This is a genomic window from Marinomonas spartinae, assembly GCF_900089775.1.
GTDB classification, from domain to species: Bacteria; Pseudomonadota; Gammaproteobacteria; order Pseudomonadales; family Marinomonadaceae; genus Marinomonas; species Marinomonas spartinae.
In genome coordinates this window covers 1-57,671 of sequence record NZ_FLOB01000013.1, presented here as the reverse complement: position 1 = coordinate 57,671, position 57,671 = coordinate 1, and the positions used below count along the sequence as shown (strand labels likewise).

The following is a 57,671-nucleotide window of genomic DNA, read 5'->3' as shown; positions in this document are numbered from 1 at the left end:
GTGGCATAGGTGGTGTAGCCCTTGCTGTTGCCTGTTTGCATCGCGGTATTCCTTTTACCCTTTATGAGCGCGATAGCCGTTTTGACGAACGTTCTCAAGGTTATGGCCTTACCTTGCAACAGGCCAGTAAAGCCATCGAAGGCTTAGGCATTGTCTCACTCAAAGAAGGTGTCATTTCAACGAGACACCTTGTCCATACCACAGAAGGCAAAGTGGTCGGAGAATGGGGGATGAGAAAGTGGCAACATTCAGGCAGCAAAAATGCCCCAAAGCGTACGAATATCCATATCGCTCGACAATCATTGCGCTTAGCGTTACTACAACAACTTGGCGAACGAAACAACGTACAATGGGGCCATCAAATAATCGACTACAGCGAATACAAGCATGCCGACGGTGGCGGGGTTGATTTAACCTTTTTAGTAAAACGTCAAGTAAATGGCCAAACACAAAGCGAGACAAAACACGCTAAAGCAGACCTTGTTGTGGGAGCCGATGGCATTCGTAGCGTCGTTCGGCAACAATTGATCGGAGACGATATTTCGCCGTTACGCTATCTAGGCTGTATTGTGATTTTGGGAATTTGTCCGCTAGCAGATCTAAAGGAAGTAAAAAGCGACCTACTGGATTCCGCCACGGTCTTCCAAACAGCCAACGGTCATGAACGAATCTATATCATGCCGTATGACGTAAACACAGTGATGTGGCAACTTAGCTTTCCTATGCCTGAAAACGAGGCAAAAGCCTTAAGCGAGCAAGGTGCCCATGCCCTGAAAGCAGAAGCCTGTCGTCGTACTCAATGGCATATACCTGTGCCGCAAATTGTAGCGGCAACCAAGGAGAGTTTGATATCCGGTTACCCCGTTTATGATCGAGCACTTCTACAACCAGAATTATTAGCAAAAGGCGCGCACATCACCCTTATCGGTGATGCAGCTCACCCAATGAGCCCTTTTAAAGGCCAAGGGGCAAACCAGGCCTTACTGGATGCCTTGGCGCTAGCCCGAGACATTTCCAAAGGATGTCGACCGCTGTTTCAATGGCGCGAAGCGGGTATAAGAGACAGTGTCTTAAACGAATTTGAAAACCAAATGCTAGAACGCAGTTCAATCAAAGTGCAGGACTCTGCCGCGGCGGCTCAGTTTCTGCACTCAGAGGTTGTCCTTCATGAAGCCAACGAGCCAAGAGGACGCTCTCTCAAGAGAGACGCAGAACAGGGGGAGATGCCCGATTAAAGCAAAGGCCGGTGCAGCTCATCAATAGAAAAAGTGACACTATACAGAAATGGGACGATACTCTATCGCTTCGATAAAATAGGTTTTCTCACTATTTGCTAGACGAATCATCGCCTCATCGCCTTCCTGTTTTTTCAGTAAGGCTTTTGCCACTGGGGAATCAATACTGATGTAGGCTGGGTCGTGATCCAGCTCATCAGGCCCGACAATACGATGGGTACGTTGCTCACCACTCTCATCCTCTATCGTGACCCACGCGCCAAAGAAAACTCTTGATTGGTCGGCCGGCAAACGATCCACAACGGTACAAACCTCCAAGCGTTTTTCCAAATAGCGCACTCGACGATCTATCTCCCGCAATTGCTTTTTACCGTAAATGTATTCTGCATTTTCCGAGCGATCACCTTGAGCAGCCGCTTCTCGAACGCTCTCGGTCACCGCTGGACGCTTTTCTTTCCATAAGTATTTTAGCTCGGACAGCAGGGTTTGAGCCCCTTCGTGTGTAATGTAAGCGGATTTAGGTGGAGAAGGAGGACGATATCGACTCATAGTAGTAGGCTTAGTTAATCAACAATATGTTAGAAATCGAGACTTTTGCACGACTACTGCGCTTGCCAATACTTTGTTAAAAACAGACTCAAAATGCTCATTTATCGCGAATCCGCTTTCTCGTCTGTTTTTGCCGTGTCTTGGCGTCGCTCGTGACATCGTGCAAAGGTCTCAAATCTTAATAAAACATGCCATCAAACCAACGTCTGACAGCATGTTGATATAATGCAAAGCGGTTATGCTTCTTTATTATGCAGATGGACATCCATTTGAGGGTAAGGAATACCAACACCCTGTTCATCAAAGGCGTATTTAAATTTCTCTAGTAAATCCGCTCTGACAGTCCAATAATCCCCGGCATTCACCCAAGGTCTTACAAAGAAATTGACTGAACTGTCAGCCAACTCAGATACGGCTACTAAATACTTCGGCTCTTTTAGGATTCGCTCGTCTGCGTTAATAATCTCTTCCATAATGCTTTTAGCGAGACGAATATCGGCGTCATAACTAATGCCAACCACCAAATCCAAACGGCGAGTCGCTTCACGAGAATAGTTCACAATGGAACCGTTCATAATGGAAGAGTTGGGGATGATAATCACACGGTTATCTGGTGTTTTTAGGTAGGTATGGAATAACTCTATACGGTCAACGGTTCCCATTTGTCCACCGCCATCAATAAAGTCACCAGCACGAAAAGGACGCAAAAGAATAATTAATACACCAGAAGCAAAATTAGACAGAGACCCTTGCAAAGCCAAGCCAACAGCTAAGCCTGCAGCACCTAAAATGGCAATAAACGAGGTGGTTTGAACCCCAACTTGCCCTAATGCCATTAATACCACACCAGCAAACATTAAGGCGTACAGAATACTGGATGTAAAACCAGCTACCGCACGATCCACCGAGGCTTTGAGCATTCTGTTTTCGCACCAACGGGATATTTTAGACGCGATATATTTACCGACCAATAAGATAACAAGGCCAATGACGATATTGATCGCTATATCTGTCAACCAAGGCAACATGGCAGAACCTTCACCTAGCCACTTTTCCAATTCACTCATGTATACATCCCTCACACTACCTTATTAAATACGATGTTTATACCAAGACAATTTGAGCAAAATGCCCAATAAAATTCTTTCGATTATTAAATTTAGACGATTAAATGTGTTTTATGCTGCCACTCATCCAATAAACAGGTTAATTGCTTAAGCCCTTCAGAATGAAAACGCACACATTGTCGACCATCAACAAGCTTAGTTTCTTTACGAAACGCGTCATCAATCACATAACACTGAGTGCGTAAACTCTCTATTTGTTCATTGTCACGAATCATCATGCCAATGAACATATCCCAGTCCTGTTCAGGTAAATTACCCTGTACAGCCTTGACCAGTAAGCTAACGCAATCTGCTTCCGTCATACGATAGTACGGAACTTTTGATTGGTAACGCACATAAAAGAGCATAATAGCAACTAATAAAATAAAAAATAGCGCTATGGATAAAACCAACTGAGCAATCATCTCTAAATAACCCGTCTATGCCTATGAATAGAGCGCAATACAACTCAATCTCATTACCATTGAATGCGAAATCCAAACATTCAGTCATTCCTATTGGAAGGAATAACTCAGCAAAGCATTTTTAGCACGCTCCAATTGCTCGGCATGCTGTTGTTCATAGTTATCCATTTCGACGCGAAACTTTTTGCGTGTTTCTTTTGGCAAAGCACTCCATTGCTCATGTGTTGGAATATGTTCCGTTTGGCCATGTAAATCATAAATGACACAAATATCCTTATGATCGGACAAATCCAACCCTAACTGATCCAGCAAGTTTTTAATACGAATACTTGCCTCAATCCAACCCAATTCTTCGGACCCAACGGTTTTGAGCAAAATGTGTATGCTATCAATACGAGCTTGACGCTCTTGGGCAACACGCTTTTCACCTTCTTTGATCCGCTCTTCACGGACCTTGGTAACGTTTAACTGGCGAGCAATCACAATTAACGCCACAACAATCACAACTGCGGACACAGCCAGTAGACTAAAAAACGCCGTCAACGACATAAAAACCCCATACAAATATCAACTTACGGCCAAAGCCATAAAACAGTTCATTATGCCTGGCTTAACAAAGAGAGTAATTCCTCATAAAGAGCAGGCACCGACACCAATAGCGCTTCCCCATTAATTGCCTCAGGCCAAGAAGAGTTAATTTTCTCATAACGCCCGATTGTCGCCCCTGCTTCTTGAGCAATTAACGCCCCAGCCGCCATATCCCATGGTTTTAGGCTTTCAAAATACGCATCTAAGCGCCCAGCCGCGACCCAACACAAATCTAACGCGGCCGATCCATTTCGACGAATATCTTGGCATTTCGCCAAAATAACACTAACACGTCGGATAATGCTGGGAAGCGTACTTTTATCGTAAGGGAACCCCGTTGCTACCAAAGCATTACGACACTGTGTTTGTTGGGAAACAAAGAGCCGCTCGTCATTTAGATAGGCCCCTTTTCCTTTTACCGCCCAGAAACATTCCTCTAAAAACGGCGCATTCACCACTCCAAGTACTCGTTCCCCGGCTAGATACAAGCCAATCGACACAGCAACATGACGATGACCATGAGCAAAATTGACCGTACCATCGATCGGATCAATGACCCAAACAGGCTTATTAGCAAGCTCAGCAAGGGCAAGCTTAGGGGAAGACTCCTCCGACAAAATCACATGATCCGGAAAAGTTTGTGTGATTTGCTGGCAAATATACGCATCGACTGCTAAATCGGCCGATGTCACCAATTCATGATCTGCTTTGTAGTCTGTGGAAAAAGCCGCTTTGCTTCTAGCCTCTACCATCATCTGCCCAGCGTGCGTGGCGACACTTTTAGCAAAGTTAAGCCATCCGTCTGTTTCTAATGACGCTGAAACCATGATTCATTTCCTTAGTAATCTATTCCAATATATGGTGAGTTAAACTGTCTTTTAGCAAAGAGCTAACTTAATTTAGCTCTTTATTAGGCTAAACGTGTATTCAGCCAAGCAGAGATATCCTGAATTTGCTCAGGACAAACGGAATGAGGCATGTCATAGCTTTTATAGTCAACCAGATACCCCTTATCACTTAAAAGCTCGCTGGCCTCTTGCGATAAACTGAAAGGCACAACGGGATCTTGCTTGCCATGATGAATCAAAAAAGGCGTCTTGCCATTCGCGCATTCTGAAGCGCTTGGTAGCATTGACTTATTCGCTAAATAAGTCGATAACGCCATGACCCCAGCCAATGAATACGAGGTCGTCAGAGATAGCTGATAAGCAATCACACCACCTTGTGAAAATCCCGCTAAGACAATGCGACTGGGATCAATACCCTGCGCGATTTGCGCTTCAATAAGGTCACTGACCTGCTCGCAAGACTCAGCAATGTTGCCAGTATCAACCTTGCGCTCCAAAGTGATTTCGTAAATATCATACCAAGCTCGCATTTCCATACCACCATTAACGGTCACCGGACGAATGGGGGCATGGGGAAACACAAAACGCACTTTTAAAGATGGATCAAGTGTCAATGCGGGGACAATGGCTTCAAAATCATGACCATCCGATCCTAATCCATGCAACCAAATAACAGTAGAATCAGGATTCTGAGCGGTCTCCACCACAACACTCGGTAATAATTCGGCCATTATTTACTCCAAAAAAATAGGCTAATACGTTGAACATTAGCCTATCATAATGACACCCAATTGTGGCCGTTTTCCTATCAAGAATACATTCAATGCTCTATTGGAAAACGCAGTTGTTTCACCTTCTGATGCTGGTCTAACGAAAACAGTACATCTGACCGTTCAGGCATGACAGCTAATAGATAACGCGTTAAACGTTCGTAATATTGCATAAAGCCTTTCAGAGCTTCCGGTGACATGATTTTTATATCCAGAGTATCCAATACCCCACCATGAATATCATACAGATGATCCTCAAGCATCCGCTCTTGTTTGTTGCGCCACTCATAGACCACATCATAACTGGGTGATTGCATCCACATTTGAATATCAATCAAATCAAACAGTGCCTTATAGTCCCCATGAAGATGCTCATCAACCGCCCTTCTCCAAGTTCCCTCTGGGTCTTTATCTTGCTCCAAACGATTAATCGGCTTATCAATTGTCTCTCCCAGTGAAAACGCCCCCACACACCAACCTTCAAATAAAACCACATCAATAGGCCCTTGCACTTCGGACCATAGATTCACAGGCTTTCTATCATCAAGAGATTTGTCAAAAGCGGGTACACGCATCACTTCGCCTTGTTTAAGGCTTTTTAAACGGGCAAAAACACTCTGCGCCAATGACATATCATGTGTGCCTGGCACCCCTCGCGTGGAAAATAAGGAGTGTGTGCTATTGGCGTATTTCAAGCGATCTTTATGCGTGCTATAGAGATCGTCCAAACTGACCACCACACTATTGAGTCCGAACCCTTTGTTAAGAATACGGCTAATGACGCGGCAAAAGGTCGTTTTTCCACAGCCTTGCGGTCCACCTAAGCCTACCACTAGAGGCCCTTGCTTAAGCGAGACTTTACCACTCAACCAATTTGCAAAAGGGAGATAGAGAGTATCTATTTCATTGACAAGTGCTTCATCGGCATAAACACTTCTCAGCGTTTGGGTGACTTCAAAACGTAAACGTCCAGCTAAAGACTCTGGCATATCATGCTTCCAATCATAGAAGCCTCTTGGATGTTTCATCATAAGACAACACCTACACATCAAAAAATGACATACGAGGCAAATTTACCCTGTCTTACTACAAGCCCTTACTTCACTCAGTTTCACTGTTTGAGAAGTGAGGGCTTGGTCTCGCTACTACACTGAGTCGTTGACTAGGTAATCCACTCGTCCGTTCCATTAATCCATTTCAACAACTGTCCCTATTCCAACAGTTATCCCCATTCAAATAACTATTAATCGCTCTAATAACTATAGCAGCAAGAATACAATCGTACATTTTTTGATCAAATAAATCTCAAAATCAACCACACTCCCCTTTTAATCAAACTCAATGCTCAGCTGTTCCTCCTGCTGTACAGATAGGCGATAACCCACCCCAATCAACCGAACAGGACGCATATGGCGTGAATAGGCCTGATGCAGTAAAGAGGAAAAAACCTCACTAGAGAAACAACTTTGGATCGGTTGCTCTACCGTTGTTTGCCGAAAATCATTAAATTTTAATTTCAAATAATATTTATTAATCAGCGAATAAAAATCTCGTCCCGCTAAACGCGCTTCTAAACTCGCTAGCAGTTCAGGAAGCATGTTTAAACACTCTTCTAGTGAAGACAAATCATGGGGAAACGTATGTTCGACAGACACGCTCTTGCGCTCACGGGATACTTGCACAGGCCGATCATCAACCCCCTTGGCATATTGTTGGAGTCGAAACGCCATACTCCCAACGGTTTTCTGCAATAATGAGAAGTCTATCGTCTGTAGATCCACACAGTGGTGTACTCCAATGGCAGCCAACTTTTCTTGAGAAACCTTACCAATCCCTGAAATGCATTTCACAGGCAACTGTGATACAAACTCAAATTGACTTTCTGGTGTAACCGTCTTCAAACCATTGGGTTTATTCCAATCACTGGCCACTTTAGCAATAAATTTATTTGTCGCGACGCCAGCGGAGACTCGAATTCCGACTTCGTTAAAGATTTGCTCTCGTATTGCTTGAGCAATCAGTGTCGCGCTGCCTTGGCAGGAAGAAGTGCCCGTCACATCCAGATAAGCCTCATCCAAAGAAAGCGGCTCGATAATGTCAGTATACTGCCGGAAAATGGCATGCATTTGCCGCGAGGCAATACGATATTTTTCCATATTTCCGGGCAAGATAATTAAATTTGGACACAAGCGTTTGGCAATGGCAGTCGGCATGGCAGAACGCACACCGAAAGTACGAGCATGGTAATTTGCCGTACACAATACACCACGAGACTGAGACGCCCCCCCGATAGCCAAGGGTACCTTTTCCAAAGAAGGGTCATCACGCATCTCAATGGCAGCATAGAAGCAATCTGCATCGATATGAATGATTTTCCTGAGCTTAGCCATATCCCCACCAAAAAACTGTATATAAAAACAGTATAATACCTTATTAAAAGCAAAAACACGCCCCACCCCTGATAAAGCGATATTACAAACAAGAGAAAAGTCACATCATGCGAACAAAATAAGCAGATTTACACGGGAAAACGTGGACGCCCCACAGACAAATGGTTTACATTTTTGCCCTAGCAAATGAAGGGAGTCACTATCTGGTCTACTTTTTGCTACAGGCTTACATTATTCCTATGGTCAAACATCGCTAACGATAGACAATTGACGCGATCTTTCCATGCAAAAAACGAGATATAGGACTTCCATTTAGGGGACGCCACCATGAAAATGACGATTCAACTACTCTTATTGGCCGCGCTGGGGGCCACATTATCGGGATGCCAGAATTTAGGTCAAACGACAGCGATGACCTGTACGACTGTAGGCCCCTGTAATGGCAATATCGTCGGCTCACCAACCTCTACAGCGCTTAATTACCCAAATAGTGTCCAAAATGCGACCAATGTTATCGGGGTTATAAAACAAGAACCGATCATCATTCATGCTACAGGATATGCGGCCATCAACCCCAGCAAACGCTACACAAAATCCCAAGCAAAATTAATGGCGCTGCGTAGTTCCACACTGGATGCCTACCGAAATCTATCTGAGCGAGTGTACGGCCTGAAAATTGACGGTACCAGCTCGTTAAGCAACATGGTTCTACAACATGATGAATTACGTTCTTACGTTGATGCCTATTTAGTCGGCGCAAAAATTGTTTCCCAGCGCGAGCATGAAGATGGGACATTTGAAACCGTCGTTGAAATGGCATTACAAGAAAACTTTCGTCAATGTGTCAGCAATCCATCCAGCATAAATAACGATCCGAAGTGTCAAATTCGTCCAGGATACCGTGCTGTTAACGTGGAAAGCGCTCATCCTACCACCAACTTTTATACTATCCAGTAATGCAGATGTTTCGCTACCTGATTTATATAATTGTTGTTCTTGCATCGATCGGCAACACCCTTGCCCAAACCGTCGATGCAGTTGGCACAGCTATTATTTATAATGGTGATATCAACGATGCTCGCTATCGGGCAACACAGCAAGCGATTAAACAAGCCGTTCTCCAGTCAAGCTCTCGTGTCAGTGTTAAAGACATACTTAACAATGGCCAACTCAACTCTGATTTGAAAATTCGCAGCGCTGGCCGAGTTCAACACGCCAAAATTATTTCCGAAACTCAAAAAGGCGATTTTTTAACGGTCGTTGCACGTATCAACGTCACAGCTGACTACATGTGTAGCAATGGCGCCACGAACTACTACAAAAAATCTGTGGCCATTACTGGCTTTTCTTTAGAGCACAGACAACAGGCCAGCCTTGGCGCATTAGGCAACATCTCCAGAGAACTTCCCAAAGATTTTACTGATGCCATCAATAAACAAGGCTTTTTAAGGGCTCTAGCAGCAACGAATATCGCCCTTTACCCAGACAGCATCAATGCCCCTTCATTAACCCAAAGCGACAACACCTTAACCGATGTGGTTCGAATCGCTCAAAAACTCGGCACACAGTATGTTGTCAGTGGCGTTATACGTGATATTGCTCCTCTTTATATAAGGCGTCCAAATGACCCTTATGCCAGCACAGACGACAAAAGTGAAAAGCAAAGAGACTTCGTTTTAGACATTTATATCTACGATGGCTTCAGTGGCGCATTGCTATTTCAAAAACGTTATAGTGAAATAGGCAACTGGGATATTTCTGATCATGCTAAAGTCGGTTTTGGTAGCGCCCAGTTTTGGACGACCCATTATGGTAAGGTGGTCAAAGAAACACTTAGAGAAAGCGCAATCGATACCAGCGAAAAATTGCGCTGCCAGCCTTTTATGGCCAATATTTTTCGCACAGAAGGGAAGCAAATTCACATTGCCGCCGGATCCGTATCTGGGGTAAAAGCAGGAGATAAATTTAAGGTCTATCGTCGTTATGAAATATTTGACCAAGACCAAAAACCAGAAACGCAACTGAATAATGCAAACATCAGTGTTACTATAAAGCAAGTTCAGCCTAACTTTTCAATTGGGGAACTGTCGGTTGATGCGAAAATTCTGAACGTACAACCGCATGACGTTGTCATCGCATGGTAACTTTTACAATTACGCTCCCTATGTACTATAGAGCGGTTTTACATTTTAGGACATTACAATGAACAACGAATTACTTCATCACTTAGAACAACGCATCAATGAAGCAGTAGAAGAAATCGGCTCACTGCGCAAACGTATTGCAGAATTAGAAATGCAAAACTACGAACTTAGCGAAGAAAAAAGTGAACTAGAAAGCAATTTAAATATTAAAAGTGAGCAACAAGCTAACTGGGAATCTTCCCTCTCTCAAATGTTAAATCGCCTTAGCCAATTGGATAACAAACAATGAAACGAATTCTATTTGCTACTTTAGCTTTATTTTGTGGGAGTACATTTGCAGCAGAAGGGCAAATTGCCAGTTTGGTCTCCTTTGAGTCCACCGCAGCCCGTCCAAAAATGAACAAAGAGCAAGACGGCAGCTTAACATCACTACTAAGCACTCAAATTGAATACACCACACCAGCAAATATCTCTGCTTACGCAGGCTTTTCTTTTGCCTTGGGTGACAATTTCGAAAGTGCGTTTAGTATGGGGGCCCGCTATTACAGCGCAACACCGGCCTTCCAACTTTTTCCAGGCATTCCCATGTGGTCATTTATCGGAGGTGGTGTTTATTTCTTAGATAGCGCTACTTACTACCCAGAAGCAGGCTTCCGTATCGCTACCTCCGACACTTCTAGGCTGGATGTCTTTGTCAAATTACTAAACAGCAGTGACGACAAATATGACCGTCATGTTATGGTGGGCGCAGGGCTAACCTTCTAACTCAATGAAGCTAATGCCTCTTTTAATCTTGTGCCTACTTGTGACTTCTGCTTATATTTGGCTCACGAGTAAACCAACAATAAAAATCGTTGAGCCCAGCGAACAGCAGCGACAAGAGATGCTTGGTATTGTTAACACGCCAAGCGTTCCACTAACGCCGCTATAAAATTTGAGCCTTGCTTTATGGAACAACTAATTGCCAAACTTGAAGCAGAGGTCGGCCGACTAATTGAAAAGTTAAGCGCCGCTGAAGAGGAGATCGCTGCACTCAAAGAGAGTCAAACCGATTCTCTTACCAGCAACGCCTCAATGGACCTTTTGCAGAACATGGTTAACCGCTCCACTGAAGATCAATTGCAGTTATATATCGAAGACTCTCTTGATCTACTCAGTCCAGCGGAAACCATCAAAACGGCAGTAACACATCAAAGCGACACTGAAGATCAGTTAAGCTTTGATCTACTGCATCCTCTTGCTGCTGATAACAGCATCACAATCACGACAACAGAACAGACTGACTACATGACAAAACAACAACCTGAGCTTAACGGCTTGCAAAACGTACAAGATGACAACCAAGTGGACACAAACACCACAGATGTACCATCAGCAAGTGACAGCACACCGGAAAAAGCGACCTTGACGCCGGAACAGAAAAAGCGTCAAAAAAACCAAAAAAATAATCGTCGCCTGATTAAGATGCTCGAAGACCGTTACCCTAAAGCGTTTGATTGGAACCAGCCTAAACCACTGAAAGTCGGTATAGACAAAGACATGGTCTTAGATGAAGACTTTAATGCCAGCAAGCAAAAACGCGCTCTAGCGGCTTATACTCGCTCTGACCGCTATAAGAAGTGTCTACTGTCCGGTCAGCCTCGTGTGGACCTGGAAGGTGTTGCAGTGAGCGATGAACCGGCTCTTCCTGAGTCCATGATCCCAAAAAAAGAGAAGAAAACCTTCAACCGTCCAAAAACGACAGATCGTCCGAAAACGGACCGCCCCGTGCGAAACAAAAAACCGCAATCTGCTTCGACTTCCAAAGGTAAACCCGCCAGGAAATCACAACCAACTAAAAGTCGCGAAGAGGATGGTTATGAAAACTTATCCCCAGAAGAGCGAATGAAAGCAAAACTCGAAAAACTTCTAAAAAAATAGAAAAAAGTGTTTACATACAGAAGCGTGGCATATATTATTTGCCGCGCTCTTGTGGAGGGGTTCCCGAGTGGCCAAAGGGAGCAGATTGTAAATCTGCCACGAAAGTTTCGGTGGTTCGAATCCACCTCCCTCCACCATTATTTTTTCATTTATAAATCAAATGATTATCTAGAAAGACTCTGAAAACATCCACCCTATACAAAACTTTATCCTCTTTTAAAAAGCCTCATACCCTCGAACACCAATCAAAACACATTGTTATTAACAACCTGACGCATTTCCATGCTTTATGGATAAAAAAGCCACTTAGACACAGAGTTATCCACGCACTATCCACACCCTCCCTTTGTTCCAACCCAGCAACAAAACCTATCACAATTAAACCACCTCAAAACCACACAGAAACTCTAAGACAAACACTTAGCCAAATAACTCAATCAAACAACAAAGCACCAGCAAACACACAAAAACCGATAGACGATAGACGATAGACGATAGACGATAGACGATAGACGATAGACGATAGACGATAGACGATAGACGATAGACGATAGACGATAGACGATAGACGATAGACGATAGACGATAGACGATAGACGATAGACGATAGACGATAGACGATAGACGATAAAATGCAATCTAGGACACAGTCAAGAAAAAAGAGAGGAAAAAGGTATAGTAAGAGAAGTGGTGGGTCGTACTGGATTCGAACCAGTGACCAATTGATTAAAAGTCAACTGCTCTACCAACTGAGCTAACGACCCTTCTCATAAACTTTTATTAATATAACAACTTGATGGTCGGAGTAGAGGGATTCGAACCCCCGACATCCTGCTCCCAAAGCAGGCGCGCTACCAGACTGCGCTATACTCCGATTGGCTCCTCGAACTGGACTCGAACCAGTGACCCAATGATTAACAGTCATTTGCTCTACCAACTGAGCTATCGAGGAATGAATCAGATTGTGCAGAATGTAATTCTGAAGATAGCTGGTGGGTCGTACTGGATTCGAACCAGTGACCAATTGATTAAAAGTCAACTGCTCTACCAACTGAGCTAACGACCCAACTATCAGAGTAATGGGGTGGACGATGGGGCTCGAACCCACGACCGATGGAATCACAATCCATAGCTCTACCAACTGAGCTACGCCCACCATTACTAGATGATCAATAAAATTGGTCGGAGTAGAGGGATTCGAACCCCCGACATCCTGCTCCCAAAGCAGGCGCGCTACCAGACTGCGCTATACTCCGATTGGCTCCTCGAACTGGACTCGAACCAGTGACCCAATGATTAACAGTCATTTGCTCTACCAACTGAGCTATCGAGGAACTAATTTTATTTATCACCGCAACATACACCTTATATAAGATGGCGGAGGAGGAGAGATTCGAACTCTCGGTAGGCTACTAACCTACGCCGGTTTTCAAGACCGGTGCATTAAACCGCTCTGCCACCCCTCCGTTGCGAGCGAGGTGTATATTACGGATTTCAAAATTCAGTGCAACCCTTTTTTAAAAAAAAGATTAACTTTTTTCAATAATATAGTGTTGGTCCTTTCCTGGGTGAATCCAAACATTGGAATACCAGTAATACTGCTTAGCAGAATTGTTTGGCATAGTACAATTAATGCGTCCACGGCCGACACCAAATGGCTTAGTGGCGGTTACCACTACTTCCTCTTTCGACACCCAATCTAAATTTGCTTTACCCTGACCGGATACATAGCACACCAAATCTTTTAAACGGTATTTGCCAGGCTTAAAGGTCAAACGGAGCGATACAGGATTGTTATCTGCATAATCGCCACTCTCCTCTTTTAACAGCGGCATCGGCATCGAATTAAGTTTTAGTTTTAATGTCGATAACGTAGCAAAACGACCTGATGCAGGAAAACGAGGTAAATCTTCAAAATCAGAATCCGCACTGACCACTCCAGACTGCTGCCCAAAGGCCATAAAGCCCTTCTCTTTCATCATCGCACGCAGCAAATGATTTGATTCACCATAAGGATAAGCCAACATTTTAGGAGAGTGACCAAGATGCTTGATTAAGGCCGTTTCCACACCAGCCACTTCTTTCTCCATACGTGCATGCCACGCAGCATCAGACTCCCCTTCTTCCTTACGGGCCATATAAGGGTGGCTAACCGTATGATTGGCAAACACCGCTCCCGACTTCTCCATTTCCTTCATAATATCCCATGTCAGAAAATGCGGATTTTTTTGCTTTAGCGGCTCAGAGTTAACAAATACCGTAAAGGGATAACCATATTGCTTCAAAATGGGAAAGCCCTGTTCGTAAATATCACGATAACCATCGTCAAAAGTAATCGCGACGGCTTTGTTGGGTAAACTCTTGTGTGCCTTGATCTTATCCAAAGCCGTTTTCAGATCGACCACTTGAAACCCAGCACTTTTTAGGTAGGCCATCTGTTTAGCAAACTGCTTAGGGGATAAGGACGTGGAAGCGGGTGTTGAATCAGAAACATGATGATATTGAAGAATGGGTAAATAATTTTGCGCACTTGCTGTAAGGCTCATAACAACACCACCAATAAGAACACCGCATCGAATACTAAACGTCATGAACACCTCTTTGATTAAAATTTGCGCTTATTTTACGCGAGGAGCTCTTGAAAAAGCCAGTCACAGAAACTGTTATGCTTGCTTTGCACGGTCACTGCCTCTGTTTTACCCCAACTATCCCTACTACACTCAAAAGAGCAGATACCATAAACCCCTTTGGAGCTCTGATCCTGCCACTCGCAAACAAGGCCAACCAAGCCAAAGTAGCCCATTACGATACATCGATGATAAATCGTCATCGGTTGCTCGTAATAGGAAGCGTTAGCAGAGTGAATTTGATGCCAAAAGCACACTATAAACGAGGTGAACCATGAGCAAATCCGTTTTTTTCCAACACCTTAGTGAACAACTTGAATCGCTTAAAAGTGAAGGACTCTATAAAGAAGAGCGCGCCCTAATTACACCGCAAGCCAGTCAAATCACCACAAAAGATAACAAACCACTGATTAATTTATGCGCGAACAACTATTTAGGACTAGCCAATGATGAGATGGTCACTCAAGCTGCCCATCAAGCCCTTGATGATTATGGATACGGTATGGCCTCCGTTCGCTTTATCTGTGGCACACAAAATATCCATGAAGAATTAGAAAAAAGCCTAAGCGACTTTTTACAAATGGAAGACACCATTTTGTACTCTTCCTGTTTTGATGCAAACGGTGGCCTTTTTGAAACCTTGCTTAATAAAGACGACGCCGTCATCAGCGACGCTCTTAACCACGCTAGCATTATCGATGGCGTTCGCCTGTGTAAGGCCAAACGCTACCGTTACGCCAATAACAATATGCAAGAGCTAGAAGCTAATTTACAGCAGGCGGATAAGGATGGTGCCCAAACGAAACTGATCGTCACCGATGGGGTTTTCTCAATGGATGGTATCATTGCCAATTTACCAGCCATCTGCGACCTTGCTGATAAATACGATGCCCTAGTTATGGTTGATGACTCCCACGCGGTCGGATTTTTAGGGAAAAATGGCCGAGGAAGCCACGAATACTGCAATGTCATGGGTCGTGTCGACATCATTACCGGGACACTGGGCAAAGCTCTTGGCGGTGCGTCTGGCGGCTACACAAGTGCTTCTAAACCCATCGTAGAATGGTTACGTCAACGGTCACGTCCTTATCTGTTCTCTAATTCTCTGTCGCCTATTATCACGGCAACTACCTTAACTATTCTGGAATCCCTTAAGAAGGGCCAAGCAGCTCGCCAACAACTCAAAGACAACAGCGCTTATTTTCGCAAAAAAATGGGAAATTTAGGATTTACGTTAATTCCAGGTGACCACCCCATAATTCCTGTTATTCTCGGAGATGCAAAGCTTGCCACACAAATGGCAAATGCACTTTATAAAGAAGGCATCTACGTAACAGGCTTTTCCTATCCGGTTGTTCCTATGGGTAAAGCCAGAATCCGTACACAAATGTCGGCTTCCTTGACTAAGGAACAGTTAAATCACGCCATTGACTCCTTTGCCAAAATTGGTCGTGATTTGCATATTATTAAAGGACCTAAGCAATGAAAGTACTCGCCAAAACCCATGCGAAACAAGGCATCTGGATGTCTGAAGAGAACTATCCAGAATGTGGTCATAATGACGTCATTATCAAAATTCGCAAAACAGCCATTTGTGGAACAGATATGCATATTTACAACTGGGATGATTGGGCACAAAAAACCATCCCAGTACCGATGACCGTTGGCCATGAGTTTGTTGGTGAAATTGCACAAATTGGCGAAGAAGTAACAGGCTTTACTATCGGTGATCGTGTCTCTGGAGAAGGTCATATTACTTGTGGGCAGTGCCGCAATTGCCGTGCAGGGCGTCGCCACCTATGTCGCCAAACACAAGGTGTGGGAGTGAATCGTACTGGCGCTTTCGCTGAATATGTTGCCATTCCAGCCAGTAATGCCTTTAAGATTCCTAGCAATATAAGCGATGATCTCGCCGCCATTTTTGATCCCTTTGGTAATGCGACACACACGGCCCTTTCCTTCGACTTGGTTGGGGAAGATGTACTCATCACAGGTGCTGGCCCCATTGGCGCCATGGCCGCCGCCATCGCCAAACACTCGGGCGCCCGTAATGTTGTCATTACCGACATCAATGATTATCGCCTTGAGCTTGCTCGAAAGATGGGCGCCACCCGAACGGTCAATGTGGAGAAAGAATCTCTGCGTGACATTATGACCGAGCTCGGCATGCTAGAAGGATTTGATGTTGGGCTAGAAATGTCAGGCAACGGCATGGCTTTCCAATCCCTCCTTGAATGCATGAACCATGGCGGCAAAGTCGCCATGCTAGGTATTCCCAATAAAGACACAAATGTCGATTGGAACCAAATCATTTTTAAAGGTTTGGTTATCAAAGGTATCTATGGACGAGAAATGTACGAAACCTGGTACAAAATGGTTGCCATGTTGCAATCTGGCCTAGACCTTAGCCCAATCATTACTCACCAATACAGTATAGAAGAGTTCCAACAGGGGTTTGATGCCATGGCGTCTGGCCAATCCGGAAAAGTTATTTTAAATTGGTGCTAGCCCCCCTCTTTAGTTGCGTCATTACGAACTTCGCGTTAGTTTAAAGTTTTCAGACGCAACTAGAGCTTTCTCATGTTAGAAATCGGTACCCATGCGCACCCTTCACCTCATCAAGATGCGCTGTATATTTTATTGTTTAAAAACCAAGTATTAATTGAACAAGACCATCAATTTTTAGTTCCTTTTGACCACTTCCAGCCTGATAGCAGCATGCGCGCCATCTATTGCGGACAATGGAATCCACAAGGCAATGATCAAAACCCAGAGAAGCAAGATGCAACTAATCAAGATGTCTTTGTATGTCGCTTTGAAAATCGCCCCAGAGGCTTTACGGAAATAGATCTACGCGAACTGCTGTTTATGCAGGATGAGGCCAACTATTTACTGTTAAGCCGCGCCCATCAACTATCTACTTGGGACAGAGATCATCAATTCTGTGGTCGCTGTGGCACCCCCATGAACAACAAGCACACGACGGAACACACTAAAATTTGCCCAAAGTGCAATCTCCGTCATTATCCCCGTATTTCCCCCTGTATTATTGTTTCGGTACGCAACGGCGAGCATCTGCTCCTAGCCCGTGGACCACACATGCCCAAAGACAAATTCAGTAATATCGCAGGATTTGTCGAGGCTGGCGAAACCTTAGAACAGGCTGTCGCCCGAGAAGTCCGAGAAGAAGTCGGCATTGAAGTCAACAATATACGCTATGTTGGCAGCCAGCCTTGGTCGTTTCCCCATCAAATGATGGTGGGCTTTTTTGCCGACTATGCTGGAGGCGAAATCTTCCCTGCCCCTGGCGAAATAGAAGAAGCGGCATGGTGGCACATAGATAGCCTCCCTAATATCCCAAGTTTGGTGACCATATCAGGGCAAATTATTACTCAACACGTGGCTCATATAAAAAACAGCGCCACCTAGCGGGCACGGATGCCTGCAAAACATTTTTTGAACAGTCATTCGGAACTAGAATTTTTATAACAACCCCCTATACTAGCTCGCCAACCAATCATCATCGCGAGCTTGTTTGTTTTGAATGAACTATTACAGACCATAGAAAACACCGTGCGGCCACTAATCGGCTCAGGAAAAGTTGCTGATTATATTCCGGCCTTAGCCAATGTGAACCCCAAGCAATTTGGTATCGTCGTCTACAGCAATGAAGGTGAATTATTTCAAGCAGGGCAAGCCAAAGTCGACTTTTCCATTCAGAGTATTTCCAAAGTCTTTAGTCTTACCCTTGCTATAAAACATTATGGCGAAGACATGTGGCAAAGAGTGGGGCGTGAGCCATCAGGACACCCATTTAACTCTCTCGTACAGCTGGAATACGAAAGTGGTGTGCCACGTAACCCTTTTATCAATGCAGGTGCGCTGGTGGTAAGCGATATGAATCAATCTCGCTTTGCCTCACCTCATTACGCCATGCGTGAATACATTCGCCGTCTGGCAGGGAATCCTAAACTCAAATCCGATAAAGTCGTTGCCGATTCAGAGTTTGAGTTTCGTTCACGCAACGCCTCCATGGCCTATTTAATGAAAGCATTTGGTAACTTTGAAAACGACGTGGAAGCGGTATTGCACAGCTACTTTGATAACTGTGCTATGCGTATGAACTGTGTTGATCTGGCAAAAGCGTTTAGCTTCTTAGCAAATAAAGGCTATTGCCATCACAGTGGAGAACAAGTCATTAGCGCCCGTGAAGCCAAGCAGGTAAACGGTCTCCTTGCCACCAGCGGTTTATACGATGAAGCAGGCAACTTTGCTTATCGCGTGGGATTACCTGGTAAAAGCGGCGTCGGTGGTGGCATTATTGCCATTGTACCGAATCGTTTTTCGGTATGCGTGTGGTCACCTGAGCTCAATAAATCCGGCAACTCTTTAGCAGGCATTGCTGCCCTCGAAGCCCTATCAGATCACATTGGCTGGTCTATTTTTGGCTAATCAACCAAAAAAGCACTGTCATTCCCCCATATAAATAAGAAAAGGGCCAGATGGCCCTTTTCTATTACTGCGTTGTCATCACTTAATTTGTGATGACTTTATAACAAGGAATGTATTCACTTCCTGGTAATTTCATCCGTTGCTGAGCAACAAACGCTTGCAGCAGCGCATCTAGCTTTTCGAGTATTTGTTTATCCCCATGAATATGAAAGGGCCCATGCTCCTTAATGTAAGCCACACCCTGTGCTTTCACGTTGCCAGCCACAATAGAGGAGAAGGCTCGACGCAAATCCGCTGCCAACAAGTGGGTTTCTTGATTAAAGTTTAAACTCAAACTCAGCATATTTTCATGCGTCGGTTCGAATGGATGCTGGAACTCTTCAGGAATATGCAACTTCCAATTGTAGTAAAACGCATCATGATGTGCTTTACGGTAATGGCGTACTTCTTCCAAGCCTTGTTTCATGGCACGCGCCACTTCAACCTCATCATCAATAATGATACGGTATTTGTTTTGCGCAGCCGCCCCTAATACATCACCAATAAAGGCATGAATTTGTTCGAAATAGTTGGCACTTTCTTTGGGCCCAGTAAATACCAATGGGAAGGGGACATCCGCATTTTTAGGATGTAATAAAATCCCCAAAATATACAGAATTTCTTCCGCTGTTCCTGCTCCACCTGGAAAGACGACAATGCCGTGCCCCGTGCGAACGAACGCTTCTAAGCGTTTTTCAATGTCGGGCATAATCACTAACTGATTAACTATCGGATTAGGAGATTCAGCGGCAATAATGCCAGGTTCAGTGAGTCCAAGATAAACACCATTGCGAATACGTTGCTTAGAGTGAGCTATCGCCGCCCCCTTCATTGGGCCTTTCATTGCACCAGGACCACAACCCGTACAAATATTTAGCTCTCTTAAGCCAAGCTCATGGCCGACACGTTTGGTGTAATCGTATTCATGACGCGCAATTGAGTGCCCCCCCCAACAGACCACCATATCTGGGCTTTGAATACGACGAAACACATTGGCATTACGTAACAATTCAAATACAACGTTAGTAATCTTGTCCGAGCTCGCATTTTCAAGATTGCGCGCCAAATTGTATTCATGATAGGTAAAAATAATGTCACGCAATACACTAAACAGCATTTCTCGAACACTGCTGATCATCTTACCATCAACAAATGCACTACCTGGCGCATTCTTTAATTCCAGCTTAACACCACGTTCCTGTTGAATAATGTTAATTTCAAAATCATTGAATTCCTTCATCACGGCTTCGGCATCGTCGGTATCACTACCACAGTTCATAATGGCCAAAGCGCAACGACGAAACAGTTCATGAAGCGAACCGGAATCTTCTGACATGCGAGAGATCTCATCTTGCGATAACATCTCCAATGCTCCTTTGGGAGCCACTAATGCATCTACGCGATCTTCATACTGCATGATCGCCCTCCTTAATTATTGGTATTGTTGTCATAATCGCTATGTTGTTGTCTTAATAGTTATATTGGTCACTGATGCGCACTTTATCAAGCACAAACAATAAACTAACCATTCACCATCAGTGTGAAGAGCTACGTAACGACTGATAATATAAAGATTGCATTTCAATTAAGCGACTGTAGGTTCGACGAAACTCAAACAATAACGAACCGTTTTGATATAAGCGATCAAGCGGCAAAGCCGCACTTAAATACAGCACTACATGATGGTCATAACATTCATCCACAAGACTAATAAAGCGCCGTACCGCATCGTCATTGATCCCATAGGACACCACTCGCTCACCTGTCACGCCAGAACCCAACGCACTGTCTTCCGTCCCCCGCGCTTTAATATGCTCATAAGGCTCACTGCTCAAAGGGGAAATGCCTGACACCATCATAATAGGAAAGAGAGTGGCCAGCTCGATATAATCCAGCGAAGAGCGGGGTCCATCACATAAATCAAAAAAATCAAACCACGCCACATTCTGAGAAGCCTTCATAACCGGAATCTGGCGATGGCACACTGTCAAAGGCTCCACCGTGATTGCCCCCTTGGATAAAGTGAAGAACGCCAACTCTAACGCACTGGTATCTTGCACAAAATACACGGGATCAATGCCCTTATGACGTAATCTGTGGTCTTCTTTTCCATTGAGGTTAACGCTTTGAAGTTGACTATTCAGTCTTTTGACAACTGGCTCAAAGCGCGCCGAATCCAGTAAGGTATCGAATAAATGATCAATGGCAATATTCGACGTGGCCACCAACACCACACCCTCTTCAAACAGAGCATCCACCAAACCACTCAGCAGCATGGCATCGCCCACATCAGACACAAAGAACTCATCAAAACACAACACTTTGCATTCGTTCGCGAGCCTTTTCGCAATGCCTTTTAGCGGATTCGCCTGCCCTGAAGCAAGATTCAATTCACGATGTAAACGCGACATAAAATGGTGAAAGTGCAGACGTAGCCCAACCCCCTCAGGCAGGCAATCGAAAAACAAATCCATCAAAAAGGTTTTGCCACGCCCCACGTCCCCCCACATATAAACGCCTTTAGGGAAAGACTGGGAAGCGCAGGTGAGTTGTTGAAACAAGGCTTCAAGTAACATAAGCGCTTGACGCTGATTTGCATCGTCGACAAAGCCCTGCTGCCTTAAACGCGCTTTATATGATGAGAAAGGTGAAACCATTAAAACTGTCGCTACTCATTAAAATATCCCATCATTTTCCTTTAGAAATCGATATGGGTTCAAGCCCCCCATCACCTAGTCATTCCTTTGAACCTTTGGAGCGACTACACAACAATCTCTAAGGCTGTATTTTTTGCCCAAACTACAAAGTGGTGAAGGCTCCACCCTTTTTAAGGGCCGCTTGGTAGCTTGCTTCCCCTTTCACCCGCTCAATAAAAGCGGCAATATTGGGGTAAGCGGATAAGTCGGTTCGCGTACTCGCAGCCAGAAGAGGAAAACTCATTTGAATATCGGCGGCACTCAAAGAGTCTCCCGTAAACCAAATACGATCAGACAGGGTCTGCTCGATAAAATCCAACTGATCTTTAAGGCGAGGAGAGATAAAGTTCTCCTGAACCTTACCACTTATTCCTTTGGCAACAGGTTTTACAAAAAAAGGCATCGGACTTTTGGGAATCTTCATCATCACTAACTTCATCACCAACAAAGGCATCAACGACCCTTCAGCGAAATGGAGCCAGTAACGGTAATCTAACAAGGCTTGCCCTTCAGTTGGCCTTAGGCGAGATTCTCTGTCATAACGATCCAGCAGATACTCAATAATCGCCCCTGACTCCGCCACAGTAAGCCCCTTATCGGTAATCACAGGGGACTTCCCTAATGGATGAATTTTTTTAAGCGCTTCAGGTGCTGCAGAGGTTTCCGGATCGCGCTTATACTCAATCACGTCATAATCTAACTTCAATTCCTCAAGCAACCATACGATGCGCTGTGAACGAGAGTTTTCCAAATGATGAACCGTTATCATGCAATCCCCTTCTTCCATTAAAAGATAAAGCCTACAACAATACTAAGCGAATTACATATTATACGAAGCAAAAATAGAAAACAGATGAATTACCAAAAAGAAAAATAGTTAATATCAGATCGATCTACCGCTGCCATAAGACAAAGTGTAAATCTTTCCAACATTCGAACACTTTGCGTTATCGTTGTCGCTCTCACCATTGACGGACACACTGATAGGACTGCACGCGGCACATGAAAAAAAGCCTCCTCTACATACTAATAGCGCTGACTAGTATCAACTCAGCTCTGGCTCAAGCCCATTCCAACAACAGCGAAACACAAAGATACCACCCAACCACACACCAACCTCACCAAGAAAAGTCCTTTTTTCAAGCGGTTGATAAACACTACCGTTCACAGACAAAACGCATTAACGCCATCAGTGCCAGCTTGCTGGGGTTACCTTATGTGGACAATGACACAGGTAAAGACAAAACCGTCAAACAAACGGGTAATCCTTTGTACCGCTTTAGCTCTTTCGACTGCATGACCTATGTAGAAGCCGTACTGGCTGGCGTGATGTCTCATTCCAAACAATCGTTCGGACCAAAGTTAGTTGATATCCGTTATAAACATGGAAAAGTGTCTTTTATTACCCGCAATCATTTCCCCAGCGCAGACTGGTTTCCCAATAACAAGGGGAAGTTAGTCGAAGCAACTTATCGAGTCAGTGGCAAAGCCACCAAAATTGCCAGTGCCCTCATCAATAAACGTGCTTGGTATCATCATTTTACACTGGATAATATTCAAGATGGCGACCTTGACATCACACAACGGCAACACTTGTTGGCGAAATTGCGGCGAGACAGCAATAAAATGCCAACTAAAATGGTCCACCTGCCTTATGTGCCTTTAACGGACTTGTTCGTTAAAACCGCGCCACACCATATCAAGGTGAACACGGCTTTGTTAAAACGCATCCCCGATGGCAGTATTATCAGTATGGTCAGACCAAACTGGCCCATTAAAGACCGCATTGGCACCAATATGAATGTTTCCCATATGGGCTTTGCCATTCGCAAACAGGGTCAACTTTACTTCCGCGAAGCCAGCGAGATAAAGGGAAAAATAGTGGATGTAAACTTTGTGCAGTATCTTTATTACTATTACCGAGAAAGTAAGACATTAAAAGGCTTTAATGTTCATGTGCTGGCGCCTAAATACCACGTCTAGCACGCTCTCTAACGGTTTTGTGTTGCCGTCCCTGTTTAGGAAATTGCCCTTCTCTAAACAGGGATTGCTCTCTTATCTATTACACATAAAGCATTCTGGTGACTACTTCTTCCAAGGTGTGTCCTTCCAGATTTGGCCCGCAATCTTGTTTTGCTGCGTTGCTAAATTCTCATAAGCCTGACCGCTTGAATACACCAATGGTGTGCCGCGTTCCGCCATATCCTTACGGAAGCTAGGAGCCTTGGCCATCTTATCCAACGCTTTTTGCAATTTCACACGGATAGCTTCTGGCAAATTAGCCGGTGCAACAAGGCCTCGGTAAGAGCCCATTACTATATTCAAACCCAGCTCTTTAGCGGTCGGGATGTTAGGCGCTTGCGGTAATCGCTTATCAGACAAAACAGCTAAAATGCGTAATTGATCTTGGAAGCCCACTACCTGGCTAAATGACATTGTCCCCATATCCACATGCCCACCTATAATAGAGGTTCGCGCCATTGCGCCCCCTTTAAAAGGCACATGAATCAGTTTTACATGAGCGGCATTTTCAAATTGAATGGCAGAAAAGTGATCATTACCGCCTAAGGATGACAAACCAACGGTCATAGTGCCGTGTTTATCTTTTGCGACTTTAATCAGTTGTTTGACCGATGTGATGCCAGAGTCTTTTCTCACGACGAGCGTATTAGGATCAGAAACAAAGTTAGCGAGCCAAGTGAAGCTTTTCTCATTGTAATGAGCTACTCGATCATAGGTTAATGCTAACGCCGCAGGTAAATTCATAGTACCTAGGGTATAGCCATCCGGATCAGCCGTCGCCACTTTGGTAAAACCAATTTGCCCCCCTGCACCCGGATAATTTTTCACAATAACCGACGCCCCCTTCCCTAAAAATGGCTCTAAATGTGACGCAATCGTTCGTGCCATCACATCGGTACCACCACCAGCGGAATAGCCAACGATAATTTCAATTGGCTTTTGTGGATAATCTTCCGCAGACGCCATTTGTGAATGGCCAAGTACTTGAAACCACAAGCAACGACGTGAACACAACTCTTAGTAATTTTTTCATGACTCACCTTTTATAGTTATTGTTTATGTGACTAACAATATCGAGCACTAGACGGTTAGCGCTCAGATAAATGATTGAAAATTCGACTCGTTTAACGCTTTAACCCAAGGATATTTGATAAACTCACAGCGCATTTTGGCTAAAAACCTTTCTCCTCTTTTCGTCTGACCAAGACGCACTCACTCGGTAAAATGCATTCCAAATAACTGCATACGAAAAACTGCCTTTATCCACAGGAAAGTTACTTTCAAACAAGCAACGTGAGTGACCAAACAAATCAATGCAAGTATCGATATAAGGTTGAATGGTATGGGCGAGAGCCAGTGATGTCGGCGGCAACGTTTGCTCAGAGAATCCCAACCCCATAATGGGCATGCCAAATCCACCTAGCTTGATGACCACATTTGGGCATTGCGCTAGATGAAATAAACGGTCTTGCCATGCTTGAAAATGAAGAGAACGCTTTTGTGCGTACGGACCCACCCCTAAAGACCCACCAGCATGGTTAACCACCAGCTGCAAATCAGGAATTAACGTGGCAAGCGCCGTAACGTCTTCCAACTGAGATTGGTACACCCAAAGATCTAAAACGAGGTTACGTTTCGACAGTTCACGAGCGCCTTCTATAAAAGCCTTGCTTAAAATCAAACCTTCAGGCGCAGGGACTGGATTGGAACGAACAGCGGGATCAGGGTGTGCCGCCACGGGTGTACGTACCCCTTTGAATAACTTACCACCCGCTGCCATCATGGCATCCAATACGGGAGCAACGTCTCGGCCTAGTAACAAGTCCGCCCCCCCCCACGATGGCCGCTGCTACCCGTGTTGTTCCATAGCAACCACTGCGTGCTTGTGCGGCAATACCACGCACAAACTCCACTTCACCAATGGGTTGTTCCGATGTCGGCCCATCGGCTCGATACATACTGCGACATTGAACAAACACTGACGCCACCACATTGTGCCCACTTTCACCTATGTCATCGGCGTACTCTTCCAGCAAATAGCGAAACCCTGCTCGGTCCCATAAATGATGATGGGCATCGACAATAGGCATGCCTTCTGTGAGTGCAGGTTCATTTACCAAATTAAGCCAATCCTTGAGAGGCTGCGGATTAGGCGATTCGACTTGTAGGGGCTGACGCCAAGGTTTTTCAGATTCAGTTGACATTAATCACCTCTTCCCTTCTCGTGTCACAGCAATGACGGCTCAAAACCTAAAGGTTAAAACCGATACAACCTCTCTGGGTTATCACTTAAGCAAGCTAAAAACTGTTCCTGTGTCAGCGCTCGTGTCATAAAATCCAGCATATCGCTTGTCTTTGGCAAAGGCTCAGCCGTCATGACATGAGGCCAATCACTCCCCCAAAGACAACGTTCTGTATATTGACTGGCAAGCGTTTCTACTAAGCCAAAAAGGTCTTGATATTGGCCCACTTGCTTACTGACTCTCGTAGGGGCCAGTTTTACCCAGATGCGACCACTGTCCAACAAGCGGCACAGCCCCTCAATATCGGAAGTGCTATTTGGGTCACAATGCCCAAAATGGTCCAATACCAACTGTTGCCCCTGAGGTAATCCCTTTAGAAGCGCTTGCAGACGCGAGTATCGAGCCGGCTCGGTATTGAGTTCCACATGCCAATCGACTTCAGCCGCGCGGTTCGCCAATTGAGGAAGACGCTCTAAATCATTCAGTCCCAGGCGCGTTCTGTCTTGAATACGCAACGCACGAACACCGGCTTTGGCTAAGCTTTCTAAATCCTGAGTCTGCTCATCAATCATGGCCACCCCGCGCAGCTCAATGGCCTGTTGCGCGGTTAATGTGTCAACCAACCGAGAATTATCCACCCCATCCACAGACGCTTGAATGATCACCGCTCGCCCAATTTTGCCTAAACTCGCTTCCTCTAAATAATCATTTAGATCTTTCGCTGGCGGCACGTAACTTGCCCCCGTAGGCACAACTGAACGACTGAAAACGTGCATATGACTATCGCATAGAATCGGTTTCACACTATTTGCTCCCTGTCTTTGGACGACGTTTTACGAGATCGTACGCAATACTGGCAACGACACACAAAATCGTGATCACGATAAAGGTCATTGCAATCGAGGAATGGAAGAAAATCCCCACACTGCCATTACTGGTTAACAACGCCTGACGTAAGCTTTGCTCAAGGGGCTTGCCCAATATCAAACCGATCAATAAAGGCGGTAAGGGAAAACCACTACGACGCAATAAAAATCCGACAAAGCCCGCTCCCAACATCACCCACACATCGGTCAAACTGTTGTTCACAGAAAAGGCCCCCAGTAACGCCAGTATGATCACGGTTGGGAACAAATGACGTGGCTGAATGCGAATAACGTGTACCGCCACTTTAAACAGTAATAAACCGAATAAAATGGTAGGGATAGAAGATAAAATTAAGGCTTCAAATATGGCATACACTTCGACGCCATAGTCACGGAACAAAAATGGCCCTGGCGCCAGACCTTGTAACATAAAAGCCCCAAGAATCACCGCCGTCACCGCATCCCCTGGAATGCCTAATGCTAAAGTAGGGATCAATGCACCGCCCGTCACCGCGTTATTCGCCGCCTCTTGTGCCGCCACGCCTTCATCCGCGCCATGACCAAAGGTCTCAGGCTTACGAGAACGAGAACGTGCCAAGCTATAACTCATAAACGCCGGCACAGTGGAACCGATACCAGGTAGAATGCCCACGAACGTACCAATCAACGACGACCATAATAAGGTGACACGCATACGCCACATGTCTACGAAACCCAGCTTGCTTGGTAATAACTCGGGAATCTCAGCCTTCTGCGCATCGGAATGTTTACTCTTAAAAAGCTGTAAAAACACTTCCGACATGGCAAACAAACCGACCAAAACAGGGATCAGCTGCAAACCGTTTTCCATGGCGAAACTACCAAACGTGAAGCGAGGAGTACCTTCTATGGGATCCAAACCAATAATGCCAGCAAAAATCCCCAATAACGCCATGATCGCGGCATCCAAACGTACACCACCGCCGAATAAAACGATGACTGTCAGAGCGAACACCAGATTTTTGACGAAGCCATCAGCTTAAAAAAACTGCTCGACTATAAATGGGTTCTTGCGCCCACTTCCGTCGTCAGTAGACAATGGCTAGATCGAGCGTTTGAACTACAAGGTTTGACCAAACCCGATGTACAAATTGAAACCAACTTACTACTTATGATCCCTTCCATGATCATGCAAACAGAGTTGCTAAGCTTTATTTCGCGACGCAACCTAGAAACAGATAATGCGCAATCTGCCAGCAAACAGCTAAAAGAAGTGCCCGTTGAAGAGTTCAGAATGAAGCGACATTACAATGTCATTAATGTTAAAAAGGGCTATTTGCCCCCTGTCGCCAAACGTTTACGCGAAATTCTGATCAAAGAAGGACGTAATATTTTTGAGAGTGGAAAAACAAACTAAAGCGGTAAGTAACAAAAACTAGGCCCTTTCTCCCTTAAAAGAGCCTGACCGAATTATCGTTTTGTACTCACTTAGCCTTGATAGCCTGAGTACATAGGATGCCCACTGATGCCTAACGCGTCATCGAACGTGACTTTTAGAATGCTTCCTGTGTCCGATTCGGTAATAAAGAGCGTGCGTAACCCTTCGCCGCCAAAAGCACAGTTAGTGGTGCCCAAGCCTTTGGGAGAACGGATCACCGCAATCGGTTGGCCAAGTGCGTCGTATACCCAGACTAAGCCCATGCCTGTTTGACAGACAACAACGCCATTTTGCGCCGTCAGTGCCAGGCCATCTGGACCAGCGCGACCACCATTGTATTGTAAGAAAAGCCCTGCCTTATTCACGCGACCACTTTGTGACAATGGCAAGCGCCACACGGCATTGGCGCGAGTCACTACGAGATAAAGCACATGACTGTTTACATCCAGCACCAAGCCATTTGGACTGGGTACCTTATCTATCAGGCAAGTTAGCACGCCACTGTCTGGCTGCCAGCGGTAAACACGTCCGGTTGGATCTTGTAGACCCGTTTGCCCTTGATCGGTGAAATACAAAGCACCGTCCGGTCCAAAATGCAGATCATTACAGCCTTTGAAACCTTCCGAGTCGCAATCTTTCAATGCCGCTTCAACTTGGCCCGTTTGCGGATCCATCGTAAGCGTTCATTCTACGCCGTTATTTCATCCCATCTTTTCGCACTCTAAACTGGACTCCGTTTTCATCTCATAACCGATAACGGAGTCCAACCCATGACCAAACCCTATGCCCGTCGTTCTTCCTCTGAATGGCAACAAATCATTGACGATTCGTTGTGGCACTTTATCCCACTATTGTGTAGCCCATCGTAACGTCCTATTTTCAAAAAACTTAGTACTATATCTAAGCTATCCGTTATTTCAATCAATTGAAATATATAGATTTTATTTGATAGATATCGCTTATCGATTGGTTGTTAATATCGATTGGAACCTGTTATAAGAATACGTTATCTTTCTCCCAAAGACGATTTTTGTGCACCTTTTTTTCAGCGCCTTTTCTTCATTTCTCCTGTCCACCAATCACTCGGTTTCATTAAAAATGATGGTTTGCTCATTGCGCTGCACAGAGATTGTCTAATGAATCAAGCATCTTCTGGAGTTAAGCATGAGTAACAGCGACAACATTAAAGAATACTCAGGCCCCGCAGCGGGTTGGGGAGCGTTAAAAGGCGTTACCAAAGCTTGGGTGAGCAGCAAAAAGCCGATTAAAAATCTCAGAGCCATGCTGAAAACCAATCAAAATCATGGTTTTGATTGCCCAGGGTGTGCTTGGGGGGACGTACCAGAAAACCACATGGTGAAATTCTGTGAAAACGGCGCCAAGGCAGTTAACTGGGAATCCACAGGCCGCTTAGTGACACCTGAGTTTTTTGCTAAGCATTCTGTCGCTGATCTTCTTAAGCAAAGTGATTATTGGCTTGAATATCAAGGCCGTATCACGCATCCAATGCGTTACAATGCGCAAACCGATCATTATGTTGTCGTGAGTTGGGACGACGCTTTTGAGTTGGTTGCGAAACATCTAAACGACCTAGAATCACCAAACCAAGCGGAGTTTTATACTTCTGGCCGCGCATCCAACGAAGCCGCTTATATTTACCAGCTATTTGTTCGCGCGTTTGGCACCAATAACTTCCCTGACTGTTCTAACATGTGCCACGAAGCCAGCGGTCAAGGCATGAGTTCAACCATTGGGGTGGGCAAAGGTACCGTGGTATTTGATGATTTTGCCAAGGCCGATGCTATCTTTGTGATAGGACAAAACCCCGGAACCAATCATCCGCGCATGTTGGAACCCCTTCGTGAAGCGGTAGAACGAGGCGCACAAGTGGTGTGTTTTAACCCTCTTAAAGAACGTGGACTGGAGCGTTTTCAGCATCCACAACGCCCTTTTGAAATGCTAAGCAATGGCGCCGAGCCAACCAATACCGCCTATTTCCGACCTGCACTAGGAGGCGATATGGCCGCCATGCGAGGTATTGCGAAGTTCTTATTGCAATGGGAAAGAGAGGCACAAGCGGCTGGCAAAGCCCCCATTTTTGATCATGATTTCCTGCAGCAACATACCACGGGGTTGGATGCCTACCTTACAGAGGTTGATGCCACCTCTTGGGCGCATATTGTTGAACAGTCTGGATTGAGTATTAACGACATACAGCTCGCTGCTGATATGTATGTCCGCGCTGAACGCGTGATTATGTGTTGGGCAATGGGCGTTACTCAGCACAAGCATTCCGTTCCGACGGTTCAAGAAATCGTTAACCTGCAATTATTGCGTGGCAATGTGGGCAAGCCTGGGGCTGGGTTATCCCCTGTTCGAGGCCACAGTAATGTTCAAGGTGACCGTACCATGGGCATCGATGAGCAACCACCAGAGTGGTTTTTAGACGCTATTGAGCAACGCTTTCAATTTAAGGTGCCCCGTCAGCACGGTCATAATGCGGTTCAGGCGATTCAAGCCATGGAAGAAAAGCGTGCTAAGGTCTTTATTGGCCTTGGTGGAAACTTTGCCCAAGCGACGCCCGATTCTCATCGAACCCATGCGGCCATGAAAAACTGCGATCTTACCGTTCAAATCAGTACCAAGCTCAATCGTTCCCATTTAATTACGGGCAAGGATGCATTGATTCTCCCATGTTTAGGTCGTACCGAGATTGACCGTCAAGCAGAAGGGCAACAAGGCATTACCGTTGAAGACACTTTTTCTATGGTGCATATCTCTTTTGGTCAACTAAAACCTTGCTCAAAAGAACTGCGTTCTGAACCCGCTATTTTAGCGGGGATGGCAAAGGCCACTTTAGGAAACCATCCCGTCGATTGGGAGGATCTGATCGCCGATTACAGCCGAATTCGCGACCTTATCGCAGACACCATTCCAGGTTTTGCAGACTTCAATAAAAATCTGCAAAAACCTGGCGGCTTTTATTTAGGCAATGCCGCAGCAACGCGTCAGTGGCGTACGCCAACAGGAAAAGCACAATTTGCCGCCGCCCCATTGCCAAAACAACTGATAAACCAAACCGTAACGGACAAAGGGGAAAAGCCAGACCTTATATTGCAAACACTGCGCTCTCATGATCAATACAACACGACTTTATACGGACTTGATGATCGTTATCGTGGCGTCTTTGGTATGCGAGAGGTACTGTTTGTGAATGCTGAAGAAATTCGTCGCTTAGGTTTTCAGTCCGGCGATAAAGTCGACATGATTTCTCTTTGGGAAGACGGAGTAGAACGCAAAGTAAAAGGCTTTGAATTGGTGGCATACGACATGCCAACCGGCCAAGCAGCGGCCTACTACCCAGAAACCAACCCATTGGTTCCGCTTGAAAGCTATGGGGATGGTACCTTTACGCCGACGTCAAAATTTATTGCCATTAAACTACAGAAGTCTGAGCCAGATAACCTAATTGCCTCATACAAAAGTCATTGAGAGTCGTGATCAAGTAGAGGTTGCTGGGTAAAGAGTTCCGTCGCCTCTTTAAAACACTGTTCTGCAAGGGCGGATCTTGGCACGGATTTGCGAATAATCAGCCCGATTTGTGAAGGCGAAAGGCCATTTTTTATGGGCTTTAATTTAAGATTGTCACTTAACGCTTCAATGCCTTCTTCCATGGGCATAATTGTGCAACATAATCCGGATGCTACCGCCTGAATAAGATGGTAACTGGAGTCGCTCTCAAGAATCACATTGGGCGTTAAGTGCAGGTTGCGTAAGATATGGGTAATGGATTGACGAAAGCTCATTGTCGCATCCAGAAGACCCAGCGGCTTTTCTATCACCTCTTCCCATTCAACCTCTTCATTGTCAAATTGAAAAAACTCACCGGAATACATAAGGCCCATTTGGGTGATGCCAAGATCAATGATATCGAACTGCCCTTGATCCACTTCATCAATATAACAAATACCGAGATCCAATTGATTGCGCATCAGCTGATCGATGATTGCCTCTGAACTAAGCGATGAGAGCGAATAGGTCAGTTCTGGATAACGCTGAGACAAAGGCTTTAGCAAACGAGTGGGATCAAAACAGGAAAGAGGCACCATACCAATGGATAAATTACCAACCAATTTCCCTCGACAATTTGCGGCTTCTGCCAATAAACCATCGTGTGTGGCTAACAGTGTTTTTGCCCAAGCCAGAATGCGCAAACCTGGCTCTGAAAAACCTTCAAATCGGTGGCCTCGAACCACCAACTCCAGCCCCAACTCTTCCTCTAAATTACTGATTCTCATGGATAAGGTTGGCTGTGTGACATGACAAAGCTCAGCCGCTTTCCCAAAGTGTCTGGTTTGCTCAAGGGCTAATAAAAACTTCAGTTGCTTAATGTCCATGCGTCCGCTCTACTGGGATTGGATAGGTGTCGTCACTATTTGACCATAGTAACGTAAAAATTGGATGTTATTGGTTTATTTTGCCACTTAATAGCATCATTGATTTTGACTTTCTTAAGATATCTTGGATTTCTTGCCTCCTCTGGCATATTGCTGTGTGAACAATATGCCTTTATGACGTTTATGCCACCTTGTCGTACAAAAACAGCCCTCGCATAGAAAGCCTAGATTTAAGCATTTTTAATTGAAATCAATAGTTTAGACCCTATTAACACTCACTTGGTTACGTCGTATGGCTTCCGGTAACCAAAGGTTTAAGCGCATAAGCAATTCGTGTTCAGGAATGCCACATAGGCTGGCAATGGCGGCCCAATTTACCTCGCCTGTCGTCTGAAAAGCTTTGATAATAGATGCCTGCCAAGATTCAAGGCGCACAATATTAACGCGATAGTGCTCACGAAATACCAATAGCGCTTGGGATTTTAACGCTGGTTTGTCTGGCTTGCTTCGCTTACCTTCTGGGCTAGCACCATCATCACTATTGTCTTGCTGTGCAAGATAGCTTTCGACTTGTTGTAGATAAGTCAGTAGATCAAAGTCTACCTCGACCAGTTGGCTGGTTTCAGGCAGGGAAAGATTGGGCCAAGTCATAATCTGAAACCCTAGCCCTCCTACAGCCAAATCTTCTTGGCCCTGTGCTCGAATACTTGTGGCTTGGGCACGTTCCAGCTGGGCTAACTGCTCTGGCAATGCCAAATAGAGAGCCATTTGTTCTGGCATATTGGCTTGCTCTGGCGTTGGACGTGTGTCCCTTAAAAAAGCGGCGAAGTGTGCGCCAAGTTCGTAAAGGCTATAGTGCCGCGACGGCATTTGTTGCAAATAGCCCAACGCAAACATTCGAAACACATCATCTCCTAGATAAACATGCAACGCGGGGAATTCCACTTGCATGCATTCTAGTAAACGCAAGCGATAGCCCGTTTGATACACGCTTAAACGTTCTTCCACTGGAAAGGTTTGTGAACCGTTAATCCACTGTGAGGAATTCACGTCAGGTCGTCCCTGTAAGATTTGTCGAAACAACCATTGCTGCTGTTGTTGCAAAGTGGCCTGGGCTGACTGTAGAGCCTCTTTGGCTTTATGATTCTTGGTCATTTCACGGCCTCACGGTTTACAACATCAAGGTGAGATCGCTCAAGATGAGCAGCAATAGAAGTCGATAGAGCATCACTGTCTTGTGTACAGACCCGTTGCGGTATTCGGCCTTGTAACGCTTCTTTCGCCAGATTTAATTCTGCAACTAACTCTGGGAACGAAGGAATATTAGCATCCCATTCAAGTAAGGTCGTGACGTGGTTACCACGCGCTTTGATAAACGCCTCATACAATTGCCAAACCGGTGTTGGAATAGGCTGATCATGGGTATCAATCATATGTGTGCCGCAGTCTGATGGCCCTGCTAAATGGCATTGAACCACTGACTGTAATGGGATTCCAGCTAGGTATTCATAAGGATCAAAGCCAAGGTTAAAGCCACTAACGTAGATATTATTCAAGTCCAACAGGAGCTGACATCCCGTTTGCTTAACGAGCTCTGACAAGAAATCCCATTCGCTATAATCGTTCTCGGCAAACTCAAGATAGCTACTTGGGTTCTCCAATACCATGGGCCGCTCTAGTATCTCTTGTACTTGATGAACCTTGTGTGCCACCTGCTCAAGACTTTCATGGGTTAGGGGCATGGGTAATAAATCATGGGTGTTCACTCCCATGATTCCAGTCCAACATAAATGATCGGAAATCCACTCTGGTTGTAGCGCTTGGGACAAGGCTTTCACCTTATTTAAATAATCGAGATTCAGTGGATCCGTTGAGCCAATCGATAAAGATACTCCATGTAGCACAATCGGGTAATGTTCACGCAGCTTAAACAACAATTGCCGAGCATAACCGCCATGATCCAGTATGTTTTCCGTAATGGCTTCAAAAAAATCAACTCCCGTCTGCGCTGGTAATAGGTTCCGTTCTAACCAAGTAAAATGACATGAACGTAACCCCACTCCATAACCCAACGACTCTTGAGTAGCGACATTATCAAACGCGACTCCCTCTCCATTGGTCATATAACACCTCCACACTATAACCTCGCCAAATTTAATGCCATTTCCGTTTGCCAAATAACAAGCGGTTCTTAACGAACCGCTTTCGCCATCTGGCAGTACAACGGGCGCTATAGCCCTCAATCAGGTTGAAGGAGGGAATACCAAACGTAAATCAGACACTTCAGGTTTCGGCTCTGGTGTCTTGCTTGGATCTTCTGCTGCAAGCGCTTTGGCGTATGCTTCCCAAGCTATATCGTACACACCTTCACCCCGTTTAAAGGATACGGTTTCCTCTTCTTTACAGGGTTCAAGCGTTTCAGGGTTGAATGTGAACACCGCCATTTCACCGTCTTCTGGATAAAGCTGAGAAGCTGAAATCGGCACTGCACAACCTCCTTGCGCTCCACAAGCATTATCAGCTGGAGCAGAGTACAAAGTAGAGTCCGTATTGCCAGACCCCGTTTTGATTTTCACACCACCACAGCCACCGCCGCTGTTACCAACTTTTTGTACGAAGCCACAACCTCCTTCGCTTTTACATTGGTTCGAACCTCGACAGGTATGGAACACTTCTTTTGAAGCACACAGGTTTAAATCCGTATCTGGCTGTGGCATTAAAGCCATGCCCTGACAGGCATGGTATAGATAAGGTGGCTTATCTTTCAAACGCTCTTTTTCACCAATACGATGGTATTCTCCCAAGCTAAGATCCGGCGCTTTACCAAAGATCGCCCAGCAAATAGACACGCGATCACCGGAGCCAGACATAGAAGGGAATGGAAATTCCCCTTTTGGATTAGTCCAGTAGGTGTTGAGCACTGTAGTGATCCCGGCAATCGCGCCAGCTGCCACACGGCTCATTTCTTCAAAGTTTGCGTTGCGTTTATCCTTATCTGGCGTATTCATGTTATTTAAGGCATTAGCAACAGCCTCTGCACTTGGAATGGCGTCTTTAAGGGGGTTATTTTCGAAATCAGGTGTCGCTAGGTCACTTGCTTTCCAAGTATTGTCGGCTTTGTGCCAGTCTGCCCATGTGGTGATCTTGCCGCTATCCATCAGCTCTTTCACTTCCGCAAAGCGCTCATAATGGTCTTTACTCCCATTATCATGGCGCGCAACAGCGCTGCCTGACTCTGACAATTGCTGACCATCATCGCCATACTGGATATAGTCTGCTTTAAGGGCAGTGAAGTCTGGCCGATAATCTTTTTCGACACTGCGTAACAGACCTGGCGTAGCCTTATACATAGGCGTTGGCTCAATCTTCATGGTTGAGCCTTCACCCTGATCTGTAATGGCATTCATCATTTGGAAAATATGCTGCTTAGCCGCTTCCGCGCTGATATCTGCGTCTAAACGCGTTTTCATTTTAGGAAATTCAGCTAATGGATGACCTTCCCCTTCTGTATTAAATAGATCCTGCTGTACTGAGTCAGGATTAAAGACTAAATCAAACAGGTGAACCGTCTGATCTTCACGGACAAACCGGTCTTCTATCTCAATGGTTTCTTCTTTGATTTGATCGTTACCATCAATATCAATATCTTCAACATCAATAGTGATTGACCGTTTCTCTCCTTGCTCACTGAAGTCATAACTTATATTCAGATAGGCAGCAAGGCATTCATACATGGCTGCTATCGAGCCAAACATGGGCAGATCGACTTCCGTCGATGTTACTTTCCAGTCTTTAAAGGGCACGTTGCCGATTACCCCACCATTTTTTGTGGCGATGTATTTATCTCTGGCATCAAGCTTAATCTTGGCAGCCAGTTCTGCTGCATCCTCTTCAATTGCTAACGCAAGGTGAATACTGTTCTCATCAAGACCGCCTAGCTTGACCTTAATTTTGCTGTATATAGGGTCATCTAAGTCTGTCAGATCAAGAATATGTGGAATGGTTGTTTTGTCTGGGCCGTAGCAAATCCAGCCATTATTCTTGTTAACCAGCAAAGGCGAAGTAAATACCGGATGCAAAATATCATTACTCACATAGTAGCCACCAGGCCCATAAAGTGTTTTTAACTTGTAGTTATTACCCAGTGCACTGCAAATATTAGAGGCCAATTGCAAATGCAGCATTTCTTGAATAAAAACGCTGAAATACGTATTACAGGCCGTTTCGTTCTCTGTTGTCGGTTTTGGCGTAGGCGTTATCCCAGGCCAGCGACGGCCATAGTAGAGTGGCTTTTGGCCTTCAGGTGGTTTTTCCGTGATGCTATGCATTCCCTGAATGGAATACATAGTCGTCATATACAAAGGGATGGTAAATAACTCCACATTCACCGCGGCTTGAGCCAAACAGTGTAACGCGTTCATATCAGCTAAAATATGCTTTGGGCTTCGCTTTGTGATATCAGGGTTATGTTTCAAATGCGCCGCTGCCAGACGTTGAAATTCCATTATGTCTCTCCTCAATAGTGTTAATCGGCCTGTCTTGTTTACCAAATGAAGAGCTAGATAAGGGCTTAACTAACTCCACTCAACTAGAAGATGGTATACAGAACCTTTTCGACCATAGAACAATCTGCCTTCACTTACAGTGTCACTTTGGTATCAGATGCAAAACACACGGAGATCATCATGGGGAAATTCATGGTCATCTTGTCTAAGAAGATCGTATAGAGCAGACTTTTTGCGTCAGAAGTTTTGTGAGACACCCATATTAAATACCTAGCTACGTCATACAAAACTATCTTCTTCACAGAAAGAATTTATATGGAATTCATCTTTTATCGTTTCGTTAAGGGATAACTAACTGCTAAAAAGGCTGGTTATTGGGTTTTTAGGCGAGTAAATTTACTAATACATGATTAGTATATAAAGAAAGGCTATGAATGCTGGAATGAAGCTAAGCGAGTAGTCGGTTATGACTGGATCTTGGTTTTCTGTTTAGTTTATTTGAATCACAATAGTGCACAATAGATTGTTCGGCACCAACAACAGCACCGGTTCTTGCGCCAAATTCTGTGGCGATACAAAGCCAATTTTCTGAGAGTATATTGAGTCGTTGAAGAATCGGCAATAAAGAAACATCTATTGAACCTCGCTTATCTTCTCGGATGATTCGCCCAGTCATATCAACCAATTCGAGGTAATCTAATAATTCAAAAGGTAGGCCATCCGGCATGTTTTCTCTGGGGTTACCGACAAAAGGATAAAGCAATTTTGGTTGCTTTTGATGTTTAGCTGCGACCACACGCTTTTTAACGCTAGTAAATTCCGAGGCTTCTGGCGTTTCACTTATTTTTGCCCTTAATGGATTAAGATCAACATAAGTCATACAAGCAGCCAGTGCAGCCTCATCAAGCAGCGCCTGAGATTTAAAACGGCCCTCCCACTAATTTTGTAAAAATTTGAACCGCTTTAGCGGGCCCGAAGGGTGAGCGAGTGAAACGATGCGAATAGTACCTACCAGTGCAGTTGTCTTCAAAATTTGCCTGTCGAGCAATTGGCTCATTAAGCTCTTTCATGAACCAGCTAATGTCCATAAGGCGGCTTCTATAAGCTTCAGCAGACGCTTCTACCAAAGCCATTGCATAGTCTGGCAATGATTCCCCTCTTACATATTGCTGTGTAAACAAGGTGCCTTTATGTAACTTATGCCACCTTTGCAGAACCTCTAATGTAGACCACTTCGCCGCTTTTTCTGCATGGATATGCAACACCACATGAAGGTGGTTACTCATTACCGCATAGGCACAAACATCGATAGCAAAGACACTGGCTAAGAATAACAAACGCTCTTCAACCCAGCCACGGCGGTGCTCAAAGCTTGCACCAGAAACCGGATCTTCTCCACACAAAAACGCCCTACGGACACAACGAGAAACACAGTGATAGAAAGGCGTATCTTGTAAACTAACTTGCAAACTTCTGGCTCTTGGCATGACGAAACCTCTCTTCCATAAGAAATATACTGGTTAAATATACAGTATAAAGAAAAATCGTCAAGTTACGATGGGTGTCTCTTAGGAGGGTCCCATTAAATGCTTAAGATGCGTGTCCCATTAAATGCTTAAGATGCGTGTCCCATTAAATGTTCAACCAAAATCTATTTGATAAAAAGCGAAACGACTATCAGCATGAGATAGAAGCCACTTATAAATTAACAAAAACATTCTCTCCTTATATTGCCGTTAAAAATGAGTCAGTTAGCTCTAAAACTGATCAACGACAAACAGAGTTTGATGTCGGTTTTACCCTTAAAATCTAATAAGGTAAGTGACCATTGCAGAAGAATCAATGGAGTCATTGATTCTTCTTATCTTGAAATACCTTGGATTTCCTATCACCTCCCCGCCCTAAAGGATTCACTCTCCTGCCTGTTTTTTCCTCAATGTCAGCTTTAAAACGATCATCACCCAATACCCAAGCCTTGTTTGTGGCATCACGGATCTCTACCAAGCTACGTTCTGACATTCAACCTTGAAATAGCTGACGATAGTGCTGCTGTCTATCTTCTTTATCTTTTCCAAGGTTAAAATACTCACTATGCGGCGTAATCAGAGCAATCTCTTTTCCAATAGCATTGCTTTGGTAACTTGACCAAGGGTACTCCGAAGCATGATTCACCATACCCGCTCTCACCGGATTAAGCTCAATATAACGATACACCGTCAGTAAGTAGTGCTCTGAATCCACTAACGTCGGTTTATAACGTCCTTCCCAAAGGGTACCCGTTCGGCCATAGGTATCATTGAAATACTGAACATATTTACGGCCCAATGCTTGTATCATACGACTCAGACCATCTTTGTCTTGAGGCGTGGCAAGGAGATGAACATGATTCGTCATCAGCACAAAAAATTGGGGTCAGAGTAAAATTAAATCTCTACGATCAGCCATCATCACTATTTTTAAGCCAACTTTCTTTTCTTCCACGCTTTGCCTGTGTTTTCCTCTGCCCTGTTAGCAACCCTATTTGTTCTTAAAATCTATCATTTCCTAACGCTAAACCTTTATTTAATTAAACGAATATCTTCATCGCTGCAAAAATTGGCTGACGGTTATTATCTCGCTGGATGATATCCTCGGCATAGTCAGGAATAGAAACTCTCAGACAACGTGTCATGGAGACTTCTTTCTCACATACTTTAGGGTAGAGGAGGATAACATGAAGAGGGATTAGCTAGGGAGCCGATTTAATTTTACTCTGACCCCAATCAATTACTTGAAGCTATCTCCCAATTTGATGAGGAAGACAGGCAACTGGCTCAGGGTGTTTTGGAGGGTTTAATTCTTAAGCATCAGGCCAAGCAGTCAGTGCAGCGGCAAACAACGGCTAAGGGGAATAAATAGCAGGCAAAGAAAAGCCCGCAAATGCGGGCTTTCGAGTTTAATAATTTTCCAACTCTTCATTTAGATCCGCTAAAAGCTGATCAACCGATGGGGTAACCCCATTATCAGAAGGAGTGTAGAATATACCGGGTAACACGCCATCATTTTTCAAATTCGGAAGCAATTCATTCATAAAATCTTCTAAAGAAAATGATTCTGGCTCGTAACCACTCCACTCCTTTTTAGCGCATAGATCAGCATATTCTTTTGCTGGCCACAGAGGAAAGACTTGCTGACCATCGTCTGTTGAAGCCAATGCCCAACCATCTTTATAAAGCCCCCAAACCTCTTCCCAATCAGCTATAACTTTTACAAAGTGTTCATAACGCTTTGGTCCAGCCAACGCTGTTACGGACTCTATTTGTTTTGGATTAACTTTCATATTTTGACCTATAAGAGGCCGCACTATCGCGGCGGCCTCTCTTTATTTTTCCTACCAAAATTATCGTATTTATGTTGCAAACGATGCAGTTTTCTATCTTGTAGATTTGAGTGCTCATAACCATAGCCTTTTGCCGCTTCTCGGCCACGCTCATGCGCTAAATCTTTACCTGGGGGGTTACGGATAGTTTTTCGATTACCTCTAGCAATAGAATTTTTCTCTTGCTTAATCCAACCACGATCGGCCTCCCCTAACTTCGGGTCATCTCCCAACTCTTTTAATCGCGCTTGTTTTCCAGACCGACCTCCAGTCTTTGTAACAACACTCTCACTCGTAATCCTACCATTAGACGCCTTTCCTTCCAACGCCGATTGAGCAGAACCTCCTTGCATTTCAGGAACTTTTGATGCGGATTTCGGTTTATCTAAGGCTGCCAAGTGTCCTGTTTCTGCACCCGCCTTGGCCTCACCTTTCACACCACTGCTTACAACAGCCTTCCCTTTTTTCCCTAGTATTATAGTCGCCGCCGCTGCGGCAATCGAGGCAACCTCCTTAGCTTGTTTTGGGGATGCTCCATACGATAAAGCGGCTTCTCTTGCTGTCTGCTCTGCGACTAACGATGGACCGACAGCCTTATCAGAAAGATTATACTCATCCATTGACTGCAACATCTTGTCAATTTCAGGCGAACTACCATCGGTATCAAACTTCCCGCGTCGATAATCTGCAATGACATCTGTTATTTCCTTCTTCTTCGCAAGACATGTTTGACTGGTTCCATTTTTAGAACAAGCATTAATTAAACCTTGTAAGTTCTCTTTACTTAATTCAACACTATCTTTATATGCCTTTTCTCGACATTGCTCATCAGAGCACTTAGTTAACTTCTCTTTCAGAGATGTCATTTCAGCACTACTCAGGTAGTTATTCGCCACGGCATTCTCACCCGCTTGCCCTGCGGCGATGGCGTTGTTGGTGTTGCCTGTGGTGGCGCCAACGCCAGTGGCAGCGGCACCGATAACAGCGATAATGGTTTGTTTTTGGTTGGCGTCCAGTTTGTTTGGATCGCTTGTGCCATACAGCCACTTAGCAACGGCTGGGGCAGCGGCTTCAGATCCTGCGGCAGCAATACCTGTCGTTACGGCGTTATTGCCTCCTGCCGAAGCTACGGCAGCCGCGACGATGCCGTGGGCAAGGTCGTGGGCGACTTCCTGACCATTGGTCAGTTGGCCGTCTTTATTGTTTGCTGCAAGACCTTTGAAGTATTGGCCTATTTGGTTAGCAACAACAGGGGACGCCGCTGCGGCCCATTGACCTGTTGCGCTGTCGGTTGGGGCAAGTAACCCTGCACCAATGGAGCTGACCAAGAGTTTGTAGTTATTTAAAGTGTTGCTTTGTTTCTCGTACTCAGCGGAGCTGATTTTGCCATTTTTGAATTTTTCTTTTAGCGCGTCTTGTTTAGCGAGAAGCGCGCCGCTGACCTGCTGAACGGTGTTATCAAAGGTTTGTGTGACTGAGCGTTGGTGGTTGATGTTTTTTTCAACCTCGGCTTGATCAAAGTTATTCTTTAACGCCCCACTGTTGGCTTGTGCCGTATCGGTACTGGTCGTGGTGTTGATGCCAGCAACAGTTTGGCTAACGCTGTCTCCCGTTAACTCTTTCTGTTTATCGGTGTCGTTAATCGCAATGTTGCCAGTATTGATACCGCTGTGCGTCACGCTATGTTGACTGTCGCCATCCGAGCCTCGACCAATGGATTTGGATACGCCGTGGGTTGTGTTGCCGTCTTTGTCTTTATCAGAACTGATGCCCACCTCTACACCGATGCTTGAACCGCTGTAGGTGGCATGGTTAGCGATGTCTTTATGGGTCAAGGTTCCGGTACTGAAGGCGTTTTTCCCATTGGCTTCTGCGGTATCGGTTGAGGTCACCAGTCCGCCAACGAGCTGAGTATTACCTGCAACATGAATTTGATAGCCCTGATCTCCTGAGGTAATGCCACTTTGTTGGGTGACACTGGCGTAGTCCGATTGTGTTTTAGACTGGTTGTAATTGACTGAGGCAGAACGGCTACCAGACCCAGCCCCAACACTGATACCAGCCCCTTGGTTTTTGCTATGGCTTGTCGCGCTATCTTGCAGGCTGGTCACCTTGAGGTGGTTGGTATTGATGGCAACCTGATCTCCATAGAGGTTGCCCCCTTTCACGGTGAGTTGATCACTGTTGCTCACTAACTTGCCTGCATTGAGAGCACTGTTGGTGTAGTGAGTACGGTTGCTTTCGCTGTGTCCTTGACTGGCATTAATACCGGCCGAGCCAGAGGAACCACCCCCATAGCTGATACTAGCGCTTGCCCCTTTTGTCTGACTGCTCGTTGTTTCTGTATAGGTGTTCTTACCCGCCTTAATGTCAATATTCTTCGCATTGGCTTCCAACGTGCCGTTCGCGGCAATGGTCGAGCCTTCTACTGTGAGGTTATTATCACTATGAAGAGAGGCATTATTACCAACTTTAATATGGGATCCCTGCCACGTTCCTTGTGTCGCCGTACTGGTGTTGGTCGTCACTTGCGTACTGGTGCCCGCTGTTGCAGTGAACCCGCCGACTGCCGAACTCATAGCAGCGGTGACAGCCGCACTGGTCACCGCGATTGCGGCGAGTTTTTCATTCTTTTTAGCGGAAGCAAGTTTATGTTCATAAAAATCCAAGTCTTCCTTGACCATGGTGCCATTTGCCACTTTTTGCTTGGCGTCACGATAAGCTTGCTGGGCATCGCTCACAGCATCTTTGGACTTCTTCAGATTTTGCGCGGCCAAGGCCGTATCCACATAGGCATTGCGAATCCCAGCCGTGAAGGTTTTGGTCTTGGTGATGTCGTCATGCTGTGTAGTGGTCGTGGCTTCTCGCCCACCCACCAATAGGTTGTTGCTTTGAATCGCCGCATTGCCGTCCACATTTACGTTACTAGCAATCACCGCCGCTTGGCCTTTGGCGTTAATGGTCAGGTTGCCCGCTTTTAGGTTGGAGCCTGACCAGGTGGTTGCTGTGGTGGTGGTTTTGTTGGTTTTATCGGTGTCAGTGAGAGTGAGCAAGCTGAGCTCGTCTTTTTTCAACGACGGGCCTGCTGTCGAAAAGGTCATGTCGGTTTTAGCATGGCTAGTAATGCTCTGTTCTTTCGCGGCATCAATGCGTACATTGGCGGCGCTGAGCGTGGCATCACCCGCAGCGGATACGTTTGACCCAATGATGTTCAGATCGTGATCCGCTTTCAGGTGTAACGTGTTGGCGGCGAGGTTAGAGGCCTGTTGTGTTGTGATGTGGGTCGTATCTTCAGAGACATGCCCTAAGGTAACGGAGGTACTGATGCCCATGGCTCCTACGGTGGCCACGAGCCCTTTGGCGATGTCTTTAAAGATGCCTCTAAAACCGGAAGAGGATTTGTCCCAGCTATTATTGTGAAGAGTTTGAGTGGTAATGTTCACATTCCCCACTTGGGCACCATCGGCTGTCACATAATGGCCTGAAGCGTCTTTGGTGACCGCCTGTGCACCCATGGATAGAGTATGCTTGGCGACGAGGTTGGCTCCCTGTAAGGTGATGTTACCGCCACTGTTTAATGCCACATTACCTTGGCTGGTTAAGCCACTGGCCACCGCCGTTTGGCGATTAAAGCCTTGGTCTTTAGCTTTTTGTCTGAAGGTACCTTTTTTCTGTTCTTGGTGATGGTAAGCGTTTTGATCCACGGCGGAGAGCAGATCGATATTGCCTTTGGCTTGTAGGCCGATATTGCCTTTCGCGTTCGCGCTCGATCCGATTAGTTGTATATTGGCCCCTGACGCTATTTGGATAGCACCGTTTGAAGACAGGGCTGTGCCATGGTTGGTCAGGCTTTCAGAGGTGGTGGTTTCGGTTTTTGTTTTGCTACCAAAGAAACCGGAGTGCTTGCTTTTCTCTTCTCTGAAATGCGAGTCATGGGTGGATGCTGTGGCTAAGGTCACATTATTGCCCGCCGCTAACGCGATGCCCGTGCCGCCACTTAAGCTAGAGCCTTTGGAGAAAATATCTTGCTGGGCAGTTAGGTTCAGTCCACCTCCGGCTTTTAATGTGGTTCCGGTTAAGGATTCAGTATGATCTTTGGTTTCGACAGAATGATGTCCACCACCGACATAGCTGTAATCATCGTTGATATTTTTCACCGCCAGTAGATCAATGTTGTTGGCCGCTAAGGCCAGACCGCCTTTGGCGTTAATCTGAGCCCCTTCACTGGTAATGGTATTGGCGGCACTGAGTTGAATGTTATTACCCGATAATTTGGTGACTTGATGAGTGGTCGAAGAGTGAGAAGCCGTCAATTGAGGTTGAGACTGTTGACTGCTCTGATGATTCTGCACGGATAGCAAATTAATATTATTTGCAGCCAGCGCTAAATCCCCTTTGGCGTTAATCTGAGCCCCTTCACTGGTAATGGTATTGGCGGCACTGAGTTGAATGTTATTACCCGATAATTTGGTGACTTGATGAGTGGTCGATGAATTCGTTGCAGTCAGTTGAGGTTTAGACTGATAGCCGCTCTGACTGTCTTGCACCGATAGCAAGTTAATGGCATTAGCGGATAAGCCAAGATCCTCTCTGGCGTTAATCTGGGCACCTTCGCTGGTAATAGTATTGGCGGCACTGAGTTGAATGTTATTACCCGATAATTGGCTGACTTGATGGGTGGTCGAAGAATTAGAAGCCGTCAATTGAGGTTGAGACTGTTGACTGCTCTGATGATTCTGCACGGATAGCAAATTAATATTATTTGCAGCCAGCACTAAATCCTCCTTGGCGTTAATCTGGGCCCCTTCACCGGTTAAGACATTTCCAGCACTAAGTTGAATATTTTGACCCGATAATTTGGTGACTTGATGAGCAGTCGTTGATTGATGTTGGTAAGAAGAAAGGACATCATTAAATACTGGATAAGAACTCGTTAAGGCTATCGAGTTAAGCGCAATATTATTTCCTGCGGTTAAGGCGAGCCCCCCAGTACTCTTGATATCACTGCCAGTTAACCGAATATCCTTACCTGCCGCAAGCGTGACATTCCCTCCTTGAATACTCGCAGTTTGCTCAGCTGTCGTTCCTTCTACATAATACCCCAAGTCCAGTTTATCGGCTTTGGTGAGCGTTTCGCTGGTGATATTGCCGCCAGCGGTCAAACTCAAGTCGCTTGAGGCGTGAATACGGTTGGTGTTGTTGATGTAATTGCTTGCGGTTAAACGGGCACTTCCCTCAGACGATAGAACGCCCGCATTATCAATGTTATTGCCTTTTAGGGAGAGGTCCACCTTGGCAAGCATGGACCCAGCATTATTGATATCACCATCCGAATCAATATGAATCGTTGACGCCGCCACGACCGCACCATCTGGCCGTAGGTCAAATTCAGACGCCGCAGACAGATACACTTTGGGTACCAAGACCACTTGAGGACCATTATCCGTTTGGACGGTTTCATCCACCATCCAAACTATCGGTTTTTTCAATTGCGCAACTTGGTCAGCGGTCAGCTCAACACCCGACGTCAAACCGAGATTTTTATAGACCCCGACTGCATTATCCATCAAGGTTTTATAAGCGGACTCAATATCAGTATTATCGAGAGTCTGCTGTCCAGTAAAGGCGAGGATTTGGTCCCGCACCAATTTTTGCTCTAAATAACCGTCTCCTAAGCGGGTCACCTTCTTTCCAGTACGACCAACAGGATCAGCGCTCACTTTATTCAAGAAATAATCAGACGAAACAAAGTTTTTATAATTGGTTAACAAAGGATTGGTTTCGACCAAATACGCCGGATCCGGTGCATTATTTGATTGGAACAAAGCGCTGGACTCCAGTTTACTCACAATGTCTTTGTTAAAAATTTTGTCTCGACGTGACTTTATAACCGAAAGATCAATCGCGTGTGTGGCAACGGCAGCGGCTTTGCTAAAAGTTGCTTTACTATCGGCATTAGCTTGCTTGACACCCAGGTTTGGAAGGTTTGAAGACGACAAACTTGAGTTAACCTGCTCTTTTACCTTAGCAATTGTCGACTGAGCAGAAGAATTCATACCTTTTACAGAGACAGAAGGGGACTCTACCGTTTCTTGATTTTGATCAGAAGGGGAAGATTCATGAGCCTTAGCTATGTCGCTCTGTTCCGATAAAGCAATGTCTGAGGCGCCTTGTTTCACCGTAACGGGCTGCTGTTTTGGCTCCCCAGCTTCGCTGGTCGGTACTTTTGCTTGATTAACCGCATTCTGATCAGCTGCCTCTTTGTTACTCATTAATAATACTGGATGATCAATCGTTGCGATGTTGGGCATGGCATTACCCGTAGGCGCTGTTTCTCCCTTTCCATCAGAGTCGGTACTATTTTGAACCTTGGTGGCTACTGTCTGGCCCGACAAAGCAACCTGAGAAGCCCCTTGGTTGATCATAGGTAATGGGGGAGTAGCATCATCCGTCCCATTAGACGACTCTTTTACCTTACCGATCGCAGGCAGAGTGGAGGTATCTACACCACTAGAGGGGATCGAAATCACTTGTGGGATGGTGCTATCTCGGCCTTTTGTCATAGCCGTTCCAGATGACTTAGAAATATCTTGAACGTTGTTCACTACGCCTTGCCCCGACAAAGCAACCTGAGAAGCCCCTTGGTTGATCATAGGTAATGGGGGAGTAGCATCATCCGTCCCATTAGACGACTCTTTTACCTTACCGATCGCAGGCAGAGTGGAGGTATCTACACCACTAGAGGGGATCGAAATCACTTGTGGGATGGTGCTATCTCGGCCTTTTGTCATAGCCGTTCCAGATGACTTAGAAATATCTTGAACGTTGTTCACTACGCCTTGCCCCGACAAAGCAACCTGAGAAGCCCCTTGGTTGATCATAGGTAATGGGGGAGTAGCATCATCCGTCCCATTAGACGACTCTTTTACCTTACCGATCGCAGGCAGAGTGGAGGTATCTACACCACTAGAGGGGATCGAAATCACTTGTGGGATGGTGCTATCTCGGCCTTTTGTCATAGCCGTTCCAGATGACTTAGAAATATCTTGAACGTTGTTCACTACGCCTTGCCCCGACAAAGCAACCTGAGAAGCCCCTTGGTTGATCATAGGTAATGGGGGAGTAGCATCATCCGTCCCATTAGACGACTCTTTTACCTTACCGATCGCAGGCAGAGTGGAGGTATCTACTCCACTAGAGGGGATCGAAATCACTTGTGGGACGGTGTTATCTCGGCCTTTTGCTATAACCGTTCCAGGTGACTTAGAAATATCTTGAATGTTGTTCGCCACGCCCTGTCCAACCTGCGAAGTCTCTTGGTTGATCGTGGGTAATGGGTGATTAGCATCAATTGTTCCACTAGGCGACTCTTTTACCTTACTCATAGATACAGAGGGATAATTCACATCAACTGGTAAAGCCGCTTGGGTATGATTGTCTACAGTCTGATTGGATAACTTCGAATGATTTTTTTGTACCTCAACATTTGCAGAGTTTTTCTCTACACTAATAGTAGCTTCTTGAACAACCTTATTGTCGCTATTCGACAAGTCGCTTACTTCTGTGTTTTTTAGGCCTAAATATGAAACGGAATTAGCTGCTCCAATGTTATTAAAGCTACCACCTTTTGCTGATATAGAAGCACCAGCGGAAAAAACAGCAGAGGCCAAAGTAACTTGTTCTGTCGACGTATTGGAAAAAGGGGTGCTTTCAACAGAATCATATGCGTCGTGACACACTGTACTGCCAGAGCCTTCTGTATGGGACACATGTGTATGACAGTGTTCAGGATAATGTGTAACAGTTGTTGTTTTACCATTTTTACTCATTGTTTTTGATGCCGTTAGAGATTGATTATTCACCCCCCCATTAGCATTGATATTTTTTACACTACTAATTAAAGAAAAAAGATTATCCACATGACCCGTTATATTAATATTGCCTTTAGAAATAATGGATCCTACAGAGCCAATCGAAACCAAGTAGGGAACGGTTGTTTGTTCAGTATAGTCTGACGTCTTATAACCATTACCAGATCTCCAAATAACATCTGAGTGATTAACCGGTGCTCCGCTTTTAGAACCAATCTGATAACTACTTCTTTTATTGACAATATGATTAGCCTGTATACTCAAATCACCATTCGTTTCAATCGTTGACGAGCTATTTGTTAACGTGCCATTTGCCTGTAAATAACCACTTCCAAAGCTGTAAAAAGCCCCACCATTGGTATTATTAAAATCATGATTTGAACGAACATCTAGGTTGGTTTTTGCCATGATTAAGGCATTGGAGCCGTCATTAGAGACGCTATTGGTGTTTAATTGAACATAATTGCCAGCGATGCCCCCTTGGTTGCTTAAACTGCCGATGGTCAGACCCAGTGTGCCATTTTGTGCGGTGATGGAACCTGTACTGTTATTGGTGACATTACCATTATTCTGTGTGCTCATAATATTATTGAGGGCTTCTATTTTAGAACCACTATTAACAAGACCACCTGTCCAATTCATTAACAGTGAGTTATTTGTTCTTAGCGTCGAGTTGGAAGTGTTAGTGATATTATGTGCTGCTAAGGAGAGGTTGTTAACGGCTTCAATATCTCCCGAAGTATTCGATATATCTGCAGCTGAATGGATGGTGAGGTTGCCATTTGAGCGTATTGCCGCCCCATTGCTATTGGTAACCGTTCCCTGTGTACTTGTTAAGGTGAGGTCTTTTGTTGAGAGTATGTGACTGGAAGCGGTATTGTTATTAATAACCGAGGCGGTAGCGCTTAGACCTTGACCGGATAATGTCCCTTGGTTATTAAGGGCGTTAGTATGAATCGTCAATGTGCCTTTTTCCGCCAAGACTCGACTCGCTGACGAGTTATCTAGGTTACGACTCGTTACTGTGGCATTTGAGGCCGACTCGATGCTGCTATCGGTGTTGGTGACATCTCCGCCAGCGGTTAAGCTCAATGTTGTATCTGCATGAATTAAGGCACCATGGGTATTATTAATCGCCCCCGTCGTGTTTACATTAAGCGCATCACTCGAATACAGTTTGCTGGCACGGGCTGTGTTATTCAGTAAGCCAGTCTGGATGGTCACACCATGGCCTGCCAATAACCCTTGATTATTGATGGTATTGGCATTAATCGTTAACCCATTTCTATAGGCCAGTACGGTACCGCTGTTGGTTAAAAGTTGACTGTTAATCGTCGCCTGATCGGCCGACTCAATTGTGGCGCTCGTATTCAGCAGATTCCCTTTGGTGCTGGTTAACGTTAGGGCCTTATCCGCATGGATTAGGGATCCCCCCGTGTTGTTGATGTCCCCCGCTATGGTTAGATTCGCAAGGTCTGTTGAAAAAATCTTACCGTTCGCCGTGCTATTGTTGAGTTGAGTCGCAGTGATGGCGATGCCGTGACCCGCCAAAGAGCCTTGGCTGTCCACGTTATTGGTATGGATGGTTAACGCGCCATTTTGCGCTAGGACAGTACCGCTGTTGGTCAGGTTCTGGCTTTGAACATCAAGTCCATTGACCGCTTCGATGGTGGACGCTGTGTTGGTTAAATCGCCTGAGGCATGCAGTGTCAGATCTTTATCCGCATGGATTAGCGCCCCATCGGTATTGCTTACATCGCCAGCGATGGTGACGTCCGCTTTATCCGTTGAGACAATTTGACCGTTCGCTGTGCTGTTATTTAGCGTGTTGGCATTTAAAGCAATACCGTTACCCGCTAAGGTGCCTTGGTTATCAACTTTGTTGGTCTGAATCGTCAATGCACCACTTTTAGCGAGTAAGGTTCCGCTATTTGTCATATTCTGGCTGGTAATTTGATTAGTGCCAGCAGCTTCAATAGTCGAAGCAGTATTGGTTAGATCCGCTTGAGTGTTTAAGATCAGATTGTTGGCGGCATGAATCAACGCATTCTCGGCATTCTCGATGCCTTTTTCGATGGTTAAGGTCAGATCCCCTGTAGAGAAGAGTTGTGCCGTTTTCGAGTGATTATTAAGAGAATCCGCTGTGATAGCGATGCCGTTACCCGCTAAAGTACCTTGGTTATCCACGCTACTGGTTTGAATGCTTAACGTGCCATTTTGCGCAAGGACAGTACCCGTATTCGTTAGGTTTTGGCTCTTTTCATCTAGCCCATTCACCGCTTCGATGGTGGACGCTATGTTGGTTAAATCGCCTGTGGCATGCAGTGTCAGATCTTTATCCGCATGGATCAGTGCGCCATCGGTATTGGTCACGTTTCCTGCGATGGTTAAATCGGCCTCGTCTGTTGAGAAGAGCTTGCCACTGGCGGTGCTGTTTTTGAGCTCATTAGCGGTTAAGGTAATACCATGACCCGCTAATACGCCTTGGTTGTCAACCTGATCTGTCGACACAGACAAGGCATTATTTTGAGCGAGGATAGTACCTGTATTGATCAGCTCCTGACTTTTCACTTCTAGTCCACTTACCGACTCAATGGTAGAAGCGGTATTGGTTAAGTCTCCTGTAGCTCTTAACGTCAGGTCTTTATCCGTATGAATCAGCGCCCCATCCCTATTCGTCACGTCTCCAGCAATGGTGAAGTCCGCTTTATCGGTTGAGAAAATCTTACCCGTGGTCGTACTGTTATTCAGCTCGTCTGCCTTGATCGTGATGCCATTACCCGCTAAGGTCCCTTGGCTGTCCACTTTTCGGGTGTTCACGGTCAACATGCCATTTTGCGCAAGAATGGAACCTGAGTTAGTGACATTTTGACTATGAATAGCAGAAGTTCCCACGGTTTCAATAGTCGAAGCGGTATTGGTTAGATCCCCTTGAGTGTTTAATATCAGATTGTTGGCGGCATGAATCAAGGCATTAGTCGCGTTGGTAATGCCTTTTTCGATGGTTAACGTCAGATTCCCTGTTGAGAAGAGTTGTGCCGTTTTGGTGTGATTGTTAAGGGAGTCCGCAGTGATGGCGATACCATTGCCCGCTAAAGTACCTTGGTTATCCACGCTACTGGTTTGAATGCTTAACGTGCCATTTTGCGCAAGGACAGTTCCCGTATTTATTAGGTTTTGGCTCTTTTCATCTAGCTCATTGACCGCTTCGATGGCTGAGCTCGCATTGGCTAAATCGCCTGTAGCATTCAATGTCAGATCTTTATCCGCATGGATCAGTGCACCATTGGTATTGGTTACGTTTCCTGCGATGGTTAAATTAGCCTCGTCTGTTGAGAAGAGCTTGCCACTGGCGGTGCTGTTTTTGAGCTCATTAGCGGTTAAGGTAATACCATGACCCGCTAATACGCCTTGGTTGTCAACCTGATCTGTCGACACAGACAAGGCATTATTTTGAGCGAGGATAGTACCTGTATTGATCAGCTCCTGACTTTTCACTTCTAGTCCACTTACCGACTCAATGGTAGAAGCGGTATTGGTTAAGTCTCCTGTAGCTCTTAACGTCAGGTCTTTATCCGTATGAATCAGCGCCCCATCCCTATTCGTCACGTCTCCAGCAATGGTGAAGTCCGCTTTATCGGTTGAGAAAATCTTACCCGTGGTCGTACTGTTATTCAGCTCGTCTGCCTTGATCGTGATGCCATTACCCGCTAAGGTCCCTTGGCTGTCCACTTTTCGGGTGTTCACGGTCAACATGCCATTTTGCGCAAGAATGGAACCTGAGTTAGTGACATTTTGACTATGAATAGCAGAAGTTCCCACGGTTTCAATAGTCGAAGCGGTATTGGTTAGATCCCCTTGAGTGTTTAATATCAGATTGTTGGCGGCATGAATCAAGGCATTAGTCGCGTTGGTAATGCCTTTTTCGATGGTTAACGTCAGATCCCCTGTAGAGAAGAGTTGTGCCGTTTTCGAGTGATTATTAAGCGAATCCGCTGTGATAGCGATGCCGTTACCCGCTAAAGTGCCTTGGCTGTCCACGTTATTGGTATGGATGGTTAAAGCACCATTTTGCGCTAGGACAGTACCAGTGTTGGTCAGGTTCTGGCTTTGAACATCAAGTCCATTGACCGCTTCGATGGTGGACGCTGTGTTGGTTAAATCGCCTGTGGCATGCAGTGTCAGATCTTTATCCGCATGGATTAGCGCCCCATCGGTATTGCTTACATCGCCAGCGATGGTGACATCCGCATTATCCGTTGAGACAATTTGACCGTTCGCTGTGCTGTTTTTCAGCTCGTTGGCATTTAGGGTAATACCGTTGCCCGCTAGAGTACCTTGGCTATCCACTTTATGAGTCTTGATGGTTAATGCGCCATTTTGCGCTAACACCGTTCCGCTGTTCGTCAGCTTTTGGCTTTGAACATCAAGTCCATTGATCGCTTCGATGGTGGACGTTGTGTTGGTTAAATCGCCTGTGGCGTTCAGTGCCAGATCTTTATCCGCATGGATTAGCGCCCCATCGGTATTGCTTACATCACTAGCGATGGTGACATCCGCATTATCCGTTGAGACAATTTGACCGTTCGCTGTGCTGTTATTGAGCGTGTTGGCATTTAAATCAATACCGTTACCCGCTAAGGTCCCTTGGTTATCGACTTTGTTGGTCTGAATCGTCAATGCACCACTTTTTGCGAGTAAGGTTCCGCTATTTGTCATATTCTGGCTGGTGATTTGATTAGTACCAGCAGCTTCAATAGTCGCCGCAGTGTTGGTTAGATCCCCTTGAGTTTGTAACGTCAGATTGTTGGCGGCATGAATCAAGGCATTAGTCGCGTTGGTAATGCCTTTTTCGATGGTTAAGGTCAGATCTTCTGTTGAGAAGAGTTGTGCCGTTTTCGAGTGATTCTTAAGAGAATCCGCAGTGATAGCGATGCCGTTACCCGCTAAAGTACCTTGGTTATCCACGCTACTGGTTTGAATACTTAACGTGCCATTTTGCGCAAGGACAGTACCCGTATTCGTTAGGTTTTGGCTCTTTTCATCTAGCCCATTCACCGCTTCGATGGTGGACGCTGTGTTGGTTAAATCGCCTGTGGCATGCAGTGTCAGATCTTTATCCGCATGGATTAGCGCCCCATCGGTATTGCTTACATCACCAGCGATGGTGACGTCCGCTTTATCCGTTGAGACAATTTGACCGTTCGCTGTGCTGTTATTTAGCGTGTTGGCATTTAAAGCAATACCGTTACCCGCTAAGGTCCCTTGGTTATCGACTTTGTTGGTCTGAATCGTCAATGCGCCACTTTTTGCGAGTAAGGTCCCGCTATTCGTCGTATTCTGGCTGGTGATTTGATTGGTGCCAGCGGCTTCGATAGTCGCCGCAGTGTTGGTTAGATCCCCTTGAGTTTGTAACGTCAGATTGTTGGCGGCATGAATCAAGGCATTTGTCGCGTTGGTAATGCCTTTTTCGATGGTTAACGCCAGATCCCCTGTTGAGAAGAGTTGTGCCGTTTTCGAGTGATTCTTAAGAGAATCCGCTGTGATGGAGATACCGTTGCCCGCTAAAGTACCTTGGTTATCCACGTTACTGATTTGAATGGTTAACGCGCCATTTTGCGCAAGGACAGTACCCGTATTCGTTAGGTTTTGGCTCTTTTCATCTAGCCCATTCACCGCTTCGATGGTGGACGCTATGTTGGTTAAATCGCCTGTGGCATGCAGTGTCAGATCTTTATCCGCATGGATTAGCGCCCCATCGGTATTGCTTACATCACCAGCAATGGTGACGTCCGCTTTATCCGTTGAGACAATTTGACCGTTCGCTGTGCTGTTATTGAGCGTGTTGGCATTTAAAGCAATACCGTTACCCGCTAAGATCCCTTGGTTATCGACTTTGTTGGTCTGAATCGTCAATGCGCCACTTTTTGCGAGTAAGGTCCCGCTATTTGTCGTATTCTGGCTGGTGATTTGATTGGTGCCAGCGGCTTCGATAGTCGCCGCAGTGTTGGTTAGATCCCCTTGAGTTTGTAACATCAGATTGTTGGCAGCATGAATCAGCGCATTCTCGGCATTCTCTATACCTTTTTCGATGGTTAAGGTCAGGTCCCCTGTTGAGAAGAGTTGTGCCGTTTTCGAGTGATTCTTAAGCGAATCCGCTGTGATGGCGATGCCGTTACCCGCTAAAGTACCTTGGTTATCCACGCTACTGGTTTGAATACTTAACGTGCCATTTTGCGCAAGGACAGTACCCGTATTCGTTAGGTTTTGGCTCTTTTCATCTAGCCCATTCACCGCTTCGATGGTGGACGCTGTGTTGGTTAAATCGCCTGTGGCATGCAGTGTCAGATCTTTATCCGCATGGATTAGCGCCCCATCGGTATTGCTTACATCACCAGCGATGGTGACATCCGCATTATCCGTTGAGACAATTTGACCGTTCGCTGTGCTGTTATTGAGCGTGTTGGCATTTAAAGCAATACCGTTACCCGCTAAGGTGCCTTGGTTATCCGCAGTGCTGGTCTCAATGGTTAATGCGCCATTTTGCGCAAGAATGGAGCCTGAGTTAGTGACATTTTGACTATGAATAACAGAAGTTCCCACGGCTTCAATGGTCGAAGTCGTATTCGTTAAGTCTTCTTTGCTTTTTAAAGTGAGGTTAGCTGCTGCATGAATCAGTGCGCTCTTGGCATTCTCTATACCTTTTTCGATGGTTAAGGTCAGATCCCCTGTTGAGAAGAGTTGTGCCGTTTTCGAGTGATTATTAAGCGAATCCGCTGTGATAGCGATGCCGTTACCCGCTAAAGTACCTTGGTTATCCACGCTACTGGTTTGAATGCTTAACGTGCCATTTTGCGCAAGGACAGTACCCGTATTCGTTAGGTTTTGGCTCTTTTCATCTAGCTCATTGACCGCTTCGATGGTGGACGCTGTGTTGGTTAAATCACCTGTGGCATGCAATGTCAGGTCTTTATCCGCATGGATTAGCGCCCCATCGGTATTGCTTACATCACCAGCGATGGTGACGTCCGCTTTATCCGTTGAGACAATTTGACCGTTCGCTGTGCTGTTATTGAGCGAATTAGCATTTAGGGTAATACCGTTACCCGCTAAGGTCCCTTGGTTATCGACTTTGTTGGTCTGAATCGTCAATGCACCACTTTTAGCGAGTAAGGTTCCGCTATTTGTCATATTCTGGCTGGTGATTTGATTAGTGCCAGCAGCTTCAATAGTCGCCGCAGTGTTGGTTAGATCCCCTTGACTTTTTAACGTCAGATTGTTGGCGGCATGAATCAAGGCATTTGTCGCGTTGGTAATGCCTTTTTCGATGGTTAAGGTCAGATCCCCTGTAGAGAAGAGTTGTGCCGTTTTAGTGTGATTGTTAAGGGAATCCGCTGTGATGGCGATACCATTGCCCGCTAAAGTACCTTGGTTATCCACGCTACTGGTTTGAATGCTTAACGTGCCATTTTGCGCAAGGACAGTACCCGTATTCGTTAGGTTTTGGCTCTTTTCATCTAGCCCATTCACCGCTTCGATGGTGGACGCTGTGTTGGTTAAATCGCCTGTGGCATGCAGTGTCAGATCTTTATCCGCATGGATTAGCGCCCCATCGGTATTGCTTACATCACCAGCGATGGTGACATCCGCATTATCCGTTGAGACAATTTGACCGTTCGCTGTGCTGTTATTGAGCGTGTTGGCATTTAAAGCAATACCGTTACCCGCTAAGGTGCCTTGGTTATCCGCAGTGCTGGTCTCAATGGTTAATGCGCCATTTTGCGCAAGAATGGAGCCTGAGTTAGTGACATTTTGACTATGAATAACAGAAGTTCCCACGGCTTCAATGGTCGAAGTCGTATTCGTTAAGTCTTCTTTGCTTTTTAAAGTGAGGTTAGCTGCTGCATGAATCAGTGCGCTCTTGGCATTCTCTATACCTTTTTCGATGGTTAAGGTCAGATCCCCTGTTGAGAAGAGTTGTGCCGTTTTCGAGTGATTATTAAGCGAATCCGCTGTGATAGCGATGCCGTTACCCGCTAAAGTGCCTTGGCTGTCCACGTTATTGGTATGGATGGTTAAAGCACCATTTTGCGCTAGGACAGTACCAGTGTTGGTCAGGTTCTGGCTTTGAACATCAAGTCCATTGACCGCTTCGATGGTGGACGCTGTGTTGGTTAAATCGCCTGTGGCATGCAGTGTCAGATCTTTATCCGCATGGATTAGCGCCCCATCGGTATTGCTTACATCGCCAGCGATGGTGACGTCCGCTTTATCCGTTGAGATAATTTGACCGTTCGCTGTGCTGTTTTTCAGCTCGTTGGCATTTAAATCAATACCGTTACCCGCTAAGGTCCCTTGGTTATCGACTTTGTTGGTCTGAATCGTCAATGCGCCACTTTTTGCGAGTAAGGTCCCGCTATTCGTCGTATTCTGGCTGGTGATTTGATTGGTGCCAGCGGCTTCGATAGTCGCCGCAGTGTTGGTTAGATCCCCTTTAGTTTGTAACGTCAGATTGTTGGCGGCATGAATCAAGGCATTTGTCGCGTTGGTAATGCCTTTTTCGATGGTTAAGGTCAGATCCCCTGTTGAGAAGAGTTGTGCCGTTTTGGTATGATTATTAAGCGAATCCGCAGTGATGGCGATGCCATTACCCGCTAAAGTACCTTGGTTATCCACGCTACTGGTTTGAATGCTTAACGTGCCCTTTTGCGCAAGGACAGTACCCTTATTCGTTAGGTTTTGGCTCTTTTCATCTAGCCCATTCACCGCTTCGATGGTGGACGCTGTGTTGGTTAAATCGCCTGTGGCATGCAGTGTCAGATCTTTATCCGCATGAACCAGTGCGCCATCGGTATTGGTCACATCCCCTGCGATGGTGACGTCCGCATTATCCGTTGAGACAATTTGACCCGCTGTCGTGCTGTTATTGAGCGAATTGGCATTTAGGGTAATACCATGACCGGCTAAGGTCCCTTGGTTATCAATGGTGTCGGTATTAATGATTAATCCACCATTTTGAGCGAGTAAAGTTCCGCTATTCGTCACATTCTGGCTGGTAATCGTTTCCGCACCAGCCGCTTCAATGGTCGAAGTCGTATTCGTTAAGTCTTCTTTGCTTTTTAAAGTGAGGTTAGCTGCTGCATGAATCAGTGCGCTCTTGGCATTCTCTATACCTTTTTCGATGGTTAAGGTCAGATCCCCTG

Annotated in this window: 40 protein-coding genes, 9 tRNA genes and 1 pseudogene (1 of these 50 running past the window's edge); 15 read left to right on the top strand and 35 right to left on the bottom strand. The window is 45.5% G+C overall.

Annotation, left to right across the window (positions count from 1 at the left end; all coding sequences use genetic code 11):
* A protein-coding gene (locus MSP8886_RS18525; RefSeq protein ID WP_245659143.1) for an FAD-dependent oxidoreductase crosses the window boundary here: on the top strand, positions 1-1,235 show its 3' portion. It extends 274 nt beyond the left edge of the window; the window shows 1,235 of its 1,509 coding nt (coding positions 275-1,509); its start codon lies beyond the left edge, outside the window; its stop codon occupies positions 1,233-1,235.
* 39 nt (positions 1,236-1,274) lie between these two features.
* Here MSP8886_RS18525 and greB read toward each other — a convergent pair whose 3' ends face one another.
* From greB to dinB, 8 genes are all read right to left on the bottom strand, one after another.
* Complete coding sequence (gene greB, locus MSP8886_RS18520) at positions 1,275-1,784, bottom strand: transcription elongation factor GreB (protein ID WP_067019365.1); 510 nt, start codon at positions 1,782-1,784, stop codon at positions 1,275-1,277.
* Positions 1,785-2,020: 236 nt separating this feature from the next.
* Entirely contained in the window at positions 2,021-2,851 is an 831-nt protein-coding gene (locus MSP8886_RS18515; protein ID WP_067019363.1) for a mechanosensitive ion channel family protein, read from the bottom strand.
* Positions 2,852-2,943: 92 nt separating this feature from the next.
* Complete coding sequence (locus tag MSP8886_RS18510) at positions 2,944-3,315, bottom strand: hypothetical protein (protein ID WP_067019361.1); 372 nt, start codon at positions 3,313-3,315, stop codon at positions 2,944-2,946.
* A gap of 90 nt (positions 3,316-3,405) precedes the next feature.
* Positions 3,406-3,864, bottom strand: a complete 459-nt coding sequence (locus MSP8886_RS18505) for a DUF2489 domain-containing protein (protein WP_067019357.1) — start codon at positions 3,862-3,864, stop codon at positions 3,406-3,408.
* A gap of 50 nt (positions 3,865-3,914) precedes the next feature.
* Positions 3,915-4,730: an inositol monophosphatase family protein gene (locus tag MSP8886_RS18500; RefSeq protein ID WP_067019355.1), complete on the bottom strand. Its 816-nt coding sequence runs from the start codon at positions 4,728-4,730 to the stop codon at positions 3,915-3,917.
* Positions 4,731-4,813: 83 nt separating this feature from the next.
* Positions 4,814-5,482: an alpha/beta hydrolase gene (locus tag MSP8886_RS18495; protein ID WP_067019353.1), complete on the bottom strand. Its 669-nt coding sequence runs from the start codon at positions 5,480-5,482 to the stop codon at positions 4,814-4,816.
* A gap of 89 nt (positions 5,483-5,571) precedes the next feature.
* Complete coding sequence (locus MSP8886_RS18490) at positions 5,572-6,552, bottom strand: hypothetical protein (RefSeq protein WP_067019351.1); 981 nt, start codon at positions 6,550-6,552, stop codon at positions 5,572-5,574.
* A gap of 297 nt (positions 6,553-6,849) precedes the next feature.
* On the bottom strand, positions 6,850-7,911 hold the full coding sequence (gene dinB / locus MSP8886_RS18485) for a DNA polymerase IV (protein WP_067019350.1): 1,062 nt from the start codon (positions 7,909-7,911) through the stop codon (positions 6,850-6,852).
* Positions 7,912-8,238: 327 nt separating this feature from the next.
* On the opposite strand from dinB, the gene MSP8886_RS18480 reads away from it, so the two are divergent.
* The 6 genes from MSP8886_RS18480 to MSP8886_RS18455 all read left to right on the top strand — a co-directional run bounded on the left by MSP8886_RS18480 (position 8,239) and on the right by MSP8886_RS18455 (position 12,112).
* Positions 8,239-8,868 (top strand): LPP20 family lipoprotein, encoded by a 630-nt coding sequence (locus MSP8886_RS18480; protein WP_067019348.1) that lies wholly within the window; start codon positions 8,239-8,241, stop codon positions 8,866-8,868.
* Between the two features lie 5 nt (positions 8,869-8,873).
* Positions 8,874-10,055: a flagellar assembly protein FlgT gene (locus MSP8886_RS18475; RefSeq protein ID WP_245659142.1), complete on the top strand. Its 1,182-nt coding sequence runs from the start codon at positions 8,874-8,876 to the stop codon at positions 10,053-10,055.
* Positions 10,056-10,113: 58 nt separating this feature from the next.
* A complete protein-coding gene (zapB, locus tag MSP8886_RS18470; protein ID WP_067019343.1) occupies positions 10,114-10,344 on the top strand; it encodes a cell division protein ZapB in 231 nt (76 codons plus the stop codon).
* On the top strand, positions 10,341-10,820 hold the full coding sequence (locus MSP8886_RS18465) for a hypothetical protein (RefSeq protein WP_067019340.1): 480 nt from the start codon (positions 10,341-10,343) through the stop codon (positions 10,818-10,820). The genes zapB and MSP8886_RS18465 overlap by 4 nt, the downstream gene beginning before the upstream one ends.
* A 183-nt stretch (positions 10,821-11,003) precedes the next feature.
* Positions 11,004-11,975 (top strand): ProQ/FINO family protein, encoded by a 972-nt coding sequence (locus MSP8886_RS18460; protein ID WP_067019332.1) that lies wholly within the window; start codon positions 11,004-11,006, stop codon positions 11,973-11,975.
* Between the two features lie 53 nt (positions 11,976-12,028).
* Positions 12,029-12,112, top strand: a tRNA-Tyr gene (locus MSP8886_RS18455).
* Between the two features lie 300 nt (positions 12,113-12,412).
* Here MSP8886_RS18455 and MSP8886_RS22180 read toward each other — a convergent pair.
* The 10 genes from MSP8886_RS22180 to MSP8886_RS18410 all read right to left on the bottom strand — a co-directional run bounded on the left by MSP8886_RS22180 (position 12,413) and on the right by MSP8886_RS18410 (position 14,566).
* Positions 12,413-12,613, bottom strand: a complete 201-nt coding sequence (locus MSP8886_RS22180; protein WP_139063182.1) for a hypothetical protein — start codon at positions 12,611-12,613, stop codon at positions 12,413-12,415.
* 50 nt (positions 12,614-12,663) lie between these two features.
* A tRNA-Lys gene (locus MSP8886_RS18450) sits at positions 12,664-12,739 on the bottom strand.
* A 33-nt stretch (positions 12,740-12,772) separates the two neighbouring features.
* A tRNA-Pro gene (locus MSP8886_RS18445) sits at positions 12,773-12,849 on the bottom strand.
* 2 nt (positions 12,850-12,851) lie between these two features.
* A tRNA-Asn gene (locus tag MSP8886_RS18440) sits at positions 12,852-12,927 on the bottom strand.
* 38 nt (positions 12,928-12,965) lie between these two features.
* Positions 12,966-13,041, bottom strand: a tRNA-Lys gene (locus MSP8886_RS18435).
* 14 nt (positions 13,042-13,055) lie between these two features.
* A tRNA-His gene (locus MSP8886_RS18430) sits at positions 13,056-13,131 on the bottom strand.
* A gap of 23 nt (positions 13,132-13,154) precedes the next feature.
* Positions 13,155-13,231: transfer RNA gene (locus MSP8886_RS18425), tRNA-Pro, on the bottom strand.
* A 2-nt stretch (positions 13,232-13,233) separates the two neighbouring features.
* A tRNA-Asn gene (locus MSP8886_RS18420) sits at positions 13,234-13,309 on the bottom strand.
* 41 nt (positions 13,310-13,350) lie between these two features.
* A tRNA-Ser gene (locus MSP8886_RS18415) sits at positions 13,351-13,441 on the bottom strand.
* A gap of 63 nt (positions 13,442-13,504) precedes the next feature.
* Positions 13,505-14,566, bottom strand: coding sequence for a polysaccharide deacetylase family protein (locus MSP8886_RS18410; protein WP_083201035.1), 1,062 nt, complete (start codon positions 14,564-14,566; stop codon positions 13,505-13,507).
* Between the two features lie 310 nt (positions 14,567-14,876).
* On the opposite strand from MSP8886_RS18410, the gene MSP8886_RS18400 reads away from it, so the two are divergent.
* From MSP8886_RS18400 to glsB, 4 genes are all read left to right on the top strand, one after another.
* Positions 14,877-16,088, top strand: a complete 1,212-nt coding sequence (locus tag MSP8886_RS18400) for a glycine C-acetyltransferase (RefSeq protein WP_067019328.1) — start codon at positions 14,877-14,879, stop codon at positions 16,086-16,088.
* Positions 16,085-17,110, top strand: a complete 1,026-nt coding sequence (gene tdh / locus MSP8886_RS18395) for an L-threonine 3-dehydrogenase (protein ID WP_067019326.1) — start codon at positions 16,085-16,087, stop codon at positions 17,108-17,110. The genes MSP8886_RS18400 and tdh overlap by 4 nt, the downstream gene beginning before the upstream one ends.
* 72 nt (positions 17,111-17,182) lie before the next feature.
* Positions 17,183-18,031 (top strand): NAD(+) diphosphatase, encoded by an 849-nt coding sequence (gene nudC, locus MSP8886_RS18390; protein WP_067019325.1) that lies wholly within the window; start codon positions 17,183-17,185, stop codon positions 18,029-18,031.
* Positions 18,032-18,142: 111 nt separating this feature from the next.
* Entirely contained in the window at positions 18,143-19,054 is a 912-nt protein-coding gene (glsB, locus tag MSP8886_RS18385) for a glutaminase B (protein ID WP_067019492.1), read from the top strand.
* Between the two features lie 82 nt (positions 19,055-19,136).
* On the opposite strand, the gene ppnN is transcribed toward glsB, so the two are convergent.
* From ppnN to MSP8886_RS18370, 3 genes are all read right to left on the bottom strand, one after another.
* A complete protein-coding gene (gene ppnN / locus MSP8886_RS18380; RefSeq protein WP_067019323.1) occupies positions 19,137-20,510 on the bottom strand; it encodes a nucleotide 5'-monophosphate nucleosidase PpnN in 1,374 nt (457 codons plus the stop codon).
* 118 nt (positions 20,511-20,628) lie between these two features.
* Positions 20,629-21,750 carry a cell division protein ZapE gene (gene zapE / locus MSP8886_RS18375; RefSeq protein ID WP_067019321.1) on the bottom strand — a complete coding sequence of 374 codons (1,122 nt, stop codon included), beginning with the start codon at positions 21,748-21,750 and terminating at the stop codon, positions 20,629-20,631.
* A gap of 142 nt (positions 21,751-21,892) precedes the next feature.
* Positions 21,893-22,558 (bottom strand): glutathione S-transferase, encoded by a 666-nt coding sequence (locus tag MSP8886_RS18370; protein WP_067019318.1) that lies wholly within the window; start codon positions 22,556-22,558, stop codon positions 21,893-21,895.
* Between the two features lie 233 nt (positions 22,559-22,791).
* Here MSP8886_RS18370 and MSP8886_RS18365 point away from each other — a divergent pair, with 233 nt between their 5' ends.
* Complete coding sequence (locus MSP8886_RS18365) at positions 22,792-23,772, top strand: N-acetylmuramoyl-L-alanine amidase-like domain-containing protein (RefSeq protein WP_083201034.1); 981 nt, start codon at positions 22,792-22,794, stop codon at positions 23,770-23,772.
* A 102-nt stretch (positions 23,773-23,874) separates the two neighbouring features.
* Here the strand turns inward: MSP8886_RS18365 and MSP8886_RS18360 are convergent, their stop codons facing one another.
* The 5 genes from MSP8886_RS18360 to MSP8886_RS18345 form a co-directional block, all read right to left on the bottom strand.
* Entirely contained in the window at positions 23,875-24,777 is a 903-nt protein-coding gene (locus MSP8886_RS18360; protein ID WP_067019486.1) for a tripartite tricarboxylate transporter substrate binding protein, read from the bottom strand.
* A gap of 190 nt (positions 24,778-24,967) precedes the next feature.
* A complete protein-coding gene (locus MSP8886_RS22480) occupies positions 24,968-25,633 on the bottom strand; it encodes an amidohydrolase family protein (protein WP_217491368.1) in 666 nt (221 codons plus the stop codon).
* Positions 25,575-26,015, bottom strand: a complete 441-nt coding sequence (locus MSP8886_RS22475; protein ID WP_217491155.1) for a hypothetical protein — start codon at positions 26,013-26,015, stop codon at positions 25,575-25,577. Before MSP8886_RS22475 ends, MSP8886_RS22480 begins: the two co-directional genes overlap by 59 nt.
* A gap of 53 nt (positions 26,016-26,068) precedes the next feature.
* Positions 26,069-26,857: an amidohydrolase family protein gene (locus MSP8886_RS18350; protein ID WP_217491367.1), complete on the bottom strand. Its 789-nt coding sequence runs from the start codon at positions 26,855-26,857 to the stop codon at positions 26,069-26,071.
* Between the two features lies 1 nt (position 26,858).
* Positions 26,859-27,914 carry a tripartite tricarboxylate transporter permease gene (locus MSP8886_RS18345; RefSeq protein ID WP_217491366.1) on the bottom strand — a complete coding sequence of 352 codons (1,056 nt, stop codon included), beginning with the start codon at positions 27,912-27,914 and terminating at the stop codon, positions 26,859-26,861.
* 3 nt (positions 27,915-27,917) lie between these two features.
* On the opposite strand from MSP8886_RS18345, the gene MSP8886_RS18340 reads away from it, so the two are divergent.
* On the top strand, positions 27,918-28,316 hold the full coding sequence (locus MSP8886_RS18340; protein WP_083201032.1) for a LysR substrate-binding domain-containing protein: 399 nt from the start codon (positions 27,918-27,920) through the stop codon (positions 28,314-28,316).
* Between the two features lie 71 nt (positions 28,317-28,387).
* Here the strand turns inward: MSP8886_RS18340 and MSP8886_RS18335 are convergent, their stop codons facing one another.
* Positions 28,388-29,011, bottom strand: coding sequence for an SMP-30/gluconolactonase/LRE family protein (locus MSP8886_RS18335; RefSeq protein WP_083201031.1), 624 nt, complete (start codon positions 29,009-29,011; stop codon positions 28,388-28,390).
* 490 nt (positions 29,012-29,501) lie between these two features.
* Here MSP8886_RS18335 and MSP8886_RS18330 point away from each other — a divergent pair, with 490 nt between their 5' ends.
* Complete coding sequence (locus MSP8886_RS18330) at positions 29,502-31,829, top strand: FdhF/YdeP family oxidoreductase (RefSeq protein ID WP_067019309.1); 2,328 nt, start codon at positions 29,502-29,504, stop codon at positions 31,827-31,829.
* Here the strand turns inward: MSP8886_RS18330 and MSP8886_RS18325 are convergent.
* The 5 genes and pseudogenes from MSP8886_RS18325 to MSP8886_RS18305 form a co-directional block, all read right to left on the bottom strand.
* Entirely contained in the window at positions 31,823-32,734 is a 912-nt protein-coding gene (locus MSP8886_RS18325; RefSeq protein ID WP_067019304.1) for a LysR family transcriptional regulator, read from the bottom strand. The genes MSP8886_RS18330 and MSP8886_RS18325 overlap by 7 nt on opposite strands.
* Positions 32,735-32,992: 258 nt before the next feature.
* The gene (locus MSP8886_RS18320) at positions 32,993-33,889 is read right to left on the bottom strand and encodes an HvfC/BufC N-terminal domain-containing protein (protein WP_067019301.1); all 897 of its coding nucleotides are present in this window, start codon (positions 33,887-33,889) and stop codon (positions 32,993-32,995) included.
* Positions 33,886-34,857, bottom strand: coding sequence for an MNIO family bufferin maturase (gene bufB / locus MSP8886_RS18315; protein WP_067019298.1), 972 nt, complete (start codon positions 34,855-34,857; stop codon positions 33,886-33,888). Before bufB ends, MSP8886_RS18320 begins: the two co-directional genes overlap by 4 nt.
* Before the next feature lie 120 nt (positions 34,858-34,977).
* A complete protein-coding gene (locus MSP8886_RS18310) occupies positions 34,978-37,239 on the bottom strand; it encodes a ferritin-like domain-containing protein (RefSeq protein ID WP_067019286.1) in 2,262 nt (753 codons plus the stop codon).
* A gap of 448 nt (positions 37,240-37,687) precedes the next feature.
* A pseudogene (locus MSP8886_RS18305) lies at positions 37,688-38,726 on the bottom strand (transposase).
* A 149-nt stretch (positions 38,727-38,875) separates the two neighbouring features.
* On the opposite strand from MSP8886_RS18305, the gene MSP8886_RS22835 reads away from it, so the two are divergent.
* A complete protein-coding gene (locus MSP8886_RS22835; RefSeq protein ID WP_083201030.1) occupies positions 38,876-39,052 on the top strand; it encodes an oligogalacturonate-specific porin KdgM family protein in 177 nt (58 codons plus the stop codon).
* 206 nt (positions 39,053-39,258) lie between these two features.
* Here MSP8886_RS22835 and MSP8886_RS18300 read toward each other — a convergent pair whose 3' ends face one another.
* The 3 genes from MSP8886_RS18300 to MSP8886_RS18290 form a co-directional block, all read right to left on the bottom strand.
* Positions 39,259-39,633, bottom strand: a complete 375-nt coding sequence (locus tag MSP8886_RS18300; RefSeq protein ID WP_217491365.1) for a transposase — start codon at positions 39,631-39,633, stop codon at positions 39,259-39,261.
* A gap of 541 nt (positions 39,634-40,174) precedes the next feature.
* Positions 40,175-40,558, bottom strand: coding sequence for a DUF2750 domain-containing protein (locus MSP8886_RS18295; protein ID WP_067019480.1), 384 nt, complete (start codon positions 40,556-40,558; stop codon positions 40,175-40,177).
* 23 nt (positions 40,559-40,581) lie between these two features.
* Positions 40,582-57,513 (bottom strand): hemagglutinin repeat-containing protein, encoded by a 16,932-nt coding sequence (locus MSP8886_RS18290; RefSeq protein ID WP_217491364.1) that lies wholly within the window; start codon positions 57,511-57,513, stop codon positions 40,582-40,584.
* Positions 57,514-57,671: the final 158 nt, after the last annotated feature.

What these genes read in the sequence shown, in the direction of transcription:
- MSP8886_RS18330 (WP_067019309.1), top strand. Translation starts at nt 29,502, where the DNA reads ATGAGTAACAGCGACAACATTAAAGAATACTCAGGCCCCGCAGCGGGT.
- MSP8886_RS18480 (WP_067019348.1), top strand. Translation starts at nt 8,239, where the DNA reads ATGAAAATGACGATTCAACTACTCTTATTGGCCGCGCTGGGGGCCACA.
- MSP8886_RS22475 (WP_217491155.1), bottom strand. Translation starts at nt 26,015, where the DNA reads ATGTCAACTGAATCTGAAAAACCTTGGCGTCAGCCCCTACAAGTCGAA.
- MSP8886_RS18510 (WP_067019361.1), bottom strand. Translation starts at nt 3,315, where the DNA reads ATGATTGCTCAGTTGGTTTTATCCATAGCGCTATTTTTTATTTTATTA.
- MSP8886_RS18505 (WP_067019357.1), bottom strand. Translation starts at nt 3,864, where the DNA reads ATGTCGTTGACGGCGTTTTTTAGTCTACTGGCTGTGTCCGCAGTTGTG.
- MSP8886_RS18370 (WP_067019318.1), bottom strand. Translation starts at nt 22,558, where the DNA reads ATGATAACGGTTCATCATTTGGAAAACTCTCGTTCACAGCGCATCGTA.
- MSP8886_RS18410 (WP_083201035.1), bottom strand. Translation starts at nt 14,566, where the DNA reads ATGACGTTTAGTATTCGATGCGGTGTTCTTATTGGTGGTGTTGTTATG.
- dinB (WP_067019350.1), bottom strand. Translation starts at nt 7,911, where the DNA reads ATGGCTAAGCTCAGGAAAATCATTCATATCGATGCAGATTGCTTCTAT.
- MSP8886_RS22835 (WP_083201030.1), top strand. Translation starts at nt 38,876, where the DNA reads ATGTTCAACCAAAATCTATTTGATAAAAAGCGAAACGACTATCAGCAT.
- zapE (WP_067019321.1), bottom strand. Translation starts at nt 21,750, where the DNA reads ATGGTTTCACCTTTCTCATCATATAAAGCGCGTTTAAGGCAGCAGGGC.
- MSP8886_RS18310 (WP_067019286.1), bottom strand. Translation starts at nt 37,239, where the DNA reads ATGGAATTTCAACGTCTGGCAGCGGCGCATTTGAAACATAACCCTGAT.
- MSP8886_RS18360 (WP_067019486.1), bottom strand. Translation starts at nt 24,777, where the DNA reads ATGGCGTCTGCGGAAGATTATCCACAAAAGCCAATTGAAATTATCGTT.
- MSP8886_RS18320 (WP_067019301.1), bottom strand. Translation starts at nt 33,889, where the DNA reads ATGACCAAGAATCATAAAGCCAAAGAGGCTCTACAGTCAGCCCAGGCC.
- bufB (WP_067019298.1), bottom strand. Translation starts at nt 34,857, where the DNA reads ATGACCAATGGAGAGGGAGTCGCGTTTGATAATGTCGCTACTCAAGAG.
- MSP8886_RS18295 (WP_067019480.1), bottom strand. Translation starts at nt 40,558, where the DNA reads ATGAAAGTTAATCCAAAACAAATAGAGTCCGTAACAGCGTTGGCTGGA.
- MSP8886_RS18490 (WP_067019351.1), bottom strand. Translation starts at nt 6,552, where the DNA reads ATGATGAAACATCCAAGAGGCTTCTATGATTGGAAGCATGATATGCCA.
- MSP8886_RS18335 (WP_083201031.1), bottom strand. Translation starts at nt 29,011, where the DNA reads ATGGATCCGCAAACGGGCCAAGTTGAAGCGGCATTGAAAGATTGCGAC.
- MSP8886_RS18495 (WP_067019353.1), bottom strand. Translation starts at nt 5,482, where the DNA reads ATGGCCGAATTATTACCGAGTGTTGTGGTGGAGACCGCTCAGAATCCT.
- ppnN (WP_067019323.1), bottom strand. Translation starts at nt 20,510, where the DNA reads ATGCAGTATGAAGATCGCGTAGATGCATTAGTGGCTCCCAAAGGAGCA.
- MSP8886_RS18300 (WP_217491365.1), bottom strand. Translation starts at nt 39,633, where the DNA reads ATGACGAATCATGTTCATCTCCTTGCCACGCCTCAAGACAAAGATGGT.
- MSP8886_RS18365 (WP_083201034.1), top strand. Translation starts at nt 22,792, where the DNA reads ATGAAAAAAAGCCTCCTCTACATACTAATAGCGCTGACTAGTATCAAC.
- tdh (WP_067019326.1), top strand. Translation starts at nt 16,085, where the DNA reads ATGAAAGTACTCGCCAAAACCCATGCGAAACAAGGCATCTGGATGTCT.
- MSP8886_RS18475 (WP_245659142.1), top strand. Translation starts at nt 8,874, where the DNA reads ATGTTTCGCTACCTGATTTATATAATTGTTGTTCTTGCATCGATCGGC.
- MSP8886_RS18515 (WP_067019363.1), bottom strand. Translation starts at nt 2,851, where the DNA reads ATGAGTGAATTGGAAAAGTGGCTAGGTGAAGGTTCTGCCATGTTGCCT.
- greB (WP_067019365.1), bottom strand. Translation starts at nt 1,784, where the DNA reads ATGAGTCGATATCGTCCTCCTTCTCCACCTAAATCCGCTTACATTACA.
- MSP8886_RS18325 (WP_067019304.1), bottom strand. Translation starts at nt 32,734, where the DNA reads ATGGACATTAAGCAACTGAAGTTTTTATTAGCCCTTGAGCAAACCAGA.
- MSP8886_RS18460 (WP_067019332.1), top strand. Translation starts at nt 11,004, where the DNA reads ATGGAACAACTAATTGCCAAACTTGAAGCAGAGGTCGGCCGACTAATT.
- zapB (WP_067019343.1), top strand. Translation starts at nt 10,114, where the DNA reads ATGAACAACGAATTACTTCATCACTTAGAACAACGCATCAATGAAGCA.
- MSP8886_RS18500 (WP_067019355.1), bottom strand. Translation starts at nt 4,730, where the DNA reads ATGGTTTCAGCGTCATTAGAAACAGACGGATGGCTTAACTTTGCTAAA.
- MSP8886_RS18465 (WP_067019340.1), top strand. Translation starts at nt 10,341, where the DNA reads ATGAAACGAATTCTATTTGCTACTTTAGCTTTATTTTGTGGGAGTACA.
- MSP8886_RS18400 (WP_067019328.1), top strand. Translation starts at nt 14,877, where the DNA reads ATGAGCAAATCCGTTTTTTTCCAACACCTTAGTGAACAACTTGAATCG.
- nudC (WP_067019325.1), top strand. Translation starts at nt 17,183, where the DNA reads ATGTTAGAAATCGGTACCCATGCGCACCCTTCACCTCATCAAGATGCG.